This is a genomic window from Streptomyces sp. NPDC001858 (assembly GCF_053594615.1).
Genome location: NZ_JBSFEV010000029.1, coordinates 54,624 through 109,200, shown reverse-complemented (window position 1 = coordinate 109,200; position 54,577 = coordinate 54,624). Strand labels below are relative to the sequence as shown.

At 72.3% G+C, this 54,577-nt stretch carries 56 protein-coding genes and 1 riboswitch (2 of these 57 only partly in view); of the genes, 36 read left to right on the top strand and 20 right to left on the bottom strand.

The genetic code is table 11. From position 1 onward, the window contains the following. The 5 genes from ACWCPF_RS32200 to ACWCPF_RS32180 all read left to right on the top strand — a co-directional run. A protein-coding gene (locus tag ACWCPF_RS32200) for an NAD(P)/FAD-dependent oxidoreductase (protein WP_451048627.1) crosses the window boundary here: on the top strand, nt 1-857 show its 3' portion. Its footprint begins 97 nt before the window's first position; 857 of the gene's 954 nt are visible here — the last part of the coding sequence; its start codon lies off the left edge, out of view; its stop codon occupies nt 855-857. Between the two features lie 99 nt (nt 858-956). Beyond that, nucleotides 957-2,495 carry an ATP-dependent DNA ligase gene (locus ACWCPF_RS32195; RefSeq protein WP_451048626.1) on the top strand — a complete coding sequence of 513 codons (1,539 nt, stop codon included), beginning with the start codon at nt 957-959 and terminating at the stop codon, nt 2,493-2,495. Further along, complete coding sequence (locus ACWCPF_RS32190; RefSeq protein WP_451048625.1) at nt 2,492-2,956, top strand: NUDIX domain-containing protein; 465 nt, start codon at nt 2,492-2,494, stop codon at nt 2,954-2,956. Before ACWCPF_RS32195 ends, ACWCPF_RS32190 begins: the two co-directional genes overlap by 4 nt. Nucleotides 2,957-3,040: 84 nt before the next feature. Next, the gene (locus tag ACWCPF_RS32185) at nt 3,041-4,426 is read left to right on the top strand and encodes an NADP-dependent succinic semialdehyde dehydrogenase (protein WP_451048624.1); all 1,386 of its coding nucleotides are present in this window, start codon (nt 3,041-3,043) and stop codon (nt 4,424-4,426) included. A gap of 25 nt (nt 4,427-4,451) precedes the next feature. Then, the gene (locus ACWCPF_RS32180; RefSeq protein WP_028807142.1) at nt 4,452-4,688 is read left to right on the top strand and encodes a DUF6213 family protein; all 237 of its coding nucleotides are present in this window, start codon (nt 4,452-4,454) and stop codon (nt 4,686-4,688) included. A gap of 201 nt (nt 4,689-4,889) precedes the next feature. On the opposite strand, the gene ACWCPF_RS32175 is transcribed toward ACWCPF_RS32180, so the two are convergent. Continuing rightward, nucleotides 4,890-6,116, bottom strand: a complete 1,227-nt coding sequence (locus tag ACWCPF_RS32175; protein ID WP_451048623.1) for an acyl-CoA dehydrogenase family protein — start codon at nt 6,114-6,116, stop codon at nt 4,890-4,892. A gap of 177 nt (nt 6,117-6,293) precedes the next feature. Here ACWCPF_RS32175 and ACWCPF_RS32170 point away from each other — a divergent pair, with 177 nt between their 5' ends. Then, entirely contained in the window at nt 6,294-6,935 is a 642-nt protein-coding gene (locus tag ACWCPF_RS32170) for a TetR family transcriptional regulator (protein ID WP_363174088.1), read from the top strand. Nucleotides 6,936-6,991: 56 nt separating this feature from the next. Here ACWCPF_RS32170 and def read toward each other — a convergent pair whose 3' ends face one another. Next, a complete protein-coding gene (gene def, locus ACWCPF_RS32165) occupies nt 6,992-7,546 on the bottom strand; it encodes a peptide deformylase (RefSeq protein ID WP_451048622.1) in 555 nt (184 codons plus the stop codon). A gap of 158 nt (nt 7,547-7,704) precedes the next feature. Between def and ACWCPF_RS32160 the strand changes: the two genes are divergently transcribed. The 5 genes from ACWCPF_RS32160 (at nt 7,705) to ACWCPF_RS32140 (ending at nt 12,250) form a co-directional block, all read left to right on the top strand. Next, on the top strand, nt 7,705-8,943 hold the full coding sequence (locus ACWCPF_RS32160; protein ID WP_451048621.1) for a MurT ligase domain-containing protein: 1,239 nt from the start codon (nt 7,705-7,707) through the stop codon (nt 8,941-8,943). A 17-nt stretch (nt 8,944-8,960) separates the two neighbouring features. Then, complete coding sequence (locus ACWCPF_RS32155; RefSeq protein WP_451048620.1) at nt 8,961-9,689, top strand: type 1 glutamine amidotransferase; 729 nt, start codon at nt 8,961-8,963, stop codon at nt 9,687-9,689. A gap of 193 nt (nt 9,690-9,882) precedes the next feature. After that, nucleotides 9,883-10,908 (top strand): 6-phosphofructokinase, encoded by a 1,026-nt coding sequence (locus ACWCPF_RS32150; RefSeq protein ID WP_451048619.1) that lies wholly within the window; start codon nt 9,883-9,885, stop codon nt 10,906-10,908. A 159-nt stretch (nt 10,909-11,067) separates the two neighbouring features. Next, the gene (locus tag ACWCPF_RS32145) at nt 11,068-12,018 is read left to right on the top strand and encodes a cytochrome c oxidase assembly protein (protein WP_451048618.1); all 951 of its coding nucleotides are present in this window, start codon (nt 11,068-11,070) and stop codon (nt 12,016-12,018) included. Between the two features lie 58 nt (nt 12,019-12,076). Continuing rightward, on the top strand, nt 12,077-12,250 hold the full coding sequence (locus ACWCPF_RS32140) for a hypothetical protein (RefSeq protein WP_451048617.1): 174 nt from the start codon (nt 12,077-12,079) through the stop codon (nt 12,248-12,250). A gap of 12 nt (nt 12,251-12,262) precedes the next feature. Here ACWCPF_RS32140 and ACWCPF_RS32135 read toward each other — a convergent pair whose 3' ends face one another. The 4 genes from ACWCPF_RS32135 to ACWCPF_RS32120 are packed head-to-tail and all read right to left on the bottom strand — an operon-like array spanning nt 12,263 to nt 16,340. Next, on the bottom strand, nt 12,263-13,468 hold the full coding sequence (locus tag ACWCPF_RS32135; protein WP_451048616.1) for a sensor histidine kinase: 1,206 nt from the start codon (nt 13,466-13,468) through the stop codon (nt 12,263-12,265). Next, nucleotides 13,465-15,213, bottom strand: a complete 1,749-nt coding sequence (locus ACWCPF_RS32130) for a sodium/solute symporter (RefSeq protein WP_451048615.1) — start codon at nt 15,211-15,213, stop codon at nt 13,465-13,467. Before ACWCPF_RS32130 ends, ACWCPF_RS32135 begins: the two co-directional genes overlap by 4 nt. Before the next feature lie 10 nt (nt 15,214-15,223). Next, nucleotides 15,224-15,586: a hypothetical protein gene (locus ACWCPF_RS32125; protein WP_451048614.1), complete on the bottom strand. Its 363-nt coding sequence runs from the start codon at nt 15,584-15,586 to the stop codon at nt 15,224-15,226. 4 nt (nt 15,587-15,590) lie between these two features. Further along, entirely contained in the window at nt 15,591-16,340 is a 750-nt protein-coding gene (locus ACWCPF_RS32120; protein ID WP_451048613.1) for a LytR/AlgR family response regulator transcription factor, read from the bottom strand. A 78-nt stretch (nt 16,341-16,418) separates the two neighbouring features. Here ACWCPF_RS32120 and ACWCPF_RS32115 point away from each other — a divergent pair, with 78 nt between their 5' ends. The 6 genes from ACWCPF_RS32115 to ACWCPF_RS32090 all read left to right on the top strand — a co-directional run bounded on the left by ACWCPF_RS32115 (nt 16,419) and on the right by ACWCPF_RS32090 (nt 23,954). Continuing rightward, nucleotides 16,419-16,910: an Lrp/AsnC family transcriptional regulator gene (locus ACWCPF_RS32115; protein WP_451048612.1), complete on the top strand. Its 492-nt coding sequence runs from the start codon at nt 16,419-16,421 to the stop codon at nt 16,908-16,910. 124 nt (nt 16,911-17,034) lie between these two features. Next, nucleotides 17,035-17,856 (top strand): dimethylargininase, encoded by an 822-nt coding sequence (gene ddaH / locus ACWCPF_RS32110; protein WP_451048611.1) that lies wholly within the window; start codon nt 17,035-17,037, stop codon nt 17,854-17,856. Further along, a complete protein-coding gene (rocD, locus tag ACWCPF_RS32105) occupies nt 17,853-19,106 on the top strand; it encodes an ornithine--oxo-acid transaminase (protein WP_451048610.1) in 1,254 nt (417 codons plus the stop codon). The genes ddaH and rocD overlap by 4 nt, the downstream gene beginning before the upstream one ends. Nucleotides 19,107-19,252: 146 nt before the next feature. Continuing rightward, entirely contained in the window at nt 19,253-21,700 is a 2,448-nt protein-coding gene (locus ACWCPF_RS32100; RefSeq protein WP_451048609.1) for a SpoIIE family protein phosphatase, read from the top strand. 77 nt (nt 21,701-21,777) lie between these two features. Then, nucleotides 21,778-23,031 carry a PP2C family protein-serine/threonine phosphatase gene (locus ACWCPF_RS32095; RefSeq protein ID WP_451048608.1) on the top strand — a complete coding sequence of 418 codons (1,254 nt, stop codon included), beginning with the start codon at nt 21,778-21,780 and terminating at the stop codon, nt 23,029-23,031. A gap of 149 nt (nt 23,032-23,180) precedes the next feature. Then, entirely contained in the window at nt 23,181-23,954 is a 774-nt protein-coding gene (locus ACWCPF_RS32090) for a lysophospholipid acyltransferase family protein (protein ID WP_451048607.1), read from the top strand. A 77-nt stretch (nt 23,955-24,031) separates the two neighbouring features. On the opposite strand, the gene ACWCPF_RS32085 is transcribed toward ACWCPF_RS32090, so the two are convergent. The 8 genes from ACWCPF_RS32085 to ACWCPF_RS32050 form a co-directional block, all read right to left on the bottom strand. Beyond that, the gene (locus ACWCPF_RS32085; protein ID WP_451048606.1) at nt 24,032-25,633 is read right to left on the bottom strand and encodes an alpha/beta hydrolase; all 1,602 of its coding nucleotides are present in this window, start codon (nt 25,631-25,633) and stop codon (nt 24,032-24,034) included. Nucleotides 25,634-25,764: 131 nt separating this feature from the next. Next, nucleotides 25,765-26,523, bottom strand: coding sequence for an urease accessory protein UreD (locus ACWCPF_RS32080; protein WP_451048605.1), 759 nt, complete (start codon nt 26,521-26,523; stop codon nt 25,765-25,767). 1 nt (nt 26,524) lies between these two features. Beyond that, a complete protein-coding gene (ureG, locus tag ACWCPF_RS32075) occupies nt 26,525-27,202 on the bottom strand; it encodes an urease accessory protein UreG (RefSeq protein ID WP_451048604.1) in 678 nt (225 codons plus the stop codon). A 146-nt stretch (nt 27,203-27,348) separates the two neighbouring features. Further along, a complete protein-coding gene (locus ACWCPF_RS32070) occupies nt 27,349-28,023 on the bottom strand; it encodes an urease accessory protein UreF (RefSeq protein WP_451048603.1) in 675 nt (224 codons plus the stop codon). A gap of 37 nt (nt 28,024-28,060) precedes the next feature. Further along, nucleotides 28,061-29,782, bottom strand: coding sequence for an urease subunit alpha (locus tag ACWCPF_RS32065; protein ID WP_451048602.1), 1,722 nt, complete (start codon nt 29,780-29,782; stop codon nt 28,061-28,063). Continuing rightward, on the bottom strand, nt 29,775-30,086 hold the full coding sequence (locus tag ACWCPF_RS32060) for an urease subunit beta (RefSeq protein ID WP_451048601.1): 312 nt from the start codon (nt 30,084-30,086) through the stop codon (nt 29,775-29,777). Before ACWCPF_RS32060 ends, ACWCPF_RS32065 begins: the two co-directional genes overlap by 8 nt. Before the next feature lie 9 nt (nt 30,087-30,095). Further along, the gene (locus ACWCPF_RS32055) at nt 30,096-30,398 is read right to left on the bottom strand and encodes an urease subunit gamma (RefSeq protein ID WP_168506700.1); all 303 of its coding nucleotides are present in this window, start codon (nt 30,396-30,398) and stop codon (nt 30,096-30,098) included. Nucleotides 30,399-30,568: 170 nt separating this feature from the next. Next, a complete protein-coding gene (locus tag ACWCPF_RS32050) occupies nt 30,569-30,847 on the bottom strand; it encodes a type II toxin-antitoxin system Phd/YefM family antitoxin (protein ID WP_351910567.1) in 279 nt (92 codons plus the stop codon). A gap of 86 nt (nt 30,848-30,933) precedes the next feature. Between ACWCPF_RS32050 and ACWCPF_RS32045 the strand changes: the two genes are divergently transcribed. From ACWCPF_RS32045 to ACWCPF_RS32035, 3 genes are all read left to right on the top strand, one after another. Beyond that, nucleotides 30,934-31,569, top strand: a complete 636-nt coding sequence (locus ACWCPF_RS32045; RefSeq protein ID WP_451048600.1) for an ATP-dependent Clp protease proteolytic subunit — start codon at nt 30,934-30,936, stop codon at nt 31,567-31,569. 7 nt (nt 31,570-31,576) lie between these two features. Next, nucleotides 31,577-31,882, top strand: a complete 306-nt coding sequence (locus tag ACWCPF_RS32040) for a hypothetical protein (protein WP_451048599.1) — start codon at nt 31,577-31,579, stop codon at nt 31,880-31,882. A 404-nt stretch (nt 31,883-32,286) separates the two neighbouring features. Next, a riboswitch (cyclic di-AMP (ydaO/yuaA leader) is annotated at nt 32,287-32,457 on the top strand. Nucleotides 32,458-32,460: 3 nt separating this feature from the next. Further along, complete coding sequence (locus ACWCPF_RS32035; RefSeq protein ID WP_450949370.1) at nt 32,461-32,934, top strand: C40 family peptidase; 474 nt, start codon at nt 32,461-32,463, stop codon at nt 32,932-32,934. 152 nt (nt 32,935-33,086) lie between these two features. Here the strand turns inward: ACWCPF_RS32035 and ACWCPF_RS32030 are convergent, their stop codons facing one another. Further along, nucleotides 33,087-33,590 (bottom strand): ATP-binding protein, encoded by a 504-nt coding sequence (locus tag ACWCPF_RS32030; RefSeq protein ID WP_451048598.1) that lies wholly within the window; start codon nt 33,588-33,590, stop codon nt 33,087-33,089. Nucleotides 33,591-33,803: 213 nt separating this feature from the next. Between ACWCPF_RS32030 and ACWCPF_RS32025 the strand changes: the two genes are divergently transcribed. Together ACWCPF_RS32025 and ACWCPF_RS32020 are read left to right on the top strand one after the other, a co-directional pair. Beyond that, nucleotides 33,804-34,664 (top strand): helix-turn-helix domain-containing protein, encoded by an 861-nt coding sequence (locus ACWCPF_RS32025; RefSeq protein WP_451048597.1) that lies wholly within the window; start codon nt 33,804-33,806, stop codon nt 34,662-34,664. A 9-nt stretch (nt 34,665-34,673) separates the two neighbouring features. Further along, nucleotides 34,674-34,907, top strand: coding sequence for a DUF397 domain-containing protein (locus tag ACWCPF_RS32020; protein ID WP_451048596.1), 234 nt, complete (start codon nt 34,674-34,676; stop codon nt 34,905-34,907). A 79-nt stretch (nt 34,908-34,986) separates the two neighbouring features. Here the strand turns inward: ACWCPF_RS32020 and ACWCPF_RS32015 are convergent, their stop codons facing one another. Beyond that, complete coding sequence (locus ACWCPF_RS32015) at nt 34,987-36,114, bottom strand: 8-amino-7-oxononanoate synthase (RefSeq protein ID WP_451048595.1); 1,128 nt, start codon at nt 36,112-36,114, stop codon at nt 34,987-34,989. Nucleotides 36,115-36,263: 149 nt separating this feature from the next. On the opposite strand from ACWCPF_RS32015, the gene bioB reads away from it, so the two are divergent. From bioB to bioD, 3 genes are read left to right on the top strand one after another with little or no spacing between them, the layout of a single operon-like run. Continuing rightward, nucleotides 36,264-37,466: a biotin synthase BioB gene (bioB, locus tag ACWCPF_RS32010; RefSeq protein ID WP_451048594.1), complete on the top strand. Its 1,203-nt coding sequence runs from the start codon at nt 36,264-36,266 to the stop codon at nt 37,464-37,466. Beyond that, complete coding sequence (locus ACWCPF_RS32005; protein ID WP_451048593.1) at nt 37,459-38,754, top strand: adenosylmethionine--8-amino-7-oxononanoate transaminase; 1,296 nt, start codon at nt 37,459-37,461, stop codon at nt 38,752-38,754. Before bioB ends, ACWCPF_RS32005 begins: the two co-directional genes overlap by 8 nt. Nucleotides 38,755-38,756: 2 nt before the next feature. Beyond that, a complete protein-coding gene (gene bioD, locus ACWCPF_RS32000) occupies nt 38,757-39,512 on the top strand; it encodes a dethiobiotin synthase (protein ID WP_451048648.1) in 756 nt (251 codons plus the stop codon). Between the two features lie 147 nt (nt 39,513-39,659). Here the strand turns inward: bioD and ACWCPF_RS31995 are convergent, their stop codons facing one another. Beyond that, complete coding sequence (locus ACWCPF_RS31995) at nt 39,660-41,900, bottom strand: LuxR C-terminal-related transcriptional regulator (protein WP_451048592.1); 2,241 nt, start codon at nt 41,898-41,900, stop codon at nt 39,660-39,662. Between the two features lie 114 nt (nt 41,901-42,014). Here ACWCPF_RS31995 and ACWCPF_RS31990 point away from each other — a divergent pair, with 114 nt between their 5' ends. Then, nucleotides 42,015-42,701, top strand: coding sequence for an esterase/lipase family protein (locus tag ACWCPF_RS31990; RefSeq protein WP_451048591.1), 687 nt, complete (start codon nt 42,015-42,017; stop codon nt 42,699-42,701). A 119-nt stretch (nt 42,702-42,820) separates the two neighbouring features. Continuing rightward, nucleotides 42,821-43,516: a class I SAM-dependent methyltransferase gene (locus tag ACWCPF_RS31985; protein ID WP_451048590.1), complete on the top strand. Its 696-nt coding sequence runs from the start codon at nt 42,821-42,823 to the stop codon at nt 43,514-43,516. Between the two features lie 21 nt (nt 43,517-43,537). Here the strand turns inward: ACWCPF_RS31985 and ACWCPF_RS31980 are convergent, their stop codons facing one another. After that, nucleotides 43,538-43,912, bottom strand: a complete 375-nt coding sequence (locus ACWCPF_RS31980; RefSeq protein ID WP_451048589.1) for a fic family toxin-antitoxin system, toxin component — start codon at nt 43,910-43,912, stop codon at nt 43,538-43,540. Nucleotides 43,913-43,916: 4 nt separating this feature from the next. After that, complete coding sequence (locus tag ACWCPF_RS31975) at nt 43,917-44,159, bottom strand: toxin-antitoxin system HicB family antitoxin (protein ID WP_351910595.1); 243 nt, start codon at nt 44,157-44,159, stop codon at nt 43,917-43,919. Nucleotides 44,160-44,279: 120 nt separating this feature from the next. On the opposite strand from ACWCPF_RS31975, the gene ACWCPF_RS31970 reads away from it, so the two are divergent. The 9 genes from ACWCPF_RS31970 (at nt 44,280) to mug (ending at nt 54,118) form a co-directional block, all read left to right on the top strand. Continuing rightward, the gene (locus ACWCPF_RS31970) at nt 44,280-45,056 is read left to right on the top strand and encodes an ABC transporter ATP-binding protein (protein WP_451048588.1); all 777 of its coding nucleotides are present in this window, start codon (nt 44,280-44,282) and stop codon (nt 45,054-45,056) included. A gap of 4 nt (nt 45,057-45,060) precedes the next feature. Beyond that, on the top strand, nt 45,061-47,676 hold the full coding sequence (locus ACWCPF_RS31965) for an ABC transporter permease (RefSeq protein ID WP_451048587.1): 2,616 nt from the start codon (nt 45,061-45,063) through the stop codon (nt 47,674-47,676). A 116-nt stretch (nt 47,677-47,792) separates the two neighbouring features. Further along, complete coding sequence (locus ACWCPF_RS31960) at nt 47,793-48,242, top strand: GNAT family N-acetyltransferase (protein WP_451048586.1); 450 nt, start codon at nt 47,793-47,795, stop codon at nt 48,240-48,242. Nucleotides 48,243-48,450: 208 nt separating this feature from the next. After that, entirely contained in the window at nt 48,451-49,788 is a 1,338-nt protein-coding gene (locus tag ACWCPF_RS31955) for a hemolysin family protein (protein WP_451048585.1), read from the top strand. Then, a complete protein-coding gene (locus ACWCPF_RS31950; protein WP_451048584.1) occupies nt 49,785-50,798 on the top strand; it encodes a hemolysin family protein in 1,014 nt (337 codons plus the stop codon). Before ACWCPF_RS31955 ends, ACWCPF_RS31950 begins: the two co-directional genes overlap by 4 nt. Nucleotides 50,799-50,881: 83 nt before the next feature. Then, nucleotides 50,882-51,697, top strand: coding sequence for an SGNH/GDSL hydrolase family protein (locus ACWCPF_RS31945; RefSeq protein WP_451048583.1), 816 nt, complete (start codon nt 50,882-50,884; stop codon nt 51,695-51,697). A gap of 9 nt (nt 51,698-51,706) precedes the next feature. Then, the gene (locus ACWCPF_RS31940) at nt 51,707-52,060 is read left to right on the top strand and encodes a DUF4326 domain-containing protein (RefSeq protein WP_451048582.1); all 354 of its coding nucleotides are present in this window, start codon (nt 51,707-51,709) and stop codon (nt 52,058-52,060) included. Between the two features lie 73 nt (nt 52,061-52,133). After that, a complete protein-coding gene (purB, locus tag ACWCPF_RS31935) occupies nt 52,134-53,576 on the top strand; it encodes an adenylosuccinate lyase (RefSeq protein WP_451048581.1) in 1,443 nt (480 codons plus the stop codon). Nucleotides 53,577-53,650: 74 nt separating this feature from the next. Continuing rightward, the gene (gene mug / locus ACWCPF_RS31930; protein ID WP_451048580.1) at nt 53,651-54,118 is read left to right on the top strand and encodes a G/U mismatch-specific DNA glycosylase; all 468 of its coding nucleotides are present in this window, start codon (nt 53,651-53,653) and stop codon (nt 54,116-54,118) included. Between the two features lie 122 nt (nt 54,119-54,240). Here the strand turns inward: mug and ACWCPF_RS31925 are convergent, their stop codons facing one another. Further along, nucleotides 54,241-54,577 carry the 3' portion of a hypothetical protein gene (locus ACWCPF_RS31925; protein ID WP_451048579.1) on the bottom strand. 107 nt of this gene lie beyond the right edge of the window, so only the last 337 of its 444 coding nucleotides appear in the window; its start codon lies off the right edge, out of view — the gene reads right to left on this strand; it ends in the stop codon at nt 54,241-54,243.

Below are 54,577 nucleotides of genomic sequence, written 5' to 3'. Positions count from 1 at the left end.
GGGCCCGGCGCCGGACGCTGGTCGTCGACGCGGGCGAGCCGCGCAACGCGCCCGCCGCGCACATGCAGGGCTTTCTGTCGCGGGACGGCATGCCGCCCGCCGAGTTCCTCGCCGTCGGCCGCGAGGAGATCGCGCGGTACGGCGTGCGGCTGGTCCACGACCGGGCGGTGGACGCCACCCGGGACGACGGCGAGGGCTTCGCCGTCCGGCTGGCGTCGGGACGGACCGTGCACGCACGGCAGCTCGTCGTCGCGACCGGCCTGAAGGACGAGCTGCCGCCGGTCGACGGCATAGCCGAACGCTTCGGCCGGGACGTGGTCCACTGCCCGTACTGCCACGGCTGGGAGGTCCGCGACCAGGCCTTCGGCGTACTGGCGACGACCCCGATGAGCGTCCACCAGGCACTGATGGTGACCCAGTGGTCGAAGGACGTGACCCTGTTCCTGCACACGGTCGCCGAGGCCGACCTGACCGACGAGGACCGGCGCAGACTGGCCGCGGCCGGGGTGGACGTCGTCCCCGGCGAGGTGGCCGGGCTGGTCGTCGAGGACGACCGGCTCACCGGGGTCCGGCTCGGGGACGGTCGGGTGCACGAGCGCGAGGTGCTGTTCGTGGCACCCCGGGCGGTGCCGCAGACCGACCTCCTGTCCCGGCTGGGCGCGGAGATGAGCGAGACCCCCTTCGGCGCCTACCCCGTCGTGGACGGACGGGGGCTGACCACCGTGCCCGGCCTCTGGGCGGCGGGCAACGCCTCCGGATTCGCCGAACAGGTCGTGAACGCAGCCAGCCGCGGCTACCGGGCGGGCGCCGCAATAAACGGCGAGCTACTGATGAAGGACCTAGACGCAGCCCCCTAGGGGCGCGGGGAACTGCGCGACCAGCCACAACGCGCCCGCAGACAAAAGACAACCCATCCTTGGCGTGTGAAACAGCGGAGCGCGCCGCACGATGGCTGCATGCTGCTCACCCGGCTCGCCGACGTGTCCCGGGAGGTCGCCGCCACCTCGGCGCGCTCCCGCAAGATCGCCCTGCTCGCCGAGCTCTTCCGGGACGCGGAACCGGACGACGTGCCGATCGTCATCCCCTACCTGGCCGGCCGGCTCCCCCAGGGCCGCCTCGGCGTCGGCTGGAAGGTGCTGAGCCACCCGGTCGCCCCGGCCGAGGCACCGACCCTGACCGTGCGCGAGGTGGACGCCCGTCTCAGCGCGCTCGGCAAGGTGTCGGGGGCCGGCTCGCAGGCCGAACGGACGCGTCTGGTCGGCGAGTTGATGGCCGCGTCCACCGCGGACGAACAGCGCTTCCTGTTCGGCCTGCTCACCGGCGAGGTCCGGCAGGGCGCCCTGGACGCCGTCGCCGTGGAGGGCCTGGCCCAAGCGACCGGGGCGCCCGCGCCGGACGTGCGGCGGGCGGTGATGCTGGCCGGCTCGCTGCAGACGGTGGCGCAGGCGCTGCTCGCGGACGGCCCCGCGGCGCTGGCGGCGTTCCGGCTCACCGTCGGCCGCCCGGTCCTGCCGATGCTGGCGCACACCGCGTCCTCCGTCACCGAGGCGGTCGGCAAGCTCGGCGCGTGTGCGGTGGAGGAGAAGCTGGACGGCATCCGCATCCAGGTGCACCGCGACGGCGACGACGTGCGCCTGTACACCCGCACGCTCGACGACATCACCGACCGCCTGCCCGAAGTGAGCGACGCGGCCAGGGAGTTGACCGGGTCGCGGTTCATCCTGGACGGCGAGGTCATCGCCTTCGACGAGACCGGACGCCCCCGCTCCTTCCAGGAGACCGCCGGCCGCGTCGGCTCCCGGGTGGACGTGACGGCGGCGGCCTCCGCGGTCCCGGTCTCCCCCGTCTTCTTCGACGTGCTGTCCGTGGACGGCCGGGACCTGCTCGACCTGCCCCTCGCCGAACGCCAGACGGAGCTGGCCCGGCTGACGCCCGAGCCGATGCGGGTGCGCCGGACGATCGTGTCCGGACCCGACGACGTCGAGGCGGCGGAGGCCTTCTCCCGGGAGACGTTGCTGCGCGGCCACGAGGGAGTCGTGGTCAAGGCGCTCGACGCGCCCTACAGCGCGGGGCGGCGCGGCGCGTCCTGGCTGAAGGTCAAGCCGGTGCACACCCTCGACCTCGTCGTCCTGGCCGCCGAGCGGGGCCACGGCCGCCGCACCGGCAAACTCTCCAACCTGCACCTCGGCGCCCGCACGGCCGACGGCGGCTTCGCGATGCTCGGCAAGACCTTCAAGGGCATGACCGACGCGATGCTCACCTGGCAGACCGAACGCCTCCAGCGGCTCGCCGTGGCGGACGACGGCCACGTGGTGACCGTCCGCCCCGAACTCGTCGTCGAGATCGCCTACGACGGCCTGCAGCGCTCCACCCGCTACCCGGCCGGCGTCACCTTGCGCTTCGCCCGTGTGGTCCGGTACCGGGAGGACAAGCGGCCGGAGGAGGCCGACACCGTGGAGACCCTGCTGGCCGCCCACCCGGAGGTGCACCCGTGACCCAGAAGCGCAGCGCCGGACTCCTGCTGTTCCGCCCCGGCGGGAACGGCGTCGAGGTCCTGCTCGGCCATATGGGCGGACCGTACTTCGCGAAGAAGGACGCGGGCGCGTGGAGCATCCCCAAGGGCGAGTACGAGCCCGACGAACCCGCCTGGGAGGCCGCCCGGCGCGAGTTCCGGGAGGAGCTGGGGCTGGCCCCGCCCGACGGCGAGGCGATCGCGCTCGGGGAGGTCCGGCAGCGCAACGGCAAGATCGTCACTGTATGGGCGATCGAGGCGGATCTCGATCCGGCGGCGACGGCGCCCGGCACCTTCACGATGGAGTGGCCGCCGCGGTCGGGCCGCATGCAGGAGTTCCCCGAGCTGGACCGGGTGGCGTGGCTCGGCGTGGAGCGCGCCCGCGAGCTGATCGTCCCGGCGCAGGCCGCGTTTCTCGACCGGCTGGCGGAGCACGCGCCCTGAGCCGATCCGTGGACGCGCACGCGTTGCGGCCCCGGGTCCGGCGCGGGAAGGTCGAAGCACGGTCAGCTCTCCAGGAGGTCGGTCATGCCCATCGCTACGGTGAATCCGGCCAGCGGCGAGACGCTTCGGACGTACGAGGCCATGGGCGAGGAGGAGCTGGAGCGCCGGCTCCAGCTCGCCGAGGCCACGTTCCGCACGTACCGGACGACGACGTACGCCGAACGCGCCCGCCTGCTGAACCAGGCCGCCGACCTCCTCGACGAGGACCGGGCCGAGATCGGCCGGGTCATGACGACCGAGATGGGCAAGCCGGTGCAGCAGGCGCGCGCGGAGGCCGCGAAGTGCGCCAGGGCGATGCGCTGGTACGCCGAGCACGCGGCGGAGCTGCTCGCCGACGAGGAGCCGGCCGCCGCCGATGTGAAGGACTCCGGCGCCGCCCGCGTCCTGGTCCGGTACCGGCCGCTCGGTCCGGTGCTCGCGGTGATGCCGTGGAACTTCCCGCTGTGGCAGGTGGTCCGGTTCGCCGCGCCGGCGCTGATGGCGGGCAACGTGGGCCTGCTCAAGCACGCCTCGAACGTTCCGCAGACCGCCCTGTACCTGGAGGACCTGTTCCACCGGGCCGGCTTCGCCGAGGGCTGCTTCCAGACCCTGCTGGTCGGTTCCGGTGCGGTGGACGACATCCTGCGCGACGAGCGCGTCAAGGCGGCGACGCTGACCGGGAGCGAGCCGGCCGGGCGGGCGGTCGCCTCCACGGCCGGCGAGATGGTCAAGAAGACGGTGCTGGAGCTGGGCGGCAGCGACCCGTACGTGGTCATGCCGTCGGCGGACGTCGACCGGGCGGCGCAGGTCGCGGTGACCGCGCGCGTGCAGAACAACGGGCAGTCGTGCATCGCCGCCAAACGGTTCATCGTTCACACGGACGTGTACGACGCGTTCGCCGCCCGCTTCGTGGCGGGCATGGCGGCACTGAAGGTCGGCGACCCGCTGTCGGAGGAGACGGAGGTCGGACCGCTGGCGAGCGAACAGGGGCGGGCGGACCTGGAGGAGCTGGTGGACGACGCGCGGCGCTCCGGCGCCGACGTGCTGTGCGGCGGCGAGCGGCCCGACGGGCCCGGCTGGTACTACCCGCCGACCGTCCTCGCCGGTGTCACCCGTGAGATGCGCATCCACCGCGAGGAGGCGTTCGGGCCGGTCGCGACGCTGTACCGGGCGGGCGACCTGGACGAGGCGGTGCTCATCGCCAACGACTCGCCGTTCGGCCTGAGCTCCAACGTGTGGACGCGCGAGGAGGCCGAGGTGGCCCGGTTCGTCCGGGACCTGGAGGCCGGCGGGGTGTTCGTCAACGGGATGACCGCGTCCCATCCGGGGTTCCCGTTCGGCGGGGTGAAGCGGTCCGGATACGGCCGTGAGCTGTCCGGGCACGGAATCCGCGAGTTCTGCAACATCACCACGGTTTGGCACGGTGTGTGAGCGCCGCGCGGCTACCATCCCGGGTGTGAACCGCGAAGTGACTCTGCCTCTGATCGTCGACGACCGCGGGACCTTGCAGGTGGCCGCGGCCGACGTGAGCAAGCTGCTCCGCACGTTGGGAGGTCGGTGGCTGCATCTGGTCGAGGCCGGGGCCGATGGTCTCGACGAGGACACCGTCGCCGCGCTGACGATCGAGCTGGCGAAGCTGGCCGATCGCATTGACGTGGCGTGCATCGCGCACAGCAGCGGTGGGGCGCCGTAGCGGGTTCGGTTTCGTTGCCGGGTGCGGGCCGTCTGTGGCTGGTCGCTCCCCCACTCTCGGCTGCGCTCGAGCGGGGGACCCCCATCGCGGCGGAGCCGCAAATCGAGCAGAGCCCCGCGCCCCTTCAGGTGGGTGCAGCGGCCGTACCTCAGGGGCGCGGGGAACTGCGCGACAAGCCCCCACGCACCCGCAGACCGGCCACTACCGGATGGGCATCCCGGAGAGGGTTCTCGCGATCACCAGTCGCTGGATCTCGCTCGTGCCCTCGAAGATGGTGTAGATCGCGGCATCGCGGTGCATCCGCTCGACCGGGTACTCCCGGGTGTAGCCGTTGCCGCCTAGGATCTGGATCGCCTGCGCGGTGACCTGCTTCGCGGTCTCACTCGCGAACAGCTTCGACATCGAGCCCTCGGCCGCGGTGAACGGCTTCCCGCTGATCGCCATCCAGGAGGCCCGCCAGGTCAGCAGCCGCGCGGCGTCGATCTGAGTGCGCATGTCCGCCAGCTGGAAGGCGACGCCCTGGTTGTCGATGATCGGCCGGCCGAACTGCTCCCGCGTCGTCGCGTAGTCGAGGGCCACCTCGTAGGCGGCGCGGGCCGTGCCGACGGCCATGGCGGCGACCGCGGGACGCGAGGCCTCGAAGGTCGCCATCGCCGCGTTCTTCACGCGCTCGCCGCCCGACTTCGCCCGCTCGCGCGCCCGGGCGAGACGTTCGTCCAGCTTCTCCTTGCCGCCGAGGAGGCAGGAGCCCGGCACGCGAACGTTGTCGAGGACGACCTCGGCGGTGTGCGAGGCGCGGATGCCGTGCTTCTTGAACTTCTGCCCCTGGGCGAGCCCCGGGGTGCCCGCCGGGACGATGAAGGAGGCGTGCCCCTTGGAGCCGAGATCCGCGTCCACGACCGCGACGACGACATGGACGTTGGCGATGCCGCCGTTGGTCGCCCAGGTCTTGGTGCCGTTGATCACCCACTCGTCCTTGGCCTCGTCGTACACGGCCCGGGTGCGCATGGAGGCGACGTCCGAGCCGGCGTCGGGCTCGGAGGAGCAGAACGCGGCCACCTTGACGTCATTGGCGTCGCCGTACATCTGCGGGATCCAGGTGCCGATCTGCTCCTCGGTCCCGTTGGCGAGCACGCCCACGGCGGCCAGGCCGGTGCCCACGATGGACAGGGCGATGCCCGCGTCGCCCCAGAACAGCTCCTCCATGGCCATCGGGATGCCGAGGCCGGTCGGGTCGAAGTACTGCTGCGCGTAGAAGTCGAGGGAGTAGATGCCGACCTTCGCGGCCTCCTGGATGACCGGCCAGGGAGTCTCTTCACGCTCGTCCCATTCGGCGGCCGCGGGACGGATGACGTCGGCCGCGAAGCCGTGCAGCCAGTCCCGGACCTCCTTCTGTTCGTCGTTGAGCTCCATGGTGAACTCGGCCATGTCCCCTCCAGGGCGGAACGTATTGTTACTAGCGGTAACCCGGAGTCTGTTACCGGCCGGTAGGAAAAGTCAACTCCTGATGGCAGGCCTGGAGCCCTCCGGCCCGTTCGATGTCAGGCTGCTGCCAGGTGTTAGTTTGCGCAGGCGTCACCGAATCAGCACGGGTGGGGAGAGCACATGGACACCACGCAGCGGACCGAGCAACAACGGTCCGCCGACCGCCGAAGGCGCGAGCTGCTGGAGGCCGCCGACCGGGTGGTGCTGCGCGACGGCCCACAGGCCTCGATGAACGCCATCGCCGCCGAGGCCGGCATCACGAAGCCCATCCTCTACCGCCACTTCGGCGACAAGGGCGGGCTTTACGCCGCCCTTGCCAAACGGCACACGGACGCGCTGCTGGACTCGCTGCGGGCGGCGCTGGACGCTCCCGCCGAGCGCCGGGAGCGGGTCGAGGCCACGCTCGACACCTACCTCGCCGCGATCGAGGCGAGGCCCCAGGTGTACCGGTTCCTGATGCATCCGTCCGACGGGTCGCCCGGGGAGCAGGGGTTCGACGTCGGCAAGCACTCGGCTCCGCTGCTGCGGCGGATGGGCGAGGAGCTGGCCCAGGTCATCGAGGAGCGGCTGGATCTCGGGCCGGGGAGTCAGCAGCTCGCCCGGGTGTGGGGGCACGGGATCGTCGGGATGATGCATGCGGCCGGCGACTGGTGGCTGGGCGAGCGGCCCTGCACGCGGGCCGAGCTGGTGCGGAGTCTTGCCGATCTGTTGTGGGGTCGCCTTGCGGCGGCGGGGGACAAGGTGGGGGGACCTGGGTTCTGAAGGTCGTGTGTCGGCCGTGGGTCGGTGGGGGCTGGTCGCGCAGTTCCCCGCGCCCCTCAGGTGAGTCCACTCCCCTGATTCCAAGAGGCTCGGGTCACTTGGCGCATCAGCCTGGCCTTGCGCCAGCCTGTGACTCGATCCGAATACACCGTGCCCTCCAGGTGGTCGCACTCGTGTTGCAAGCATCTGGCAAAGAAACCCGTGCCTCGTACCGTGATCGGCTCGCCCGTGGCCGTGAAGCCCTCGACCAGCGCCTCGTCGTGGCGTTCCGTTCCCGCTTCCAGGCCCGGCAGGGAGAGGCAGCCCTCCGGGCCTCGCAGGACGATTCCGGCCGTCTCCACGAGGCGGGGGTTCACGACGTGGCCCAGGTGACGGACGTCATCGTCGTCGGGGCAGTCGTAGACGAAGACCCTGAGCGCCTCGCCGACCTGGTTCGCGGCGAGGCCCACGCCCCGGGCCGCGTACATCGTGGCGAACATGTCCTCCACGAGGCGGGCGAGTTCGGGGCCGAAGTCGGTGACGTCCTCGCAACGGGTGTGCAGGACGGGATCGCCGAGCAGGGTGAGGGGCCGGACGCGCCCGTGGGCGCCCGGGATGGAGCCGTGTCGCATGGCGGCAAGGGTACGGTCCTTTCTGACACGCGCATGCCGTCCGCAGGCGGGTGGAGGTGCCGGGATTCGGGAGCACGAATGGATCTCGATAGGCTGACCACCCACCACGTTGCCGTACGGCAGAGGCGCGGCGCGTACGCAAGGAGGATCGAGAACTGATGGCAGGCAACTCGGACCCGCTCACGCCGCGGGCCAAGATCGCCGTGACCGCGGGCAAGGCGGTCGCAGCGGCATCTCGCGCCGCGGGGCGCGGCAGCGGTTCGGTGATCGGCGGCCGGGTGGCGCTCAAACTCGACCCCGACCTCCTCGCCCGGCTCGCCCAGAACCTGGACGTCATCCTCGTCTCGGCGACGAACGGGAAGACGACGACCACCAGGCTCATCGCCGAGGCCCTGCGGGCCGCCGGGCCGGTCGTGTCCAACGCGCTCGGCGCCAACATGCCGGCCGGCATCACCTCGGCCCTCGCGGGCGGTTCGGACTCGAAATACGGCGTCATCGAGGTCGACGAGAAGTACCTCGCGGGCGTGGCCCGGGACACCTCCCCCAAGTGCATCGCGCTGCTCAACCTCTCCCGCGACCAGCTGGACCGGGCCGCCGAGACGCGCATGCTCGCGGAGAACTGGCGTGAGGGGCTCGCCGGTTCGAAGGCGGTCGTCGTCGCGAACGCCGACGACCCGCTGATCGTGTGGGCCGCCTCCTCCTCGCCCAACGTGATCTGGGTGGCCGCCGGCCAGATGTGGAAGGACGACGCCTGGTCGTGCCCGTCCTGCGGCGGTGTCATGCAGCGGCCCGGCGACGACTGGTTCTGCGGTGAGTGCGGCTTCCGCCGGCCGCGGCCGAGCTGGGCGCTGTCCGGGGACCATGTGCTCGATCCGCACGGCTCCGCCTGGCCGATCCACCTCCAGCTGCCCGGTCGCGCCAACAAGGCCAACGCCGCCTCCTCGGCCGCCGTCGCCGCCGTCTTCGGGGTGCCGCCGCAGGTCGCGCTGGAGCGGATGTACCAGGTGCAGGCCGTCGCCGGACGCTATGACGTCGTCCAGTTCCAGGGCCGTGACCTGCGGCTGCTGCTGGCGAAGAACCCGGCGGGCTGGCTCGAAACGTTCAGCCTGATCGATCCGCCGCCCACCCCGGTGATCCTCGCGGTGAACGCGCGCGGCGCCGACGGCACCGACACCTCCTGGCTGTGGGACGTCGACTACACGCGGCTGACCGGCCACCCGATCTTCGTCCTCGGCGACCGGAAGCTGGACCTGGCGGTGCGCCTGGAGGTCGCCAACCAGCACTTCCAGGTGTGCGACAGCCTCGACCAGGCCGTGCAGCAGTGCCCGCCGGGCCGGATCGAGGTCATCGCGAACTACACCGCGTTCCAGGACCTGCGCCGCCGCGTCGGCAACTGACCACGAAGGACGATTCCATGAGCGACAACCAACTGCGGCTGGTGTGGATCTACCCGGACCTGCTGAGCACCTACGGCGACCAGGGCAACGCCCTCGTCGTCGAGCGCCGGGCGCGGCAGCGCGGTCTGGACGTGGCGCGGCTCGACGTGCGCAGCGACCAGCCGATCCCGACCTCCGGTGACATCTATCTCATCGGCGGCGGCGAGGACCGGCCGCAGCGGCTCGCGGCGGAGCGGCTGCGGCGGGACGCGCATCTGTACCAGGCGGTGCAGAACGGCGCGATCGTGTTCGCGGTCTGCGCCGGATACCAGATCCTGGGCCATGAGTTCGTCAACGACCTCGGCCAGCGCGAGCCCGGTCTCGGTCTGCTCGACGTGACCACCGTGCGCGGCGAGGGCGAGCGGTGCGTCGGCGACGTCCTCGGGGACATCGACCCGCGGCTCGGGCTGCCTCCGCTGACCGGCTTCGAGAACCACCAGGGCGTCACCCACCTCGGCCCGACGGCCCGTCCCTTCGCCCGCGTCCAGCTCGGCAAGGGCAACGGCACCGGCGACGGCACCGAGGGTGCCTACAACGACACGGTGTTCGGCACGTACATGCACGGGCCGGTCCTGGCGCGGAACCCGCTGATCGCGGACCTGCTGCTGAAGCTGGCGCTGGACGTGAACGCGCTGCCGCCGATCGACGACCGCTGGTACGAGGCGCTGCGCGGCGAGCGCATCGCGGCGGCGCAGCAGCCAGCCTGACCGGGCGCCGTTCACCTGATTGTCAGAGTGCCGTCAGCAGCCCGTCTGACGGTGCATCCGCACAGGTGAGCGGGCACGTCCAGCAGGCGGACGTGTGCTTCGGCCCCGCCCCCTCCTGCGGTTAGGGTGGCGGGGATTCGAGCCGGACAATGTGGTCCGGATCCGGCCCACGTGGAGAAGGTTGTTGCGGGCTATGCGCATTGGTGTCCTCACGTCCGGCGGCGACTGCCCCGGCCTGAACGCCGTCATCCGGTCCGTCGTGCACCGTGCCGTCGCCGACCACGGCGACGAGGTCATCGGCTTCCGGGACGGCTGGAAGGGCCTCCTGGAGTGCGACTACCTCAAGCTCGACCTCGACGCGGTGAGCGGCATCCTCGCCCGCGGCGGCACGATCCTCGGCTCCTCCCGGGTCCAGCCCTCGCATCTGCGGGACGGCGTCGAGCGCGCCCGCGGCCATGTCGCCGAGCTCGGGCTGGACGCGATCATCCCGATCGGCGGTGAGGGCACGCTCAAGGCGGCCCGGCTGATGTCCGACGCGGGGCTGCCCGTCGTCGGCGTGCCGAAGACCATCGACAACGACATCGCCGTCACCGACGTCACCTTCGGCTTCGACACGGCGGTCGGCGTCGCCACCGAGGCGCTGGACCGGCTGAAGACCACCGCCGAGTCTCACCAGCGGGTGCTCGTCGTCGAGGTCATGGGGCGGCACACCGGCTGGATAGCGCTGCAGTCCGGCATGGCGGCCGGCGCCCACGCCATCGTCGTACCGGAACGGCCCTTCGACGTGGAGGAGCTGGCCCGTCGGGTCGGCGAGCGGTTCGAGGCGGGCAAGCGGTTCGCGATCGTCGTCGCCGCGGAGGGGGCCAAGCCGAAGGCGGGCACGATGGCCTTCGACGAGGGCGCGAAGGACATCTACGGGCACGAGCGGTTCGCCGGGATCGCCCGGCAGCTCTCCGTCGAGCTGGAGAACCGGCTGGGGAAGGAAGCACGGCCGGTCATCCTGGGGCATGTCCAGCGGGGCGGTACGCCGACCGCGTACGACCGGGTGCTGGCGACCCGGTTCGGCTGGCATGCGGTGGAGGCGGTGCATCGCGGGGAGTTCGGGAACATGACGGCTCTTCGGGGCACCGACATCGTGATGGTGCCGTTGGCTGCCGCCGTGGAAACGCTGAAGACCGTGCCGGCGGATCGGTACGCGGAAGCGGAGTGCGTGCTTTAGCCGTCCGGCGGGTGCGGGTTTCGTTGTGGTTGCTCGCGCCGTTCCTCGCGCCCCTTGGGTCGGCATCCATGCCCCCGGTCGCAAGCGCGGCCGGGGGCGGTTCTACTCTGGTGGGCGGTCGGAAGCGTACAACCCCCCACGAATCAGGAGCTGCCCACAATGGATCACGGCGGGCACGGCATGACCATGGATCTGCCGCCGTTCACGCTGGGGCGAGGTCTTCAGTGGTCGGCGGATCCGTTCTTCCTCGTCGCCTGTCTGGTCGGGCTCGGGCTGTACGGGTGGGGGGTGCTGCGGCTGCGGCGGCGCGGGGACGCGTGGCCGGTGGCGCGGACCGTCTCGTTCGTCCTCGGGGTGCTCAGCATCATGCTCGTGATGTGCACCGCGCTGAACGACTACGGGATGGTCATGTTCAGCGTGCACATGGTGCAGCACATGGTGGTCAGCATGCTGTCGCCGATCCTGATCCTGCTGGGCGCCCCGATGACGCTCGCGCTGCGCGCGCTGCCGGCCGCCGGCCGGGACCGCAAGGGGCCGCGTGAGCTGCTGCTGATGCTGCTGCACAGCCGCTACATGCGGATCATCACGCATCCGGCGTTCACGATCCCGCTGTTCATCGCGAGTCTCTACGCGCTGTACTTCACGCCGATCTTCGACTTCCTGATGGGCTCCAAGACGGGGCACGTCGCGATGATGGTGCACTTCCTCGCGGTCGGCGTGGTGTTCTTCTGGCCGATCATCGGCGTGGATCCGGGTCCGACCCGGCCGGGCTATCTGATGCGGATGCTGGAGCTGTTCGCGGGCATGCCGTTCCACGCGTTCTTCGGCATCGCGCTGATGATGGCCTCGCAGCCGATGGTCGAGACGTTCGAGAACCCGCCCGCCTCGCTCGGCATCGACGCGCTCTCCGACCAGAACTGGGCCGGCGGCATCGCCTGGGCGTTCAGCGAGATCCCGTCCGTGCTGGTGCTGATCGCCCTGCTGTTCCAGTGGTACGGCTCGGAGCAGCGGCAGGCCAAGCGCAAGGACCGGGCCGCCGACCGGGACGGGGACCAGGAACTGGAGGCGTACAACGCCTATCTTGCGTCGCTCGACGCACGCGGGCGCTGAACCCGGGGCACCATGGAGGGACCGCCCTGTAGGGGGGCGGGCTGAGGAGGGTGTCGCGATGGCCGGTACCACGGACAGTTCGACGAAGACCATGGGGGTGCTCACCGTCGGCGGACTCGTCGCGGTGACCGCCTACACGGTGGCGCTCGGCAGCAACGGCTGGCTGTGGTTCGGCTGGGTCGTGCTGGGGCTGATCACCCTCGCCCTGATCGTGCTGCGGACGACGACCTGAGCCCGCGCGTGGCTACTCGCGGGTGAGGCGGGCCGCCGAGTGGACGCCCGGCTGGTACTTCGGCAGCCGGGCGGTGATCTTCATGCCCGCTCCGACGGCGGTCTCGATGACCAGGCCGTAGTCGTCGCCGTAGACCTGGCGCAGCCGGTCGTCCACGTTGGACAGCCCTATGCCGCCGGAGGGGCTGACCTCGCCGGCCAGGATGCGGCGCAGCGCGACCGGGTCCATGCCGGCGCCGTCGTCCTCGATCACGACGAGGGCCTCGGCGCCGGCGTCCTGCGCGGTGATCTGGATGTGGCAGGCGTCGGCCTTGCCCTCCAGTCCGTGCTTGACGGCGTTCTCCACGAGGGGCTGCAGGCAGAGGAAGGGCAGGGCCACCGGGAGGACCTCGGGGGCTATCTGGAGGGTGACGGCGAGGCGGTCGCCGAAGCGGGCCCGGACCAGGGCGAGGTAGTGGTCGATGGCGTGGAGTTCGTCGGCGAGGGTGGTGAAGTCGCCGTGCCGGCGGAACGAGTAGCGGGTGAAGTCGGCGAACTCCAGGAGCAGTTCGCGGGCCCGTTCGGGGTCGGTGCGGACGAACGAGGCGATCACCGCGAGCGAGTTGAAGATGAAGTGCGGGGAGATCTGGGCGCGCAGCGCCTTGATCTCCGCCTCGATCAGCTTCGTCCGGGACTGGTCGAGGTCCGCCAGCTCCAGCTGGACGCTCACCCAGCGGGCCACCTCGCCGGCGGCCCGGACCAGGACGGCGGACTCGCGGGGCGCGCAGGCGACGAGGGCGCCGTGCACCCGGTCGTCGACGGTGAGCGGGGCGAGCACCGCCCAGCGGACCGGACAGTCGGCGTGCTCGCAGCTGAGCGGGAAGGCCTCGCCCCGGCCGCTCTCCAGCGGCCCGGCGAGCCGCTCCATGATCTCGGTGCGGTGATGTGCGCCCACTCCGTCCCAGGCCAGCACCTCCTTCTCGTCGGTCAGGCACAGGGCGTCCGTGCCGAGCAGGGTGCGCAGTCTGCGGGCCGATCTGCGGGCCGTCTCCTCGGTGAGGCCGGCCCGCAGCGGGGGCGCGGCGAGGGAGGCGGTGTGCAGGGTCTGGAAGGTGGCGTGCTCGACCGGGGTGCCGAGGCCGCCGAGGCTCTGCGGGCGGGCGGTGCGGCGGCCCAGCCAGAAGCCGGCGGCGAGGAAGGGGAGGATGGCGATGCAGAAGCCCGCCAGGAAGTCGCTCATGCCTTCGCCTCCGCGGCCCGAAGCTCTTCCGCGGCCCGCAGCTCCTCCGTGCGCAGTTCCTCCGGGAGGTGGAAGCGGGCCAGGATCGCCGCCGTTCCGGCCGGGACCCGGCCCGGGGTGGCCAGGGAGACCAGGATCATGGTGAGGAAGCCGAGCGGCACGGACCACAGCGCCGGCCAGGCGAGCAGGGCGTGCAGTCCGCCGGTGCCGGGGAAGCCGGCCATGGTGGCGGCGACGGCGAGGAACGCCGAGCCGCCGCCGACCAGCATCCCGGCGGCCGCGCCGGGCGGGGTCAGCCGGCGCCACCAGATGCCGAGGACGAGCAGCGGGCAGAAGGAGGACGCCGACACCGCGAACGCCAGTCCGACGGCGTCGGCCACCGGCAGCCCGCCCACCAGCAGGCTCGCGGCGAGGGGTACGACCATGGCGAGCCCGGTGCCGAGCCGGAAGTGCCGTACGCCGCGGGTCGGCAGGACGTCCTGGGTGAGCACGCCGGCCACGGCCATCGTCAGCCCGGAGGCCGTGGACAGGAAGGCGGCGAAAGCTCCCCCGGCGACGAGCGCGCCCAGCAGGTCGCCGCCGAGGCCGCCGATCACCCGGTCGGGCAGCAGCAGGACGGCCGCGTCGGCGTCGCCGCCGAGGGCGAGCTCGGGGGCGTAGATGCGGCCCAGGGCGCCGTAGACGGGCGGCAGCAGGTAGAAGGCGCCGATGAGGGCGAGGACGGCGACCGTGGTGCGGCGGGCGGCCACTCCGTGCGGGCTGGTGTAGAAGCGCACGACGACGTGCGGCAGGCCCATGGTGCCGAGGAAGGTGGCGAGGATCAGTCCGTAGGTGGCGTACAGGGGGCGCTCCTCGCGGCCGACGGCCAGCGAGGTGGACATGCCGCCGTTGTTGCCGCGCTCGGCGACGGGCACGGCGGCGCCCTCGGCGAAGGTGAGGCGGGTGCCGCCCTCGATGCGGTGGGTGCCGGCGGGCAGGCGCAGCACCGCCTCGTGGTGCGGACGGCCGTCGACGCGGCCGTCCACGGTCACGGTCAGGGGGCTCTGCAGCCGGAGGTCCAGGGTGTCGTCGACCCGGACGACGCGCTGTTCGCGGAAGGAGGCGGGTTCGTCGAAGGCCTTCCGGGGGGCTCCGTCGCCCTGCCAGGCGAGGAGCAGGAACAGGGCGGGGACGAGGAGCGCGGTGAGCTTGAGCCAGTACTGGAAGGCCTGGACGAAGGTGATGCTGCGCATCCCGCCCGCGGCGACGGTGGCTGTGACGACCACGGCGACGATCAGAGCGCCGAGCGAGTCGGAGGCGCCCGTCAGGACGGTCAACGTCAGTCCCGCGCCCTGGAGTTGGGGCAGCAGGTAGAGCCAGCCCACGCCGACGACGAAGGCGCCCGCGAGCCGCCGGACCGACGGGGAGGCCAGCCGGGCCTCGGCGAAGTCGGGGAGCGTGTAGGCGCCGGAGCGGCGCAGCGGGGCGGCGACGAAGATGAGCAGGACCAGATAGCCGGCGGTGTAGCCGACCGGGTACCAGAGCATGTCCGGGCCCTGGACCAGGACCAGCCCGGCGATGCCGAGGAAGGAGGCGGCCGAGAGGTATTCGCCGCTGATGGCGGCCGCGTTGAGGCGGGGGCCGACGGTGCGGGAGGCGACGTAGAAGTCGGAGGTGGTGCGGGAGATGCGCAGGCCGAAGGCGCCCACGAGGACGGTGGCGACGACGACGAGGGCGACGGCGGGGACGGCGAACGTCGAGTTCATCGGGCGCCCTTCATCGGTCCTCGACCAGCCGGACGAAGTCCCGTTCGTTGCGTTCGGCGCGGCGCACGTACCAGCGGGCGAGCAGGACGAGCGGGGCGTAGAGGCAGAAGCCGAGGACCGCCCATTCGAGGCGGTGGGCGTCGGGCATCGCCGCGAAGAGCAGCGGCAGCGGGCCGACGAGGAGCGCGAGGACGGCTAACACCGTGAGTGCGGCGCGCAGTTGGGAGCGCATCAGGGAGCGGACGTAGGTGTGGCCGAGGGTGGTCTGCTCGTCGATCTCGGTGCGCGGGCGGTAGTAGCCGGAGGCGCGGCGGCGGGTACGGCGGGCGGGGCCGGAGACGACGACGCGCCGTTCGACGGGGTCCTGCGGCATGGCGCTACGGCCTCCTCATCAGCAGGTCCCGCAGTTCGCGGGCGTGGCGGCGGCTGACCTGGAGTTCCTCGCCGCCGACCAGGACGCTCACCGTGCCGGCGTCCAGGCGGAGTTCGCCGATGTGGCGCAGGGCGACGAGGTGGCGGCGGTGGATGCGGACGAAGCCGCGGGCGCGCCAGCGCTCCTCCAGGGTGGACAGGGGGATGCGGACGAGGTGGCTGCCGCGGTCGGTGTGCAGGCGCGCGTAGTCGCCGCGGGCCTCGACGTGGGTGATGTCGTCGACGGCCACGAAGCGGGTCACGCCGCCCAGTTCGACGGGTATCTGGTCCGGGTCGGGCTCGTGCACGGGGATGCGCGGGGCGGCGCCGCGCAGTTCGGCGGCGCGCCGCACGGCCTCGGCGAGGCGTTCCTTGCGGACGGGTTTGAGGACGTAGTCGACGGCCTTCAGGTCGAAGGCCTGGACGGCGAAGTCCTCGTGGGCGGTGACGAAGACGACCAGCGGGGGCCGCGCGAAGCCGGTGAGGAGCCGGGCCAGGTCGAGGCCGTCGAGGCCGGGCATCTGGATGTCGAGGAAGACGACGTCGATGGCCTCGGGGCCCGCGGGGCCGGACTCCAGGGCGCGGTTGATGCGGCGCAGCGCCTCGGTCGCGTCGCCGGCGCCCTCCACGCTGCCGATCCGTGGATCCGCGGTGAGCAGGTAGAGCAGCTCTTCCAGCGAGGGGCGTTCGTCGTCGACGGCGAGGGCGCGCAGCATGAACGTGGAGTGTAGGGGCGATCCGCACCGCTGGACATGTACCTGGGTGTGGACGTATGCGCTGGATACAGTGCCCGCATGAACAGCGCGACCGCCCCTTTCGACGAGCTCGACCGGAAGATCATCACCGCTCTGATGGCGAACGCCAGGACGAGCTTCGCCGAGATCGGCACGGCCGTGGGCCTGTCCTCGACGGCCGTGAAGCGCCGGGTGGACCGGTTGCGGGAGACCGGGGTGATCACGGGGTTCACGGCGACCGTGCAGCCGTCGGCGCTGGGCTGGCGCACGGAGGCGTACGTGGAGGTGTACTGCGAGGGCGCCGCGCCCCCCAGGCGGCTGGCGGAGGTGGTGCGCAACCATCCGGAGATCACCGCGGCGATGACGGTGACGGGCGGGGCGGACGCGCTGCTGCACGTGCGGGCGCGGGACGTGGAGCACTTCGAGAACGTGCTGGAGCGGATCCGGTCCGAGCCGTTCATCCGGAAGACGATCAGTGTGATGGTGCTGTCGCATCTGCTGCCGGAGAGTCCGGAGGCCGGAGCCACGCAGGTCGCACCAGACGTGCGCTGAGGCGGGTGAAGACGCAGGATTCCTGCGTGGACACGCAGCTCTTGTTCCTTGTCCGGCGTATCCCCCGCTTCGTACCGTGGTGTCAACCCTCAGTCGACACCGTTGGAAGCGGAGGAACCCCTCTGTGCCCGATTCTCCTGCGCTGCGCCCTCGGCGCTTTCTCGTCTGCGAACCCAGACACTTCGCCGTGCAGTACGCGATCAACCCCTGGATGCATCCCGACACCCCGGTCGACGTCGATCTCGCCCGGGGGCAGTGGCAGGCGCTGATCAGCGCCTATGAGGCCCACGGCCACACCGTGGACACCGTCGAGCCGGCGCCCGGGCTGCCCGACATGGTCTTCGCCGCGAACTCGGCGGTCGTCGTCGGCGGCCGGGTCTTCGGCTCCCTGTTCCACGCGCCCGAGCGGCGCGGTGAGTCCGTGCACTACGACACCTGGTTCAAGGCGGCCGGGTATGAGGTGTACCGGCCCGAGTCCGTCTGCGAGGGCGAGGGCGACCTGGTGTGGACGGGCCGGTACATGCTGGCCGGCACCGGGTTTCGGACCACCCGGGAGGCGCACCGCGAGGCGCAGGAGTTCTTCGGCCACCCGGTGATCAGCCTGACCCTGGTCGACCCGCACTTCTACCATCTGGACACGGCGCTGTTCGTGCTGGACGAGGAGCACGATTCAAACATCGCCTACTTCCCGGAGGCCTTCTCGCCCGGCAGCCGCGAGGTGCTGGCCCGGCTGTTCCCGGACGCCGTGCTGGCCACCCGGGACGACGCGCTGGCGTTCGGGCTGAACTCCGTCTCCGACGGCCGCCATGTCTTCATCGCGCCGCAGGCCGAGGCGCTCGCCGCCCGGCTCGGCGAGCACGGTTACCTTCCCGTCCCCGTCGATCTGTCGGAGTTCCACAAAGCCGGCGGCGGCATCAAGTGCTGCACCCAGGAGATCCGCTCATGACCGCGCCCGTCGTCCCCCCGCGTTCGTCCGCCGCCGACTCGGCGCGCTCCTCCGACGAGCTGATCCGCGCCGAGGGCCCGGTGCTCGCGCACAACTACCATCCGCTGCCCGTGGTCGTCGCGCGCGCCGAGGGCGCCTGGGTGGAGGACGTCGAGGGCCGCCGCTACCTCGACATGCTGGCCGGCTACTCGGCCCTCAACTTCGGCCACCGCCACCCGCTGCTGATCGAGGCGGCCCACCGCCAGCTGGACCGGCTGACGCTGACCTCCCGCGCCTTCCACAACGACCGGCTGGCCGAGTTCGCCGAGCGGCTCGCGGAGTTGACCGGCCTGGACATGGTGCTGCCGATGAACACCGGCGCGGAGGCGGTCGAGAGCGCGGTCAAGGTGGCCCGCAAATGGGCGTACGAGGTGAAGGGCGTGCCGGCCGACCGGGCGACGATCGTGGTCGCCGCCGAGAACTTCCACGGCCGCACGACGACCATCGTGAGCTTCTCGACGGACGAGACGGCCCGGGCCGGGTTCGGGCCGTTCACGCCGGGTTTCCGGGTCGTCCCGTACAACGACCTGGCCGCGCTGGAGCGGGCCGTCGACGAGACCACGGCGGCGGTGCTGATCGAGCCGATCCAGGGCGAGGCGGGCGTCGTCATCCCCGACGACGGCTATCTCGCCGGGGTGCGGGAGCTGACCCGGCGGGCGGGCTGTCTGTTCGTGGCGGACGAGATCCAGTCCGGGCTCGGGCGCACCGGGCGGACGCTGGCCCTGGAGCACGAAGGGGTGGTGCCCGATGTGCTGCTGCTCGGCAAGGCGCTGGGCGGCGGGATCGTGCCGGTGTCGGCGGTGGTGGCCCGGCGCGAGGTGCTGTCGGTGCTGCGGCCGGGCGAGCACGGGTCGACGTTCGGCGGCAATCCGCTGGCGGCCGCGGTCGGCACGGCGGTGGTGGAGCTGCTGGAGACGGGCGAGTTCCAGCGCCGGGCGGCCGAGCTGGGCGTCGTGCTGCGGGACGGGCTGACCGGGCTGGTCGGCAAGGGCGTCGTCGGCTTCCGGTCGCGCGGGCTGTGGGCGGGCGTGGACGTCGACCCGGCCGTCGGCACCGGCCGTGCGGTGAGCGAGCGGCTGATGCGGGAGGGCGTCCTGGTCAAGGACACCCATGGCTCGACGATCCGGCTGGCGCCGCCGCTGACCATCACCGGCGAGGAACTGGCCACGGCGCTGGCCGCGTTGGAGCGGGTGCTCACGCAGGGCGCCTGACCGGCCCGCCGGCCACCGGGAGCCGGCCGGGTACGGCGTTCGGTCGTCCCGGTCGCCCTCCCGGGTGGCTCAGCCGCTGTCGTGCAGGCAGGGTGAAGATTGGGTCAGGAGGTGGTAGACCACTCTCAGCGACAGAGAGGTCGACCGTGGGCACACACGACGAGGACGACGTTGCCCGCCGGCGGTTCGACGTGGCGGACACCGCGCCCCTGCTGCTCGACATGCGGGGCGCGGTCACGAGCTGGACCAGGGACGCCGAGCGGTTGCTGGGATATCCGGCCACCGAGGCCGTGGGCCGGTCCCTGGCCGGGTTGCTCACCCACGCGGACGCCGCGCGGCTGCCGGACGTCCTCGACCGGTGCCGTCGGGAGGGCGGCTGGGCGGGACTGCTGTCGGCCCGCCGGATGGACGGCCGGGCGATCCCGGTGATGACCCGGATCACCTCGGCGCACGAGCCCGGCGGCCCGGCGCGCTGGCTGGTGCTGATGAACGAGATGGGCGACGCCCCCGGCTGGAACATGAGCCGGTCGATGCTGGAGCAGATGATCGCCGGCTCCCCGGTCGGCATAGCGATCGTGGACACCGACCTGCGCTATGTGTGGTCGAACGCGGCTCTCTCCCGGTTCGGCGGCGGCCCGCCCGAGCACCGGCTGGGGCTGCGGCTGGCCGATGTGCAGCCGGGGCTCGACTCCGAGGCCGTAGAGGCGCAGATGCAGCGGGTGCTGGAGAACGGCGAGACCGTCGTCGGGTACGAGCACCTGGGGCATGTCCAGGCCGCGCCGCACCGGGAGACGGCGCACATGCTGTCGTTCACCCGGCTGGACGACGACCACGGCAGCCCGATGGGCGTCTACTACACGGTCGTGGACATGACCGAACGGCATCGTGCCCGGCAGCGGCTCGCGCTGCTCGACCGGGCCGGCCGGCACATCGGCCGCAGCCTGGACATCGCGCGGACCGCGCAGGAGCTGGCGGACGTGGCCGTGCCGGAGTTCGCCGACGCCGTCACCGTGGACCTGCTGGAGCCGGTGCTGCGCGGCGCGGAGCCCGCGCCGGGGCAGGCGGCGGACGGCCCCGGGGGCTCCGTCACGCTGCGCAGAGCGGGCCGGCGCACGGCCCACGGGCCCGAGGCGCCGGCCGGCACCCCCGCCGTCGTGTACCCGGCCGGTTCGCCTCCGGTGCGCGTCCTGGTCGGCGGGCGGCCCTGGCGGGTCGAGCGGCTCGACCCGCCGGACGCGCTCGGCCCGGAGTGGGCGGCGGATCCGCCCGCCGGGTCCGGGCCGCCCAGCGCCCTGATCGTGCCGGTCCGGGCCCGCGGCGCCGTCCTGGGCGTCACCACGTTCCTGCGCGACGACCGGCGCGAGCCCTTCGACGCGGACGACCTGGCCCTGGCCGAGGACCTCGTCTCACGGGCCGCCGTCTGCGTGGACAACGCCCGCCGGTACACCCGCGAGCGCGACGCGGCGCTGGTGCTCCAGCGCAATCTGCTACCCCACCGGCTGCCCGAGCAGGACGCCGTCGAGGCGGCCGCCTGCTACCGGCCGGCCGACGAGCTGACCGGCCTCGGCGGGGACTGGTACGACCTGATCCCGCTGTCCGGGGCCCGGGTGGCCCTGGTGGTCGGCGAGGTCCCCGGGCACGGCATCGACGCCGCAGCGGCCATGGGACGGGTGCGGACAGCGGTGCGCACCCTCGCCGCCCTGGACCTGCCGCCGGAGGAGGTCCTGGCGCATCTCGACGACCTGGTCGCCCGGATGGACCACGAGGAGCGCGTGGCGCACGGGGCCGAGCCACGGAGGGAACGGACGCAGTCGGTCGGCTCCGCGTGCGTGTACGCCGTCTACGACCCCGTCGACGGGCGGTGCGCGATGGCCGCCGCCGGGCAGCCCGCCCCGGCCGTCGTCCTGCCCGACGGCACCGTGCACTTCGTCGAGCTGCCCCCGGCGGCGCCGCTCGGCTCGGGCGGGCCGCCGTTCGAGTCGACGGAGCTGACCCTGCCGGCGGGCAGCATGCTCGCGCTGCACACGGACGGGCTGCTGGCCCGGGGCGAGGACTGGGCGCTGGACACCGGCCGGGAACGGCTGCGGCGGGCCCTGGAGCGGTCGGCGGACACGCTCGAACTGCGCTGCCGGGCGGTGATCGACGCCCTCGTCCCGGACCGTCCGCACGACGACGTCGCCCTGCTGATGGCCCGGACCCACCGGCTGGCCGCCGACCGGGTCGCCGACTGGGAGCTGCCCGCCGACCCCGCGGCGGTCGCCGAGGCCCGCAAGACCGCGAGCCTGCAACTGGCCCAATGGGGACTCGCCGAGCTGTCGTTCACCACCGAGCTGGTCGTCAGCGAGCTGGTCACCAACGCGATCCGCTATGCCACCGGGCCGATCCGGCTGCGCCTGATCCGCGAGCGCACGCTGTTCTGCGAGGTCTTCGACGGCGGCGCCACCGCACCCCATCTGCGCCATCCGCGCGCCACCGACGAGGGCGGCCGCGGACTGCTGCTGGTCTCCCAGGTCACCCAGCGTTGGGGCACCCGGTTCCTGGGTGAGGGGAAGGTCATCTGGGCCGAGCAGTCGCTCACGGACCCCGGCGGGTGACAGACGAGCCGCCTCACGCCACCTCACGTCACCGCACGTGAGAAAATATGACAAAACCGGCGGATGGGGCGCTAGCCATGAACGACACGGCGATCGACTACGCGGCGGTGTTCCAGGCCCTGCCGGGCATGGTGGCGCTGTTGACGCCCGAGCTGCGGTACGCGGACGCCAACGAGGAGTTCCTGCGCGTGGCGGGCCGCAAGCGCGAGCGGATGATCGGCCGGCACCTCTTCGACGTCTTCCCCGACAACCCCAACGACAAGACCGCCAACGGCATGCGCAACCTGGAGGCCTCGCTGCGGCGGGTGCTGGCCACCGGCGCCCGGGACACCATGGCGCTGCAGCGCTACGACGTCGAGTCGGCCGAGCGGCCCGGCGAGTGGGAGGAGCGCTACTGGAGCCCGGTCAACGCGCCGGTGCACGGCCCGGACGGGTCGGTGGTGCTGCTGGTGCACCGCGTCGAGGAGGTCACCGAGCTGATCCGGGCCCGCGGCGGCCGCGGGGCGGGCGGGGCCGGACCGCGGGCGGGCAGCCGGGGGCGCGTCCTGGAGGCCGAGCTGTACACCCGCGCCCGGGAGCTCCAGGAGCTCAACGAGCGGCTGCGGCTGGCCCACGCGCGGGAGCGCGAGGTGGCCCTCGCCCTCCAGGAGGCGATGCTGCCGGCCCGACGCCAGGTGGGCCATCACCGGGCGGCCGTGCGCTACCGGCCGGCGGTCGGCGCGCTCAACGTGTGCGGGGACTGGTACGACCTGGTCGACCTCGTCGGCGGCGACCGCATCGGCGTGTCGGTCGGCGACGTCGTCGGACACGGTCTGGCGGCAGCCGGGGTGATGGGCCAGCTGCGCAGCGCGCTCAGCGCGGCCTCCCGGGTGGCCGCGGGCCCGGCCGAGGCCCTGAACGTCCTGGGGCGGTACGCGCATGTCGTGGACGGCGCCGAGTCGGCCACCGCGGTCACCACGTTCATCGACTTCGACGACCACACCATCACCTACAGCAGCGCCGGGCATCCCCCGCCGGTCCTCGTGCACACCGACGGCCGCGTGGAGTTCCTCGACCGGGCGACCGACCCCCCGCTCGACGCCCAGCCCACCCCGGTCCCCCGCCCGCAGGCGCGCACCGCCTTCGCCGACGGCGCCACCCTCGTCCTGTACACCGACGGACTGGTGGAACGCCGGCACGAGGACATCGACACGGGCGTGGGCCGCCTCGCCGACGCCCTCGCCCGGCATCGGGAGGACGATCCCGAAACCCTGGCCGACGCCGTCCTGTCGGAGCTTCTGCCGCCCGGCGGCGCAACCGACGACACGGCCCTCGTCGTCGTACGGCTGTGACGGCCGCGACGGCCAGGGGCTGCCGCGGGGCCGGACCGCCACGGTTTCGGCCGTCGCCGCCTGCCCCTACACTGACAGCCCACACCATGCCGGTTGACCTGCTGGAACGCGGCGAAGAGCCGATCCGCCGGACTCGAGGAGCGACTCCCTTGTTCTACTACCTCCTGAAATACGTGGTGTTGGGACCGCTGCTGAGACTGCTCTTCCGACCCCGAATAGAGGGCCTGGAGCATGTGCCGGACACGGGAGCCGCCATCGTCGCGGGCAACCATCTGTCGTTCTCGGACCACTTCCTGATGCCCGCGATCCTCAAGCGCCGCATCACGTTCCTCGCGAAGGCCGAGTACTTCACGGGTCCCGGCCTCAAGGGCCGGCTGACCGCGGCCTTCTTCCACAGCGCGGGGCAGATCCCGGTCGACCGCTCCGGCAAGGACGCGGGCCAGGCCGCGATCCGCGAGGGCCTCGGGGTGCTGAGCAAGGACGAACTGCTCGGCATCTACCCGGAGGGCACCCGCTCGCACGACGGCCGCCTCTACAAGGGCAAGGTCGGCGTCGCGGTGATGGCCCTCAGGTCCCAGGCGCCGGTGATCCCCTGCGCGATGATCGGCACCTTCGAGGCGCAGCCGCCCGGCAAGGTGATCCCGACCCTGCACCCCGTGGTGATCCGCTTCGGCAAGCCGCTCGACTTCTCCCGCTACCTCGGCATGGAGAACGAGAAGGCGGTGCTGCGCGCGATCACCGACGAGATCATGTACGCGATCCTGACCCTGTCCGAGCAGGAGTACGTGGACCAGTACGCGGCCGTCGCCAAGGCGGAGGAGACCGCGGCCAGGGCGGCGGCCAAGGCTGCCGAGAAGGCGGCGGGGAAGACGGGCGAGAAGCCGGAGAAGGAACGCAGGTTCCCGCGGCTGCCGTCGCGCTGACGGACCGTCGCAACGCAAAAGGGGCGGCCGGATCGATCCGGCCGCCCCTTTGCTGTGCTGTCCGTCCGTGACCGTGGCTACGGCTTCGGCGTGGCGTGCGGTGCGCAGGTCACGTCCTTGGCGTCCAGCCGGCCGGTGAGGAGGTAGGCGTCCACCCGGGTGTTGATGCAGGTGTTGACCAGGCTGGTCACGCCGTGGGAGCCGGCGTCCTTCTCGGTGATCAGGCGGGAGCCCTTGAAACGCTGGTGCAGTTCGACGGCGCCCTCGTAGGGGGTGGCCGCGTCCCGCTCGGACTGCACGATCAGCACCGGCGGCAGACCCTTGGCCGTCTTGACGTTCACCGGCGTCCGCTGCTGGACCGGCCAGGTCGCGCAGGGCAGGTTGAGCCAGGCGTTGGCCCAGGTCATGAACGGGTAGTTCTTGTGGAGCGCGGTGTTGTCCCGGTCCCACTTCTTCCAACTGGTGGGCCACTTGGCGTCGGTGCACTCGACGGCCGTGTAGACGGCGTTGCCGTTCTCCGCCGCGATGTTGCCGGCCGTGTCGCTCAGGTCGGGGGCCGCCGCGTCCACGAGGGCCTGGGTGTCCCCGGCGAAGTACTGGCTGAAGACCGTGGCGACCGGGATCCACGAGGAGTCGTAGTACGGGGCGCTCTGGAAGAAGCCGATCAGCTCGGCCGGGCCGACGACCCCGCCGATGGGGTTCTTCTTCGCGGTGGCGCGCAGTTCGAGCCACTTGGCCTGGACGGCGGCGCGGGTGGTGCCGAGGTGGAAGGTCGCGTCGTTGGCGGCGATCCAGTCCTGCCAGTCCTTCCAGCGGCCCTCGAAGGCGACGTCCTGGTCGAGGTTGGCCTCGTACCAGATCTTCTCGCGCGAGGGGTTGACCACGCTGTCGACGATCATGCGGCGCAGATGGCCCGGGAACATGGTGCCGTAGACGGCGCCGATGTAGGTGCCGTAGGAGACGCCCAGGAAGTTGAGCTTCTTCTCGCCGAGGGCGGCGCGGATGACGTCCAGGTCGCGGACGGTGTTCGGGGTGGTCATCTGCGCGAGCACGGCCTTGCCGGTGCGCTCGGCGCACCCTTCGGCGTACTCACGGGCCAGCTTGCGCTGGGCGAGCTTGTCGGCCTCGCTGTCCGGGACCGGGTCGGCCTTGGGCGCCTTGACGAACTCCTGCGGGTCGGCGCAGGAGATGGGCGCGGAGTGGCCGACACCGCGCGGGTCGAAGCCCACGAAGTCGTAGGCCTTGGCCACGTTGGTCCAGACGGGGGCCTTGGTGGTGACCCGGCGCGGGAAGCGCAGCCCGGAGCCGCCGGGGCCGCCGGGGTTGTAGACGAGCGCGCCCTGGCGCTCCGCGGGCGTGCCCGTGTTGCCGATGCGGTCGACGGCGAGCTTGATCTGCTTGCCGTTCGGCTTGGCGTAGTCGAGCGGCACGGTGACCCAGCCGCACTGGATCGGCTTCTCCAGGCCCCAGTCGGCCGGGCAGTCCTGCCAGTCGATGCCCGCCTTCGCGGCGCGCTCGGCGGCGATGGCCGCGCCCCGGGCCTCGCGGTCCTGCCCCGGACGGCTGCTGGTCGCGCTCGCCGTGGGCGCCGCGACGGCGCCGGCGATCAGCGCGCCGGCGACGAGTACGCCTGCCGAGCCGATTGCGGCGACGCGCTTGTTCGGTCGTATGTCCCTCAAGTGGGCCCTCCCCCTGCCTGGTTACTGCCTGGCTTGTGTCAGCAGGGGGGATCCTTTCGGCTGTGAGCCGCCTGAGGACAGGTGTCGTTGACCTTCTTTGCCAATCCGATAACCGGAGAGAGGTATACCGCTCACCGGATGTCGAGCGCGATGAGCGTTTCGTCCAGTACCCGCCGCAGCCGCAGCCCGTCGGCCGCGACAGCCGTGACGAGGGCGGCGGGCCCGGCCAACGGCATGACGCAGGCGTGCTCCCCGAAGACCTGGGCGGTCACCGGCCGCTCGGCGAACTCCGGCCGCACGACCACGACTTGGCCCACAGCACGGTGTCCCGCGAGGACGGCCGGCCCGTCCCAGCCGCCGGGTGCCCCGGGCCCGCAGGCCAGCTCCTGGTCGAGGACGACCCGCCCGGCGACCCGCACGACCAGCCGTCCGGTGAGCCGGCCGGGCTCCTCCCCCGCCCGTCCGAGGACCTGCTCCTCGCGCAGCACCAGCCGGGCGCCGGCGGCCAGGTCCGCCCGCGTGGTGAGGAACAGGTCGCTGCCCTGCGCCGAGATCAACGGCTCGGGCAGCCAGTGCAGTTCGCCGCCGTCGGCGACGGTGAGGCGCACGTCGTAGTGGGCCTCCTCCTTCACCTGACCGGGCAGCGCGATGGTGGCGGCGGCCGAGCCCACCCGCAGCCGGGCGCCGCTCCCGACGTCCGCCTCGACGGCGAACCGGTCACCGCCGAGGGGCCCGCTCATCGCCCCGACGAGCATGACCCGTGCCTCGCCGCCCGTCCCCCGGGTGCGCCGCAGGGCGAGCGGCCCGTCGCTCTCCAGCACCGGCAGAGCGGTCCCCCCGCGCCCGTCGTCCCTCGCCCCGATCCGTGCGGTGGCGTGCACACCGCCCACGTCACGCCGTCCAGCCGGCGAACTGCGCCCGCACCCACGCGGCGACGTCCGCGACCCCGGCCTCGCTCCGCAACGACTGGAAGACGACCGGCAGTTCGGCACGCTGGGCCTTGGCGTCGGCGGCCATCCGGGCGAGGTCGGAGCCGACGTACGGCGCGAGGTCGGTCTTGTTGACGACGAGCAGATCGGCGGTGGTGACCCCGGGCCCGCCCTTGCGCGGGATGTCGTCCCCGCCGGCGACGTCGATGACGAAGATCTGCGCGTCGACGAGCCCCTTGGAGAAGGTGGCGGTGAGGTTGTCCCCGCCGGACTCGACGAGGATCAGGTCCAGCGGCCCGACCTCGTCCTCCAGGTCCTCCACCGCTTCGAGGTTCGCGGAGATGTCGTCCCGGATCGCGGTGTGCGGGCAGGCGCCCGTCTCGACGGCCGTGATCCGCTCGGGCGGCAGCACGGCTTCACGGAGCAGGAACTCGGCGTCCTCGCGGGTGTAGATGTCGTTGGTGACGACGGCGAGGGACAACTCGTCGCGCAGCGCCCGGCAGAGCGCGGCCACGGTGGCCGTCTTCCCGGACCCGACGGGCCCACCGAGCCCGATCCGCAGAGCGCGGCGCGCCCCGTCGCCCCGACGAGCATCGGCACTGACGGCAGCGGGCCCGCGGGGGGAGTGGTCAAGATGCATGGCGAGCGGCTCCTATGTCTTTTAGCCCGTCTGGGGGTCCCCCCTCTGGGGGAGTTTGAGGACGAGGCCCTTTCGGGGCCGAACGGGGGTCTGGGGGCAGAGCCCCCAGGGTCGGGAATGGGAAGGGGCGGCGGGGGCGAGAAAAGCTAGGAGGCGAACAACCGCACCGGCCAAGCCGCATGCACCTCCGCCCCGATCTCCAGCAACGGCGCCGACGCCGCAGGCAGCACGTCGACCCCCGCGGCCGGAACGGCCGCCCCCGCGGACACCGCCCGGTCGACCACTTGGTCCAACTCCGGTGCCAACCGGGCCAGGGCGGCCGTCGCCTCGAACGGGTCGAGGCTCAGCAACCGCACCACGGCCGTCGCCGGTCCGCTCACGCTCTCGTAGACCGCGCAGTACGCGGCGTCCGCGGCGCCGAGGCCGGCCGCCCGCGCCGTCAGCCCCAACACCACGGGCTGATGCGCCCCCTTGGGGAACTCCCGTGCCACGGCGTCGAGTTCGGCGCTCGGCCAGGTCGCCCGGGCGGCCCGCATCAGCTGTCGGCCCAGTTTCCGCGCGGCCGCCCGCAGCGCCGGGGACGGGGTGCGGGCGTCCGCCGCCGCGTCCAGCTCCGCCGGGTCCGCCCCGACGGCCGCCGCCGCGGCCAGCGCCGCCGCCACCAGTCCGGCCGTGTGCAACCGCCCCCGGCAGAAGGCCTCCAGGTCGGCCGCGCCGGTGATCCGGCCCGCCTTCACCGCGGCCTCCGCCCCGCCGGAGTGCGCATGCCCTCCGGCGGGGAAGCGGCCGTCGGCCAGGACGAGCAGTGCTGCCCTCGTCACGTCGACGTCCTCACAGCCGTCACCGCCGTCACCACCCTCAGAACAGGAAGTAGCGCTGGGCCATGGGGAGTTCGGCCGCCGGAGTCGCCTCGACCAGTTCGCCGTCGATGTGCACGGCGAAGCTGTCGGGGTCGACGCGGACGCGCGGCCGGGCGTCGTTCTCCCGCATGTCCGCCTTGGTCACCGCGCGCGTCGACTCGATGGCGACGAACCTCTTGCCCAGTTGCAGCCGCTCCGGAAGTCCGTCCTCGATCGCCAGCGGCGCCACGAAGTTGAACGAGTTGGCGGCCGGGGCGCGGCCGATCGCGCCGAACATCGGGCGCGGCAGGATCGGCTGCGGGGTGGGGATCGACGCGTTGGCGTCGCCCATCTGCGCATAGGCGATCTGGCCGCCCTTGATGACCAGGTGCGGCTTGACGCCGAAGAACGCCGGCTCCCACAGCACCAGGTCGGCGAGCTTGCCGCCCTCGATCGAGCCGATCTCGCGGGCCAGCCCCTGCGCGAGCGCGGGGTTGATCGTGTACTTGGCGATGTAGCGGCGTACGCGGTGGTTGTCCGCCCGGCCGTCGCCGGGCAGCGCGCCCCGGCGCCGCTTCATCACGTGCGCGGTCTGCCAGGTGCGCAGGATGACCTCGCCGACCCGGCCCATGGCCTGGGCGTCGGAGGAGATGATCGAGATCGCGCCGAGGTCGTGCAGTATGTCCTCCGCCCCGATCGTCGAGGGGCGGATCCGCGACTCGGCGAAGGCGAGGTCCTCCGGGACCGCCGGGTTGAGGTGGTGGCACACCATGAGCATGTCGAGGTGTTCCTCGGCGGTGTTCACCGTGTACGGCCGCGTCGGGTTGGTCGAGCTGGGCAGCACATGCGGCTCGGAGACGACGGTCATGATGTCCGGCGCGTGCCCGCCGCCCGCGCCCTCGGTGTGGTACGCGTGGATGCCGCGTCCGGCGATCGCGCCGAGCGTGTCGCCCACGAACCCGGCCTCGTTGAGGGTGTCCGTGTGGATCGCGACCTGGACGCCCGTCCGTTCGGCGACGGTCAGCGAGGCGTCGATGACGGCCGGGGTCGAGCCCCAGTCCTCGTGCAGCTTCAGGCCCAGCGCCCCGCCCCGGATCTGCGACAGCATCGCCTCGTGCGAGACGGTGTTGCCCTTGCCGAGGAAGCCGATGTTCAGCGGGTACTGCTCCATCGCCGCCAGCATCCGGGCCAGGTGCCAGGGGCCGGGCGTCACGGTGGTCGCCTTCGAGCCCTCGGCCGGCCCGGTGCCGCCGCCGACCAGCGTCGTGACGCCCGCGGACAGCGCCTCGTCGGCGATCTGGGGGCAGATGAAGTGGACGTGCGCGTCGACCGCCCCGGCCGTCAGGATCCGCCCGTTGCCGGCGATGATCTCTGTCTCCGGGCCGATCACCAGGTCCGGGTGGACGCCGTCCATCGTGTCGGGGTTGCCGGCCTTGCCGATGCCGGTGATCCGCCCGTCGCGGATGCCGACGTCGGCCTTGACGACACCCCAGTGGTCGACGACGACCGCGCCCGTGATGACGGTGTCGGGCGTGCCGTCTGCGCGCGTAGCGCGGGACTGTCCCATGGACTCACGGATGACCTTGCCGCCGCCGAAGACCGCCTCTTCGCCGGCGAGGCCGGGGCCGCCGCAGCGGTCCTCCTCGATCTCGATCAGCAGGTCGGTGTCGGCGAGCCGGATGCGGTCGCCGGTCGTCGGGCCGAACAGGTCGGCGTAGGCGGCACGCGAGATCTCAGGCATCGAGGGCACCTCCGGTCTCCCCGCGCAGACCGGGCACGACCCGGGCGCCGGCCAGGGGGACGAGTTCGACGTCGACGGGGAGTCCGGGCTCGAAGCGCACGGCGGTGCCGGCGGCGACGTTCAGCCGTTTGCCGCGCGCGGCGGCCCGGTCGAACTCCAGGCCCGGGTTGGCCTCCGCGAAGTGGTAGTGGGAGCCGACCTGGACCGGCCGGTCGGCGGCGTTGAGCACGGTGAGCCGGGTGACCTCACGGCCCGCGTTGTACACGACCGGCTCGTCCGCGAAGAGGATCTCTCCGGGAATCATCGAGGCCCCTCAGACGATCGGGTCGTGGACGGTGACGAGCTTGGTGCCGTCCGGGAAGGTGGCCTCGACCTGCACGTCGTGGATCATCTCGGGGATGCCGTCCATGACGTCGTCGCGGGTGAGGATCTTGCGGCCGGAGGACATCAGCTCGGCGACCGTACGGCCGTCACGCGCCCCTTCGAGGATGTGCGACGTGATGAGGGCCACGGCCTCCGGGTGGTTCAGCTTGAGCCCACGGGCCCGGCGCTTCTCGGCGACGTCGGCCGCCACGTGGATCAGCAGCCTCTCCTGCTCGTGCGGGGTCAGTTGCACGTCCCACCTCACATCCTCGCTCCGGACCGTGCGGGGTCCGGTTGCCGCGGCCACACGGAAAAGCCCCTGGTGGCATGGACGGGCAGGCTAGTTGGACCGCATTTCGAGCAAGTTAACCGAGCTGTGACGTATCCGGCGGGCAGCGGCCCTTCCGCGAGTCGTTCCGAGGGTCACCTCGGGTTCGGGCCCCGGTGTTCCGCGGCGATCCCGAACCGCTGCTGTTCGCGCGGAGCGGACGCGACCTCGCGCACGGCGGAGACCGAGCTGATCACCGGCTCCTCGGCGGGCCGGTCCAGTTCGTCGAGTCGCTCCAGGTCGGAAGCGGAGACGAGGGCGACGAGGGGCTTGCCGTGCCGAGTCACGACGACGCGCTCACCGCCGTACACCACGCGGTTGATCAGGTCGGCGAGCTCAGCCCTGGCTTGCGTCACCGGAATCTCGTAGGCCATGACCCCATTCTAACGTCACGTACGTCCTGTACATTTTTTACAGACACCGACGGACACGAAGAGAAGACATCGAAGGAGGGGGCACGATGCACCGACCGTCCGCCCGCCATGTCCTGCCCGAGTTCACCGAGCGCACGAGCTTCGGGACGCGGACCATGGATCCGTACTCGAAGCTGCTGGAGGAGCGGATCGTCTTCCTCGGGACACCGATCGACGACATCTCGGCGAACGACGTGATGGCGCAGCTCATGTACCTGGAGCACCAGGACCCGGACCGGGACATCGCGCTGTACATCAACTCCCCCGGCGGCTCGTTCAGCGCGCTGACGGCCCTCTACGACACGATCCGTTACGTCGCCTGCGACGTGGAGACGACCTGTCTGGGCCGGGCGGACTCGTCCGCCGCGGTGCTGCTCGCGGCCGGCACACCGGGCAAACGGTTCGCGCTGCCGGGGGCGCGGATGACGATCCGCCAGCCGTCGCTGCCCGGGCCCGTCGAGGGCCAGACCAGCGATCTCGCGATCCAGGCGGAGGAACTGGCCCGCGTCCGGGCGAGCCTGGAGGCGATGCTCGTCCGGCACACCGGACGGACGCCGGAGCAGGTGACCGAGGACATCGAGCGGGACAAGATCCTCACCGCCCCGGAAGCCCTGGAGTACGGCCTGGTGGACGCGGTCATCCCGAGCCGCAGGCCCTCGGCCGGCCCGCAGGGCGGGAGGTGAGCCGCCGATGGTGCCCGAACTGCCGCCGCTGCCCGCCCTGACGCGCGCCGAGGCCGAGTTGATCGACGGTTACCTGGACGTGGTCGACCTGCTCGGCCGGATCAATCCCGCCCACCACGGGGACACGTACCGCTCGCTGCGCGCGGCCCAGGCGCTGGTGGCCAAGGCGACCGCGCTGCGCGACGCGCTGACGCTGATGCACCAGCGGGGCGAGAGCGAGTTCCACGCGCCGACGCTCGCGCGGGCGCTGCGCGTCCTGGACGGGGAGCGCCGAACGGCGCGCGTCACGGTGCCTCCGCTCTCCGACAGTTGACCCGAACCCCGACCCGGCGGCCGGAGCGGACCGCGCTCCGGTCCGGGCGGCGCGCGCCCCGAACGCGGCGTCCGGACCGGAGTTGAAACGGACCAGACGGGTTACCCCTGTTCGGCGTAGAGGCCGTTGCTTTTTCGCGCTCGCCGAAGTTGCGCGAAAGCACCTTTTTCGGGCGGAACAAAAGACTCCGCCGCTGGTCCGGGGCCCTTTGGCATCCTTGACACCTGATCGGCCATCAGGGTGTCCACCCGAACGGGTGAGTGGTGAGTAACCCCACAAATCCCCGGTTCCGTTGGGATTTTCGGACACGAGTGAGCCAAGATCCCTGACTGACGACAAGCCCCCGCCACAGCGGCGGGGCGGTCCGGGCGGACGCCGAGTCCTGCCGCCGCCCGGATGCCCGGTCGACAGAAGTGCATCGGCAGGAGTGGAGGACCCGAGCAAGACGGGTCGCCGGCACGGTCACGCCATGACCGGGCCGAGCAGCCCTTGGGGTGAAGCCGCAGTCGCGGCCGGGCAACTTTGTCAGCCCGAATCCGACAGGTCATCCTTCACAGGCGGCTGACGAAGGGTTGCGCATGACTGCGCTCAATCGTGTCCCGTCGCTCATGGCCCGGGCCGGTACGGCCTCGGCGTTCGCCATCGCCGCCGTGGGCGGCACGGTCGTGGTCCCGGGGCTCGCCTCGGACGCCGCGGCCGCCACACCGGCGACGAAGGCGCTCCAGATCGCGGCCTCCAAGAAGGGCGCTCCGTACAAGTACGGGGCGACCGGGCCGAAGCGGTTCGACTGCTCGGGGCTCACGCTGTACTCGTACAAGAAGGCGGGCAAGAGCCTGCCTCGGACGGCGGCCCAGCAGTACAACAAGACCAAGCACATCACGGCGTCGAGCCGCAAGGCAGGCGACCTGGTCTTCTTCCACTCGGGTTCGAGCGTGTACCACGTCGGGATCTACGCGGGTAACGGCAAGATCTGGCACTCGCCGAAGACAGGAGACGTGGTGAAGCTGCAGAAGATCTGGACTAAGAGCGTCTGGTACGGGCGGGTCCGCTAGGCGCTCCGCTGGAGGCGCCGCGATAGGTCGTGGTTTTGCTGCGGCGGCGTCGTGGCTGGTCGCGCCCGCGCGGCGGAGCCGCAGATGTCAGCGCCTCGCGCCCCTTTGGGGCGCTGGGCCTCCCGGGGCGGTGGTGGCGTCCTGACGCGCTGTCATCGTCCCGGGATCTCGCCCTCCGCCGGGGCCTGTCTCGCCGGGGCCGGGGCCGCGAGGGCTCCGGCCACCGGCTCCGGCGCCGCGGCCGTCCACGGGAGCTCGACGGTGACCGTCTTGCCGCCCTCCCGGGTGGGCCGCACTCTGAGCCTGCCGCCGCACTCCGCGGTCAGCCAGCGAATGATCACCATGCCTCGGCCGTTGTCCTGCTGGACGGCGGCCGGCAGTCGTTTGGGGAAGCGCGGGTGGCTGTCGGTGACACCGATGCGCAAGTGTTCGTCACGGTCGAGGACGAGGTCCACCGTGAAGGTGGGTGACTGCCCGAAGGTGTGCTGTACGGCGTTGGTGGTCAGTTCCGAGACGATCAGCCGGATGGTGTCGGCCGCCTCCGCGTCCGCCGGCAGACCCCATTCTCCGAGGGTGCCGGCCACGAAACCGCGGGCTGTGGAGACCGAGGCGGGATCGCTCGGCAGAGTGACGGATGCTTCCAGGTGATCTGCCATGGCGACGTCGTCCCTTTCCCACGGGACCGGGGTCCGACACGGAGCGGATGGTTCGAGTACGGTCCCGGACTGGTGCTTCTTCGCCAGACTGCCATTACCGCGCCGGTCACGGGTGGCGATCCACCAAGATATGCATATATCTGTCGCTCAATGCGGTGAACTCTGCGACGGCAGAGCGTATTTGGACGGCCCGTAAGGAGTAAGGAGGAGCCCATGCAGCACGGACCCGCGGTGCGCCGCCGGAAGCTGGGCGCCGAACTGCGCAATCTGCGCGCCCACGCGGGCCTCACCAGTGGTGAGGCCGCCCGGCTCGTGGGCTGGCACCAGTCCAAGGTGAGCCGCATCGAGACGGGCACCAGTGGGTCAAAACCGGCCGATGTGCGGTTACTCCTCGACGCCTACGGGGTGGTCGATCCGCAACTGCGCGAGCTGATGCTGGCGTTGGCCGGCGACGACGGCAGCGGCGGCCGGGACCACTGGTGGCACGCCTACCGCGGGGTGCTGCCGCCCACCTACCGGGACTTCATCAGCCTGGAGTCCCAGGCGAGCGCGATGCGCACACTGGAGACGAGTGTGGTACCGGGGCTGTTGCAGACTCCCGAGTACGCCCGTGCGGTGACCAGGGCCGCGGTGGAGGGCGTCACCGAGGATCAGCTCGACACGCTGGTCGAGGTGCGACTGGCCCGGCAGGACGTGCTGCGCGCGCGGCCGCCGCTGGAGCTGAGCGCGGTCCTTGACGAGGCGGTGCTGCGGCGGGAGGTGGGCGGTCCCGAGGTGATGGCGCAGCAGCTCGGTCGGCTCGTGGAGGCCGCGCGGCTGCCCCAAGTGCGGCTGCAGGTCCTTCCGTTCGCCGCCGGGGCGCATATCGGCGTAACCGGGCCTTTCGTTATCTTCTCATTTTCGCGCACTTCTGATCTGGATGTGGTTGTTCTCGACCACTTGACGAGTAGCCTCTATCTCGAACGGAAAGAACACCTCGAGGCCTACACCGAGGCCTTCAACGCCCTTCGGGCGCATGCCCTTTCGCCCGGGGACTCATCGGATTACATCGCCGCGATAGCAGGCGGCGCGTAAGGAGGCACCATGTCCGCAGTACCGCGGAACGTACCTTCCCGTACCGATCCCGACCAGCTCCCGGATGTGCGGTGGCTGCGCAGCAGCTACAGCACGGGAGCGAACAACTGCGTCGAGACGGCCCGGCCGGCCACCGGCCCCTGGGCCGGTCTGCTCGCCGTACGCGACTCCAAGGACCCGGCCGGGCCCGCCCTGCTCTTCTCCCCCGAGAGCTGGACGGGTTTCACGGCCGCGTTGCGCTGACCGCACCGCAGTAGTCGGCGCACCCTCAGCGGCGACCGACCCACCGGTCAGCGGCGACCCACGGCCGTGTGACGCCGACTCATGGTCGCGTCTCGCCGATCACCCGTACAGCGCGTTCCAGCTCGGCCCCGGAGAGGTCCGCCCGGGCGGTCAGCCTGAGGCGTGAGATGCCGTCGGGCACGGAGGGAGGACGGAAGCAGCCCACGGCCAGGCCTGCCGACCGGCAGTCCGCCGCCCACTGCACGGCCTCCTCCGGGGACGGTGCACGCACGGAGACGACCGCGGCGTCCGGACGCACCGCTTCCAGGCCCGCGGCCGTCAGGCGCGCGTACAGCTCGCCCGCCACCGCACGCGCGCGTGGCGCCCGCCGCGGCTCCCTGCGCAGCAGCCGGAGCGCCGCCAGCGCCGCGCCCGCCGCCGCCGGCGCCAGTCCCGTGTCGAAGATGAACGTGCGGGCCGCGTTCACCAGGTGGTCGATCACGCGCGCGGGACCCAGCACGGCCCCGCCCTGGCTGCCGAGCGACTTGGACAGCGTGACCGTGACGACGACGTCGTCGGCGCCCGCCAGACCCGCCGCGTACGGGGCGCCCTGTCCGCCGTCCCCGAGCACGCCGAGGCCGTGGGCGTCGTCCACGACGAGTGCGGCGCCGTGCTCCCGGCAGGCGGCCGCGAGGGCGGCCAGCGGGGCGGCGTCGCCGTCGACCGAGAAGACGGTGTCGGAGACGGCCACGGCCGGTCCGTCGTGGGTGGCGAGCGCTTTGCGCACCGCGTCCGGGTCGGCGTGCCCGACGACCTGGGTCGCGCCGCGGGCCAGCCGGCAGCCGTCGATGAGCGAGGCGTGGTTGCCCGCGTCGGAGACGATCAGCGAGCCGTGCGGGGCCAGCGCGGTGACCGCGGCGAGATTGGCCGCGTACCCGGAGGAGAAGACCAGAGCCGCCTCGAACCCGCAGTGCTCGGCGAGCTCCCGCTCCAGCTCGCCGTGCAGCTCCGTGGTGCCGGTGACGAGCCGGGAGCCGGTCGCGCCGCCGCCCCAGGCCCGGGCGGCCGCCACGGCCCCCTCGACGACCTCGGGATGGCGGGCCAGGCCCAGGTAGTCGTTGCTCGCGAGATCGAGGAGCGGCGAGTCGGCGGGGCGGGGCCGCAGCGTCCGGACGAGTCCGGCCCGGCGGCGCAGCTCCGCCTGCTCGTCGATCCAGCCGAACGCCATGGGTCCTCCGGGGGATTTTGTAGGTAGCGGACAGACCCTAGCGGCCCGGCCGCCCACCCACGGTGTGGCAATACCCACACGTCGAACCGGGTGTGTTGTGCGATCCCTACCTTGGCCCGGAGGAGGTCCGTAGGACAGGATCGGCTCTCATGGACCTGCTGAACACGCTGGTGGACAAGGGGCTTCGGCGCGAGCTGCCGACCCGCGAGGAAGCGCTGGCCGTCCTCGCCACTTCCGACGACGACGTGCTCGATGTGGTGGCCGCGGCCGGCAAGGTGCGCCGGCAGTGGTTCGGGCGCCGGGTGAAGCTCAACTACCTCGTCAACCTCAAGTCGGGGCTGTGCCCCGAGGACTGCTCCTACTGCTCCCAGCGGCTGGGCTCCACGGCCGGGATCCTCAAGTACACCTGGCTCAAGCCGGACGAGGCCTCGAAGGCCGCGGCGGCGGGACTCGCGGGCGGGGCCAAGCGGGTCTGCCTGGTGGCGTCCGGGCGCGGGCCGACGGACCGGGACGTGGACCGGGTCGCGGGCACCATCAAGGCGATCAAGGACCAGAACGAGGGCGTCGAGGTGTGCGCCTGTCTGGGGCTGCTCTCCGACGGCCAGGCGGAGCGGCTGCGCGAGGCGGGCGCCGACGCCTACAACCACAACCTGAACACCTCCGAGTCGACCTACGGCGAGATCACCACGACGCACACGTACGCCGATCGGGTGGACACGGTCCAGAAGGCGCACGCGGCCGGTCTGTCGGCGTGCTCGGGGCTGATCGCCGGCATGGGCGAGTCGGACGAGGACCTGGTGGACGTCGTCTTCTCGCTGCGCGAGCTGGACCCGGACTCGGTGCCGGTCAACTTCCTCATCCCGGTCGACGGCACCCCGCTGGCCAAGGAGTGGAACCTCACCCCGCAGCGCTGTCTGCGGATCCTGGCGATGGTGCGGTTCGTGTGCCCGGACGTCGAGGTGCGCATCGCGGGCGGCCGTGAGGTCCATCTGCGCACGATGCAGCCGCTCGCCCTGCACCTGGCCAACTCGATCTTCCTCGGCGACTACCTCACGACCGAGGGCCAGGCCGGCAAGGCCGACCTGGAGATGATCGCGGACGCCGGGTTCGAGGTGGAGGGCGCGGGGCAGGTCACGCTGCCGGAGCACCGGGTCACGGCGGAGGCGGGCGGCGGCTGCGGGTCGCACGCCGACGCCGGGTGCGGATCGCACGAAGGGGGCGGCTGCGGGTCGCACGCGGGCGGCGGTCTGTGCGGGACGGCCGCTGCCGCGCCGGCCGCGAGCGAGCCCCGAACCGACCTGGTCGCCGTGCGCCGTCGGGGCGCCGGCACCGATCTCGCGCCCAATGCCTGAGCTGCCCCTCTTCGACGTCCCGGAGCTGCTGGCGCTGGACCGGCGGCACGTCTGGCATCCGTACGGGCCGATGCCCGGCCGGGTGGACCCGCTCGTCGTGGAGTCGGCGAGCGGGGTCCGGCTGCGGATCGCCGACAGCTCGGGCTCGCGTGAGCTGGTCGACGGGATGTCGTCCTGGTGGTCGGCGATCCACGGCTACCGCCACCCGGTGCTCGACGAGGCCGTGCGCGAGCAGTTGGGCCGGATGAGTCATGTGATGTTCGGCGGGCTCACCCATGAGCCCGCCGTCCGGCTGGCGAAGCTCCTTGTCGACATGTCGCCCGAGGGTCTGGAGCATGTCTTCCTGGCCGACTCGGGGTCGGTGTCGGTCGAGGTCGCGGTGAAGATGTGCCTGCAGTACTGGCGTTCGCTGGGCCGTCCGGGCAAGCAGCGGCTGCTGACCTGGCGCGGCGGCTACCACGGCGACACCTGGCAGCCGATGTCAGTGTGCGACCCCGAGGGCGGGATGCACGACCTGTGGACCGGGGTGCTGCCCCGCCAGGTCTTCGTGGACCCGCCCCCGGCGGAGTACGAGGAGGCGTACGCCGACGTGCTGCGGGCGGCGATCGAGCGGCACGCCGACGAACTGGCCGCGGTCATCGTGGAGCCGGTGGTGCAGGGGGCCGGCGGGATGCGGTTCCACTCCCCCGCCTATCTGCGGGTGCTGCGCGAGGCGTGCGACGCGCACGATGTGCTGCTGGTGTTCGACGAGATCGCGACCGGGTTCGGCCGCACCGGCGCGCTGTTCGCGGCGGAGCACGCGGCGGTCACGCCGGACGTGATGTGCGTCGGCAAGGCGCTGACCGGCGGCTATCTCACCATGGCGGCGGCCCTGTGCACGTCCAGGGTGGCCGACGGGATCTCGCGGGGCGAGGTGCCGGTGCTGGCGCACGGCCCAACGTTCATGGGCAACCCGCTCGCCGCCGCCGTCGCCTGCGCCTCGCTCGAGCTGCTGCTCGGGCAGGACTGGCTCGCGGAGGTCAAGCGGATCGAGACGGGCCTGCGGGACGGACTCGCGCCCGCCCTGGAGATCCCCGGGGTGCGGGACGTCCGGGTCCTGGGCGCGATCGGGGTCGTCCAGCTCGACCACGAGGTGGACATGAAGGCGGCCACCGAGGCCGCGGTGCGCGAGGGCGTCTGGCTGCGGCCGTTCCGCGACCTCGTGTACACGATGCCGCCGTACGTCACCGGTGACGCGGATGTGGCACGGATCGCGCGCGCGGTGTGCGCCGCGGCGCGGGAGGGATGAGCATGCCGATCCTGGTGATCACGGGAACGGGCACGGAGGTCGGCAAGACCGTCACCACGGCCGCGGTCGCCGCGTCGGCGCTGGCGGCGGGCCGGTCGGTGGCCGTGCTGAAGCCCGCGCAGACGGGCGTCCGGCCGGACGAGCCCGGGGACGTCGAGGAGGTCGCGCGGCTCGCGGGTGCGCTCACCACGGCCGAACTCGCCCGCTATCCGGAGCCGTTGGCGCCGGGGACGGCGGCCCGGCGCTCGGGCCTTGCGCCGGTGCGTCCGCACGAAGTGGCGGAGGCGGCCCAGAAGCTGGCCGCGGAGCACGACCTGGTGCTCGTCGAGGGTGCGGGCGGACTGCTCGTGCGGTTCGACGAAGCGGGCGGGACGCTGGCCGACGCGGCGCAGGCGCTGCGGGCGCCGGTGCTGCTGGTGGCCTCGGCGGGGCTGGGCACGCTGAACACGACGGAACTGACGGCCCGTGAACTGCGGTCTCGGGGCGTGGAGTTGTTGGGTGTCGTCATCGGCGGCTGGCCCGACTCCCCCGACCTGGCGTCCCGTTGCAACGTCGCGGACCTGCCGGAGGTGGCCGCGGCCCCGCTGCTGGGGGCGCTGCCCACGGGGGTCGGCGCCCTCCCGCCCGCCGACTTCCGCACCGCGGCCCCGAGTTGGCTGGCACCACGACTGGACGGAACGTGGGAGGCTGAGGCGTTCCGTGGACAGGCCCTAAGCGGGCGGGGCGAAGTCAGCTACGGTTCGGCAGCGCCCCTTTAGGGGCGCGGGGCGCTGACATATGCGGCTCCGCCGCGATGGGGGTCCCCCCCTCGAGCGCAGCCGAGAGTGGGGGAGCGACCAGCAACGACGGCGCCGCAGCAGAACGACGACACAGCCCGACACAGCGCGGCACTTCCAGCGGAGCGCTTACTCCCCTTCCGCCAGCAGCCGTACGAGTTCGATGCGGGAGCGGATGCCCAGGCGGGTGAAGACGCCTCGCAGGTGGTGGTCGATGGTGCGGGGGCTGAGGGCCAGGCGGGCGGCGATCTCGCGGTTCGTGGCGCCGTCGGCCGCGAGGCGCGCGACCAGGAGCTGCTGGGCGGTCAGGTGGGTCGTCGGGCGTTCGCCCGCCCGGGTGGAGGCGGCGGGGGCGCCGAGCGCGCGGAGCTCTTCGCGGGCGACCTCGACGCAGTGCGGGGCGTCGAAGGACTCGAACGCCTCCAGGGCGCTGTGCAGCCGGTCGCGGGCCTCCGCGCGCCGGCGCAGTCTGCGCAGCGCACTGCCGAACAGCAGTTCCGTGCGGGCGCGTTCGAAGGCGCGTGTGCCGTCGGCGTGCAGGTCGAGGGCGGTGCGGTAATGGGCGAGGGAGTCTTCGCCGGGGGTGAGCAGGGCCCGGCAGCGGGCGCTGAGGGCCAGGTCGTCGGGGCTGTCGACGGCACGGGCCCAGCGGTCGTAGTCGGCGTGCGCGGCGCGGGCGATACGGGTGTCGCCGGTGCGGGCGGCGGCCTCGACGTAGTGCGGGGTGGCCAGATGACGGATGGCCCGATGGCCGTGGCCGGGGCCGGAGCCCGCGAGCGCGCGCAGCCGGGTCGCGGCGGCGTCGTAGCGGCCGTGGCCCAGGTCGAGGAAGGCCAGCGCCCACTGCGCCAGCGCGGCGGGCAGCCCCAGGCCGTGGGCGACGGCGTACGAGCGGGCGGCCGCGGCCCGCTCCCGGCACAGGTCGGCCTCGCCGGTGAGCGCGGCGAACATCGCCAGGGCCGCCTGCAGATGGCAGGCCCCGTTGTCCTGTCCGGTGGCGTACGCCTGGCGCAGGGCGTCCAGCGCGGCCGCCTCGGCGGCGCGCGGGCGGCCGGTCCAGAAGTCGGCGTAGGCCCGGAACTCCAGGGCCTGGGACACGGCGGGGGTGACGCCCCGGGCACGGGCGGCGGCGGCCGCGCGGACGGTGGCGGTGGCGGCGCGGGCGTGGTCGCCGAGCAGAAGGGCGGCGATGCCCGCGTGGACGAGGAGGGTGGGGTCGCCGCCCGGTCCGCACCGTCCGGCGGTCGCCTCCAGCAGGTCGCGCGCGTCCTCGTACCGCCCGTCGACGGCCGCCGCGATTCCGCCCAGGACACCCGGCGGGTCGATGCCCGAGTGCCGGGCGAGGGCCGCCGCCTCACGACATCGACGCAGGTCACCGGTGTAGACGGCGGCTTCCGCGGCGCGGGCGAGGAGGTGGCCGACGGGGGCGGCGGGGTCGGCCGCCCGGGCCAGGACCTGTGCGGCGGCGGCATCGGCGCCGCCCGTGTCCTGCGTCTGGGCCGCCCGCGTCGCCCCTGCGAGCAGCGCGTCGAAGGCCTCCCCCGCGTGTCCGGTCCGTAGGGCGAGGACGCCGGTGAGGGCGTCGGCGTCGGTGCGGGCGGCCAGGGCGCGGGACCGGTCGCCGTCGCCGCGGTGCCAGGCGTCGGCCGCCGCCCGGGCGTGCAGGCGGGACTGTTCACGGGGGTCCGTGCACAGGGCGGCGGCCCGTTCGGCGAGGGCGCCCGAGAGCGCCGGGTCGTCGGCGGCGCGGGCCTGGGCGGCGGCGGCCGTCAACTCGGCGGCGAGCCGCCCGCTGGGGCCGAGCGCGCCCGCTCCGCGGTGCCAGGACCGCCGGGGCGTCTCCGCGGGGCCGTGCAGGACGCGGGCGAGCAGCCGGTGCGCGTCGCGCCGGTCGGCGGGGACGGCCGTCTCGTAGGCGGCGATCCGGGTCCAGGCGTCCCGGAAGCCGACCCCGCCGGCCGTGGCGTAGGCGAGGCCCGCCGCCTCGGCCGCCTCCAGGGGCCGGGTGTCGAGTCGGGCGGCGGCGACGGCCCGCAGGAAGGCGTGGGTGGGCACCGGGTACTGGTCGGCGGCGGCCAGCAGGAGCAGCAGCCGGGTGTCGTCGGGCAGGGCCCGGACCTCCCGGCGGTGGGCGCGCAGGATCTCGGGGGCGAGGTCGACGGGTTCGGCCGGCAGCGGGTCGAGGCCGGCCGTCTGACGGTCGGTCAGCCGGGAGGCGAGTTCGACGGCGGCGCGCGGGTCGCCGTGCACCAGGCGCAGCACGCGCACACGGACGCCTTCGGGCAGCGCGGCGACCGGGCGCCGGAACGCGTCCGGGGGCCTCGGTGGCGAAGGGCGGTCAATACGTGGGGGGTTCACCGGTGTCACCACACGACTGACGTTACTGGCGAGTTAATTGAGCCGTAAAGACCGGCGATTTCACCGATGCGGCGCGCGTAGACCCGCCGGACACTCCGAGCAACCCCATACGTTTCAGGAGGCATCATGCAGCGCTCCAAGCGTCGCATCGCCGCGGCTGTCTCGGCCGTGGCCTCTTCGCTCCTTCTGTCACTGTCGTTCTCGGCCCCCACAGCCCGAGCCGCGACCCACGACCCGATCGTCTTCGTACACGGCCTCAGCTCCTCCTCCAGCAGCTGGAACGACTGGGTCGCCGACTTCAAGGCCGACGGCTACACGGCCGCCGAGCTGGACGCGTGGACGTACAGCTGGTCCCAGTCCAACGCCACCACCGCCGCCCAGCTGAACACCGAGATCAAGAACGTGCTGGCGAGAACCGGCGCGAGCAAGGTCGACGTGGTCGTCCACTCCATGGGGGCGCTCAGCTCCCGCTACTACCTCAAGAACCTCGGCGGGACCGCCTACGTGGACGACTTCGTCTCCGTGGCGGGCACCAACCACGGGACGTCGGTGGCCTCGTGGTGCAGTTGGCTGTACACCTCCTGCGCCGAGATGGTCACCGGAAGCTCGTTCCTCACCTCGCTCAACTCCGGTGACGAGACGCCCGGCAGCGTGAACTACGCGACCTACTGGTCGAACTGCGACGCGGCCATCGATCCGGACTCCTCGGCCCTGCTGAGCGGGGCCACGAACGTCGGCGTCGGGTGCATCTCGCACAACGACATGAACAACGACTACGGCGTCTACGAGCAGGTGCGCGACTTCATCCAGTGAGCCGCTCGCCGGGTCGGGCCCCGCGGGGCCGGCCCGGTCGGCGCAGTGTGCGACGGGAGGGTGCGACGGGCCTGCCCGGGGAAGAATCCCGGTAGGCCCGTTCTGCCCGGGAGGTCGCCATGCCGCTGCGTTTCACCGGCTCCGGGTCCGCCAAGGCGCCCGGTGACTCCGTCCACCATCCCCTCTTCGCCCGTTGCTACGCCCGGTTCGGCGCGGCCGCGGAGACCCGCGGCGGGCTGTCCGGGGTGCGGGACGGGCTGCTCGCCGGGCTCTCCGGCCGGGTCATCGAGATCGGCGCGGGCAACGGACTGAACTTCGCGCACTACCCGGCCGCCGTCTCGGAGGTCGTCGCGATCGAACCGGAGCGCATGATGCGGCAGTTGGCGCTGGAGGCGGCCCTGCGCGCCGAGGTGCCCGTGGACGTCGTGCCGGGAGTGGCGGAGGCGCTGCCGGTCAAGAGCGAGGCGTTCGACGCGGCGGTGGTCTGTCTGGTGCTGTGCAGCGTGCGGGACGTGCCGCGGGCGCTGGCCGAGCTGCGGCGGGTGCTGCGGCCCGGGGGCGAGGTGCGGTTCCTCGAACACGGTCCGGGCGGCGGGCGGGCGATGCGGTTCACCCAGCGTGCGCTGGACCGCACGGTGTGGCCGTACCTGGCGGGCGGCTGCCGGCTCGGCCGGGACGCGGTCGGCGCGCTGCGCGACGCCGGGTTCGAGCCGGGCCCGTACCGGCGGATGCTGCTGCCGGAGAACGGGCCGCGGCTGCCGTTCTCCTACTGTGTGACGGGCACCGCCCGGCGGCCTTCGGAGGAGGCCGGCTGAGGGCTCACGGCCGCACGTGGCTCACCCGCTCCACCGGCGCAGTTCGCGCGCGATGTCGGCCACCGACGCCTCCCCGGTCTTCGCCAGCCGGGCCAGATCGCGGACCTGTTCGGGCGAGGTCGTGACCTTCAGTCCGCTGGCGACGAGATAGGCGTACGCGACGGCGCAGGCGAACAGGGCGTTGGAGCGTTCCAACGCCGGGACGTGGATGAGCAGTTGGAGCAGCGAGGCGGCGCGGGCCTGCGGGTCGTCGTATACGGGGACGTCGAATATCTCGGCCCGGTGGCGGGCCACGGCCGCGACCAGCGCTCCCCAGTCGGTGACCTGAGGGTCTCCCGGTGTGTTCTGTTCGGCGAGCATGAGCAGCCAGGCAAGGTCGATACGAAGGTCGCTCAAGGGATCAGCGGCGACCTTCGCGCATGCTGCCCTCGCGTTCCGCGCCGAACTCCTCGACGAAGACCGTCTCGTACTGCTTCATGAAGTCACTGGCCGCTTCGACGAACGTATGTCCGATTTCCCCGGCGTCCTGTCTGACCAGCTCTTCGATATAGCGGTTGACGCTCATGCCGCGGGCCGTGGCGCGCTCACGGGCGACCTGGGCCGTGCCCTCGTCGACGCGTACGTTCAGCTGGGTCTTCGCCATACCTCGACGCTAGCGCCGAGGTGCTAGCAGCGGCAAGGGCGCGCCGCAACGGAAAAGTGATACCGCCTGTGCGCCGGGTCACACTAGTCTCGGCACGTCGACGCGACGGAGGAGGCAACCTTGTCCACACCCGACGGGATCGCGGCCCGCGCCCACGGCCTGACCAAGGCGTACGGTTCCGGCGAGACCACGGTGCTGGCCCTGGACTCGGTGGACGTGAGCATCGCGCGCGGCCGTTTCACGGCGGTCATGGGGCCCTCGGGCTCCGGGAAGTCCACGCTGATGCACTGTCTGGCCGGTCTCGACAGCGTCTCGGCCGGTCAGGTGTGGCTCGGCGACACCGAGATCACGGGGCTGAAGGACCGGGAGCTGACCCGGCTGCGGCGGGACCGGATCGGGTTCATGTTCCAGTCGTTCAATCTGATCCCGACGCTGAACGCGGCCGAGAACATCACCCTGCCGATGGACATCGCAGGTCAGAAGCCCGACCAGAAGTGGCTCGACCAGGTGATCGACACCCTGGGCCTGCGGGACCGACTCAAGCACCGGCCGTCGCAGCTGTCCGGCGGCCAGCAGCAGCGGGTGGCCTGCGCCCGGGCGCTCGCCTCCCGCCCCGAGCTGATCTTCGCGGACGAGCCGACCGGCAACCTGGACTCGCGCGCCGGGCTCGAAGTCCTCGCGTTCCTGCGCGAGGCCGTCGACAACCTGGGCCAGACGGTCGTCATGGTCACCCACGACCCGGGGGCCGCCGCCCACTCCGACCTGGTCCTCTTCCTGGCGGACGGCCGGATAGTGGACCAGATCGAGCGCCCTACGCCAGAGGCGGTACTCGAACGCATGAAGCGTTTCGACGTCACCCGCGCACCGGTCGACGGCACGGCCCCCGAGGAGAGCTGACCCGGTGCTGAAAGCCACGCTGAGGAGTTTCCTCGCCCACAAGGGGCGGCTGCTGCTGTCCGCGCTCGCGGTCGTCCTGTCGGTGGCCTTCGTCGCGGGCAGCCTGATCTTCTCCGACACGGTGACGCGCACCTTCGACCGGCTCTTCGCGTCCACGGCGGCGGACGTGACGGTCGAGCCCAGGGACGACCTGAGCTCGGCGGTGCCGTCCGGCGCGGTCCAGACGCTCCCGGCCTCGCTCGCCGGTCAGCTGGCCCGGGTGGACGGGGTCGCGTCGGCTCACGCGGACGTGAGCGTGGAGAACATCACGGTCGTCGACAGCGACAACAAGTCCGTCGGGCCGACCACCGGCGCGCCCACCATCGCCACGGACTGGTATCTCACCGACCGCAGCCCGGTGAAGCTGACCTCCGGCCACGCCCCGCGCGGCGCCGGCGAAGCCATGCTCGACGCCGACACCGCCGACAAGAAGCATGTGAAGATCGGCGACACCCTCACCGTGATGGCCCAGCCGGGCTCGTTCAAGGTGGAGATCGTCGGCATCGCCACCTTCACCACCACCAACCCGGGCGCGGCCCTGGTCTTCCTGGACTCCAAGACCGCCGCCGCCCAGCTCCTGGGCTCGGCGGACAAGGCCACGGCCGTCTCCGTCGACGCGGCGCAGGGGGTGAGCGACGAGGTGCTCAAGCAGCGCGTCGTCGCCGCCCTCGGCTCCGGCGCGTCCGCAGACGGGTCCGCCGACGAGTCCTCGGGCGGGTCCTCCGGCGGGTACGAGGTGAAGACGGCGGACGAGCAGGCGGAGTCGTCGGCGGAGGCCCTGGGCGGGTTCCTCGACGTGATCAAGTACGTGATGCTCGGCTTCGCCGGGATCGCCGTGCTGGTCGGCGTGTTCCTGATCGTCAACACGTTCTCGATGCTGATCGCCCAGCGCACCCGGGAGCTGGGACTCCTGCGCGCCCTGGGCGCGGACCGCCGCCAGGTGCGCCGCTCGGTGCTGACCGAGGCGGTGCTGCTCGGGCTGGTCGGCTCCACGCTGGGCCTCGCCGCCGGCATCGGTCTCGCGGCCGGGCTGATCAAGCTGATGAGCGCGTTCGGCATGAACCTGAAGACCACGGAGATGGTCGTCGGCTGGGGCACCCCGGTGGCGTCCTACGTCGTGGGCGTCGGCGTCACCTTCGTGGCGGCCTACCTCCCGGCCCGGCGCGCCGCGACCGTGTCGCCGATGGCGGCCCTCGCGGACGCGGACATCGCCGGGGTGGGCCGGCCGCTGAAGGTGCGCGCCATCGTGGGCACGGTCGTCGGGGCGCTCGGCGCGGCCGCGCTCGTCGGCTGCGTGAGCTCGTCGGAGACGGCGTCCGCGGCCTCCCTGCTGGGCCTGGGCGTGATCCTCACACTCATCGCCACCGTCATCGCGGGCCCGATCCTGGTCCGCCCGGTGATCCGGGTCCTCGGCGGCGCGTTCCCCGCGCTGTTCGGGCCGGTCGGCCGGATGAGCCAGCGCAACGCGCTGCGCAACCCGCGCCGTACGGGCGCCACGGCGGCCGCGCTGATGGTCGGCCTCGCCCTAGTGGGCGGGATGTCGGTGGCCAGCGCCTCGATGTCCAAGTCGTTCGACGAGCAGATCGACAAAACGCTGGGCGCCGACTTCGTCGTCCAGAACGCCAACTTCACCCCGTTCTCCGCGGAGGTGACGAACGCGGTGCGCGACACCGAGGGCGTCGGCCTCGTGGTCCGCCAGCGGTTCGCGCCGATCGCCGTCCGGCTGCCCGACGGCGAGCGCGTCGAGACGACCGCCACCGGCTACGACGACCAGGTCGACGACGTCGCGCACGTCACGTACGCCGAGGGCGACACCGCGGCGGCGCTGGCCCCGGGCGCCATGGGCATGGACGTGGACTTCGCGAAGGACCACGGCGTGAAGCTCGGCAGCGTGCTCCCGGTGGAGTTCCCCGGCCGCCAAACGACGTCGCTGAAGGTCGGCGCGCTCTCCGACCAGGACGCGGCCGACGGCTTCGGCACCCAGGGCGGGCTGTTCTTCGGGATCGCGACCGTCGAGAAGTACGTGCCGGGCGGACAGGACTCCGCGCTGTACGTGAACGCGGCCCCCGGCACCACGGCCGACCGGCTGCGCCCCCGGCTCGACAAGACGCTCGACGCGTATCCGCAGGTCCAGGCCCGTGACCAGGCCGACTACAAGAAGCTGGTGCACGACCAGATCGCCGTCCTGCTGTACCTGGTGTACGCGCTGCTCGGACTCGCGATCGTCATCGCGGTGCTCGGCGTGGTCAACACCCTGGCGCTGTCGGTGGTGGAGCGGACCCGGGAGATCGGGCTGCTGCGCGCCATCGGGCTGGGCCGGCGGCAGTTGCGCCGGATGATCCGGCTGGAGTCGGTGGTGATCGCGGTGTTCGGCGCGGTGCTGGGGTTGGCGCTCGGCCTGGTGTGGGGCGTGTGCATACAGCAGGTGCTGGCGTTGCAGGGCATGAAGGCCTTCGCCGTCCCGTGGGGCACGCTCGTCGGGGTCGTCGTGGGCTCCGCGGTCGTCGGCGTCGTCGCAGCGCTGCTGCCCGCGCTGCGCGCGTCGCGGATGAACGTGCTGGCGGCCATCGCCCACGAGTGAGGAAGCCCGGAGCGTCCGTGACGCGTCCGTTCCGGTCGTTGCCGAGCTGCGCGGAGGCGCGCGTCCGGATGGTGGAATTCCGGGTCCGGGCGCGCCGTCCGTGATGGGATCGGCGCATGTCTGATCTGCGGATACGGGCTGCGACGCCCGACGACCTGGACACCGTCCTCGCCTTCTGGAAGACCGCCGCCGAGGGCACGAGCATCAGCGACGACCGCGGCGGAGTGGAGCGACTCGTCGCTCGGGACCCCGAGGCGCTGATCCTCGCCGAGCACTTCGGCGCGCACGGGAGCGGGGCCGGCGGCGAGCTGGTCGGGACGGTGATCGCCGGGTTCGACGGCTGGCGGTGTCATCTGTACCGGCTGGCGGTGCACCCGGAGCGCCGCCGACAGGGCATCGGGTCGGCGCTGCTGGCCGCCGCGGAGGAGCGGTTCGTGGGGCTGGGCGGGCGGCGCGGCGACGCGATGGTGCTCACCCGCAACGAGACGGCGCACCATGCCTGGAGTGCGGCGGGGTACGCGCCGGAGGAGAAGTGGCGGCGCTGGGTGAAGCCGCTCACCGGCTGATCGCCGACCGGCCCGGAGCCGACCGAAGGTACTTTTGCCGATCCTTTACCATTGGGGGGCTGTGTGGATCATCCACACAGCCCCCGATGACTTCCCGATGACTCCATGAAAGGTGTGAGCGTCCGCCCATGGGCGAGCCTCCCAGTACCCGTACGCGACATCGCGCGATCCTTCCCGCCCTGCCCGATCCTGGGACGGAGGTGACCCGATGACCGAAGTACTGCTGCTCCTGGTGGCGATCCTGCTGTCGTTCGTGTGCGGCGCCTTCGTCGCCGCCGAGTTCTCCTTGACCACGGTCGAGCGCAGCGAACTGGAACGGGCGGTGGAGCGCGGCGAGCGCGGCGCGTCCGGGGCCCTCAAGGCGGTACGGAACCTGACCTTCCAGCTCTCCGGGGCCCAGCTCGGCATCACCGTCACCAATCTGGTGGTCGGCATGCTGTCCGAGCCGTCGATCGCCAAGCTGATCGCCGGGCCGCTGGAGTCGCTCGGACTGTCGAGCAGCACGTCCAGTTCCATCGCGCTGGTGCTGGGCACGGCGCTGTCGACCGTGTTCCTGATGGTCGTCGGCGAGCTCGTGCCCAAGAACTGGGCGATCTCCTCCCCGCTCGCGGTGGCCAAGGGCGTGGGCAACGCGCAGCGCTGGTTCAGCGCCGCCTTCCGGCCGTTCATCAGCCATCTCAACAGCACCGCGAACCGCATCGTGCGCCGCTTCGGCGTGGAGCCCACCGAGGAGCTCGCGGCGGCGCGCGGCCCGCAGGAACTCGCGGCGCTGGCCCGGCACTCCGCGAAGGCGGGCGCCCTGGAGGCGGACACCGCCGAGCTGTTCGTGCGCACCCTGAACCTGGCCGATCTGACCGCGGAGAACGTGATGACCCCGCGCGTGCAGGTCATGGCCCTGGACGCCTCCGCGACCTGCGAGGACGTGGCGAACGCGACCCGGGCGAGCGGTCTGTCCCGCTTCCCGGTGTACCGCGGCAACCTCGACTCGGTGGTCGGCACCGCGCACATCAAGGACGCGCTGGCGATCCCCGCCGAGCGACGCATGCGCGTGCCCGTCTCGGAGATCCTGCGCGAACCCCTCCTCGTACCCGAGTCGCTCACCGTGGACCGGCTGCTCGACCGGCTGTCCGGCAAGCGGACCATGGCCGTGATCATCGACGAGTACGGCGGCACCGCGGGCGTGGCGACGCTGGAGGACATCGTCGAGGAGGTCGTCGGCGAGGTCCGGGACGAGCACGACCCGCACGAGACGCCCGATCTGGCCCCCGCGGGCACGGACGACGACGGCCGCGCCCTGTTCTCGGCCGACGGAGCCGCCCGCACCGACCAGCTCGCGCGCGTGGGCCTGCACGCCCCCGAGGGGCCGTACGAGACGCTCGCCGGCCTGGTCGCCACCGAGCTGGGCCGGATACCGGCCGCGGGCGACACCGTCGAGGTCGCCGGGTGGCGCATGGACGTCGTCGACGCCTCCGGCCGCCGGGCCGCGCGCGTGCTGCTGCACGCGCCGCCCACCTCCGACAACCATGTGGAAGGGGCGGACCGTTGATCGCCGTCCAGTTGCTCATCGCACTGGCGACCCTCGTCGTCAACGCGTTCTTCGTCGGCGCCGAGTTCGCGCTGATCTCCGTGCGCCGCGCCCAGATCGAGCCGCACGCCGAGCGCGGCGACCGGCGCGCCGACAGCGTGCTGTGGGGTCTGCAGCACGTGTCCGCGCTGATGGCGGCCGCGCAGCTCGGCATCACCCTGTGCACGCTGATCCTCGGCGTGGTCGCCGAACCGGCCATCGCACACCTGCTGGAGCCGGTGTTCCACGCGATGGGCGTGCCCGAGGGCGCGGGCCACGCGGTCTCCTTCGTGATCGCCCTGGTCCTGGCCACCTACCTGCACATGCTCCTCGGCGAGATGGTGCCGAAGAACATCGCGCTCGCCGAGCCGGTGCGCAGCGCGCTGCTGCTGGGCCCGCCGCTGGTCACGCTGGCCCGCGGGCTGCGCCCGGTGATCTTCACGATCAACGCCTTCGCGAACGGGCTGCTGAAGCTCATGCGGATCGAGACCAAGGACGAGGTCACGGCCACCTTCTCGGACGCCGAGCTCGCGCAGATCGTGCGGGACGCCGGCGAGGCGGGCCTCATCGACGACCGCGCCCAGGAGCGGCTGCACGACGCCCTGGAGCTGGGCCGCCGCCCGGTGCGGGACGTCGTCCTGCCGCTGGAACAGGTCCTCTACGCGCGCGTGGGGGTCACTCCGGAGGAGCTGGAGCAACTGGCGGCCGAGTCCGGGTTCTCCCGCTTCCCGGTGGTGGACGACGGCCGCCGGATCGTCGGCTACCTGCATGTTAAGGACGCGCTGGACGCGTCGCCGCGGGACATGCCGTTCTCGGTGCGGGACATGCGGCCCATCGCGCGCGTGCGGGAGGCGACGCCGCTGGACGACGTCCTCACCGCGATGCGCGGCAGCCGCACGCACCTGGCAGCCGTGATCGGCTCGGACGGCCGACTGGCCGGAGTGGTGACCATGGAGGACGTCCTGCGGGAACTGTTCGGCCAGCGGACGTAGCGCCGGCTGTCCGGCCCGGCGCCTGGAGGCGGGCAGGCCGACCGACCGCCGGGTATGGGACTCGGGCTACCATCGATGTCGCCATGCAGACGAACCCCACACACCCGAACCCGCCGCACCCGGACCGGGAACCGAAGCACACCAGCCTGGTCGCGGTCGGCGACTCCTTCACCGAGGGCATGTCGGACCTGCTGCCCGACGGCACCTACCGCGGCTGGGCCGACCTGCTCGCGGGCCGGATGGCCGCCCGCACCCCCGGCTTCCGGTACGCCAACCTGGCGGTGCGCGGCAAGCTGATCTCGCAGATCGTCGAGGAGCAGGTGCCGGTCGCCGCCGCCATGGACGCGGACGTGATCACGCTGGTCGGCGGTCTCAACGACACCCTGCGCCCCAAGTGCGACATGGTCCGGGTGAAGGACCTGCTGACGCAGGCCGTGGAGCAGCTGGCCCCGGCCTGCGAACAGCTGGTGCTGATGCGCAGCCCGGGCCGGCAGGGCCCCGTCCTGGAGCGGTTCCGTCCCCGGATGGAAGAGCTGTTCGAGTGCGTGGAGGAGCTGGCGCAGCGGCACGGCGCACTCGTCGTCGACCTGTACGGGGCCGCGTCGCTCGGCGATCCGCGGATGTGGGACGTCGACCGGCTGCACCTGACGCCGGAGGGCCACCGCCGGGTCGCCGAGGCGGTCTGGCAGACCCTCGGCCACGACGCCGAGGACACCGAGTGGCGCACCCCGATGCCGGCGACGCCGCCCCCGGGCTGGACCGCCCGGCGCGTCGCCGACGCCCGGTTCGCCCGGCAGTACCTGCTCCCCTGGATCGGCCGCCGCCTGACCGGCCGCTCCTCCGGGGACGGCCTGCCGCCGAAACGAGCCGAACTGCTGCCGTACGAGGGGTCGGCGTAGGAGGACGCCGTGAGCACACGGGTGATCAACCTCCGAGGCCGGATCCACGAGTTCGGCCCACACCTGGAACACGCCCCCGAGGACGTGGTCTACGTGGGCCGCCGCTGGACGCTGGGAGGCTGGAACCTGCCCCGGCACCCGCTCTCCAACCCTTTCGCCTACGACACCCCGAAGCGCAAGCGCGACGGGACCCGGGCCGAGGTGATGGCCATGTACCGGGCCCATCTCCTGGAGCGCCCGGAGCTGCTGGACCTGGTGGACGAGCTACGCGGCCGCACCCTGGCCTGCTGGTGCGCACCGCAGCAGTGCCACGCCGAGGTCCTGGCCGACCTCGCCGACGCAGCGCCGGACCCGGCGGGGTGACCCCGGTCTCGTAGGTTCCACCGAACGACACTGTGGCGCTGGCCTGCATGAATCGCCAGTAGAATCCGTACACGTGACTGCCGCTCCCGCCAAGCCCCGTATCCCCAATGTCCTCGCCGGACGCTACGCCTCCGCCGAGCTCGCCACGCTCTGGTCGCCCGAGCACAAGGTGAAGCTGGAGCGTCAGCTCTGGCTCGCCGTGCTGCGGGCGCAGAAGGACCTCGGGATCGAGGTGCCGGACGCGGCGATCGCCGACTACGAGCGTGTCCTCGACACCGTCGACCTGGCCTCGATCGCCGAGCGCGAGAAGGTCACGCGGCACGACGTGAAGGCCCGGATCGAGGAGTTCAACGACCTCGCCGGTCATGAGCAGGTCCACAAGGGCATGACGTCCCGCGACCTCACGGAGAACGTCGAGCAGCTGCAGATCCGGCTGTCTCTGGAGCTCGTCCGCGACCGCACGGTGGCCGTGCTGGCGCGCCTGGGCAAGCTGGCCGGCGAGTACGGCGAGCTGGTCATGGCCGGCCGCTCCCACAACGTGGCCGCGCAGGCCACCACCCTGGGCAAGCGGTTCGCGACGGCGGCCGACGAGCTGCTCGTGGCGTACGGCCGGGTCGAGGAGCTGCTCGGCCGCTACCCGCTGCGCGGCATCAAGGGCCCGGTCGGCACCGCGCAGGACATGCTGGACCTGCTGGGCGGCGACGCCGCGAAGCTGGCCGAGCTGGAGGACCGGATCGCCGGTCACCTGGGCTTCTTGCAGGCGTTCACGTCCGTGGGCCAGGTCTACCCCCGCTCGCTGGACTACGAGGTCGTGACCGCGCTGGTGCAGCTCGCCGGCGCCCCCTCCTCGCTGGCCAAGACGATCCGGCTGATGGCCGGGCACGAGCTGGTGACCGAGGGCTTCAAGCCGGGCCAGGTCGGCTCCTCGGCGATGCCGCACAAGATGAACACCCGCTCCTGCGAGCGCGTCAACGGCCTGATGGTCATCCTGCGCGGATACGCCTCGATGACCGGCGAGCTGGCGGGCGACCAGTGGAACGAGGGCGACGTGTCCTGCTCGGTGGTGCGCCGGGTCGCGCTGCCGGACGCGTTCTTCGCGCTCGACGGTCTGCTGGAGACGTTCCTGACGGTGCTGGACGAGTTCGGCGCCTTCCCGGCCGTCGTCGCGCGGGAGCTGGACCGCTACCTGCCGTTCCTCGCCACCACCAAGGTGCTGATGGGCGCGGTGCGGGCCGGTGTCGGCCGCGAGGTGGCCCACGAGGCGATCAAGGAGAACGCGGTGGCCTCGGCGCTGGCGATGCGCGAGCAGGGCGCCGAGCGCAACGAACTGCTGGACAAGCTGGCCGCCGACGAGCGACTGCCCCTCGACCGCGCCCAGTTGGACGCGCTGATGGCCGACAAGCTGTCGTTCACGGGTGCCGCGGCCGCCCAGGTGGCCATCGTCGTGGGCCGGGTCGAGGAGATCGTCAAGCAGCGGCCGGAGGCCGCCGGCTACACCCCCGGAGCGATCCTCTGACACGCTTCACCCAGGCGGAGCTGGAGGCCGCTCGCGACCGACCCGTACCGGACGTCGTCGCGGGCGGTCTTCGCGTGCTCTTCTGCGGCATCAACCCGGGCCTGATGACGGCGGCGACCGGCCACCACTTCGCCCGCCCCGGCAACCGCTTCTGGCCGGTGCTGCACCTCTCCGGCTTCACGCCGCGGCTGATGAAACCGGCGGAGCAGCAGGAACTGCTGTCCTACGGGCTCGGCATCACGAACGTGGTGGCCCGTGCGACCGCCCGGGCCGACGAGCTCACTGCCCAGGAGTACCGGGACGGCGGGCGACTGCTGGCGGAGAAGGTCACGCGGCTGGAGCCCCGCTGGCTCGCGGTGGTGGGCGTGACGGCCTACCGGGCCGCCTTCGACGACCGCAAGGCCACGGTGGGTCCGCAGGAGCGGCTCATCGGCGACACCCGCGTGTGGGTGCTGCCGAACCCGAGCGGGCTCAACGCGCATTGGACGGCGGCGACGATGGCGGAGGAGTACGGGCGGCTGCGGTTCGCGGCGGAGGGCTGAGGCCCGGGAGCTGACGGCTGCGGGCTCGGCGCCCCGTCCCGGCTCCTCACCCGCAGCACTCGCTCCTCGATCTTCGCTCCTCGATCTTCGCTCCCCGATCTTCGCTCCCCGGTCCCCGGTCCTCAAAGGGGATCCGTTTCCGTCACTATCGCCAGGAGTTCGAAGGGCAGTTCCTTGTCCCACTGGGAGACGCCCAGGGCCACCCAGCGAGCCGTGCCCGGCAGTTGCCACAGCTGCACGTTCGGCACATGGCCGCTGAGCGAGGCCCAGGGCTCGGGTATGTCCTCGCCCTCCGTCGAGCGGGCCAGGGTGCTCGCCAGGCTGATGACGTGCGGTGGGCCCCAGCGGTCGGTCAGCCGCTCCGCCAGGCCGTCCCGGTCGGCCTCGTACTGTGCCTCCGTCTCCTCCCGTTCCGTGCCGTCGGCCTCCCAGAATTCGCCGCTGGTCTGTAACTCGGCC

Excerpts from the sequence above, each read along its gene's own strand:
- ACWCPF_RS32185 (WP_451048624.1), top strand. The coding sequence starts at position 3,041 with ATGCCCATCGCTACGGTGAATCCGGCCAGCGGCGAGACGCTTCGGACG.
- ACWCPF_RS32040 (WP_451048599.1), top strand. The coding sequence starts at position 31,577 with ATGGTGCCCGAACTGCCGCCGCTGCCCGCCCTGACGCGCGCCGAGGCC.
- ACWCPF_RS32030 (WP_451048598.1), bottom strand. The coding sequence starts at position 33,590 with ATGGCAGATCACCTGGAAGCATCCGTCACTCTGCCGAGCGATCCCGCC.
- ACWCPF_RS32150 (WP_451048619.1), top strand. The coding sequence starts at position 9,883 with ATGCGCATTGGTGTCCTCACGTCCGGCGGCGACTGCCCCGGCCTGAAC.
- ACWCPF_RS32125 (WP_451048614.1), bottom strand. The coding sequence starts at position 15,586 with ATGCCGCAGGACCCCGTCGAACGGCGCGTCGTCGTCTCCGGCCCCGCC.
- ACWCPF_RS31975 (WP_351910595.1), bottom strand. The coding sequence starts at position 44,159 with ATGGCGAAGACCCAGCTGAACGTACGCGTCGACGAGGGCACGGCCCAG.
- ACWCPF_RS32195 (WP_451048626.1), top strand. The coding sequence starts at position 957 with ATGCTGCTCACCCGGCTCGCCGACGTGTCCCGGGAGGTCGCCGCCACC.
- ACWCPF_RS32025 (WP_451048597.1), top strand. The coding sequence starts at position 33,804 with ATGCAGCACGGACCCGCGGTGCGCCGCCGGAAGCTGGGCGCCGAACTG.
- ACWCPF_RS32175 (WP_451048623.1), bottom strand. The coding sequence starts at position 6,116 with ATGGCCGAGTTCACCATGGAGCTCAACGACGAACAGAAGGAGGTCCGG.
- ACWCPF_RS32045 (WP_451048600.1), top strand. The coding sequence starts at position 30,934 with ATGCACCGACCGTCCGCCCGCCATGTCCTGCCCGAGTTCACCGAGCGC.
- ACWCPF_RS32015 (WP_451048595.1), bottom strand. The coding sequence starts at position 36,114 with ATGGCGTTCGGCTGGATCGACGAGCAGGCGGAGCTGCGCCGCCGGGCC.
- ACWCPF_RS32060 (WP_451048601.1), bottom strand. The coding sequence starts at position 30,086 with ATGATTCCCGGAGAGATCCTCTTCGCGGACGAGCCGGTCGTGTACAAC.
- ACWCPF_RS32120 (WP_451048613.1), bottom strand. The coding sequence starts at position 16,340 with ATGCTGCGCGCCCTCGCCGTCGACGACGAACGCCCCTCGCTGGAAGAG.
- ACWCPF_RS32155 (WP_451048620.1), top strand. The coding sequence starts at position 8,961 with ATGAGCGACAACCAACTGCGGCTGGTGTGGATCTACCCGGACCTGCTG.
- ACWCPF_RS32145 (WP_451048618.1), top strand. The coding sequence starts at position 11,068 with ATGGATCACGGCGGGCACGGCATGACCATGGATCTGCCGCCGTTCACG.
- ACWCPF_RS32130 (WP_451048615.1), bottom strand. The coding sequence starts at position 15,213 with ATGAACTCGACGTTCGCCGTCCCCGCCGTCGCCCTCGTCGTCGTCGCC.
- ACWCPF_RS31990 (WP_451048591.1), top strand. The coding sequence starts at position 42,015 with ATGCAGCGCTCCAAGCGTCGCATCGCCGCGGCTGTCTCGGCCGTGGCC.
- def (WP_451048622.1), bottom strand. The coding sequence starts at position 7,546 with ATGCGACACGGCTCCATCCCGGGCGCCCACGGGCGCGTCCGGCCCCTC.
- ACWCPF_RS32140 (WP_451048617.1), top strand. The coding sequence starts at position 12,077 with ATGGCCGGTACCACGGACAGTTCGACGAAGACCATGGGGGTGCTCACC.
- bioB (WP_451048594.1), top strand. The coding sequence starts at position 36,264 with ATGGACCTGCTGAACACGCTGGTGGACAAGGGGCTTCGGCGCGAGCTG.
- ACWCPF_RS31955 (WP_451048585.1), top strand. The coding sequence starts at position 48,451 with ATGACCGAAGTACTGCTGCTCCTGGTGGCGATCCTGCTGTCGTTCGTG.
- ACWCPF_RS32135 (WP_451048616.1), bottom strand. The coding sequence starts at position 13,468 with ATGAGCGACTTCCTGGCGGGCTTCTGCATCGCCATCCTCCCCTTCCTC.
- ACWCPF_RS32005 (WP_451048593.1), top strand. The coding sequence starts at position 37,459 with ATGCCTGAGCTGCCCCTCTTCGACGTCCCGGAGCTGCTGGCGCTGGAC.
- ACWCPF_RS31945 (WP_451048583.1), top strand. The coding sequence starts at position 50,882 with ATGCAGACGAACCCCACACACCCGAACCCGCCGCACCCGGACCGGGAA.
- ACWCPF_RS31985 (WP_451048590.1), top strand. The coding sequence starts at position 42,821 with ATGCCGCTGCGTTTCACCGGCTCCGGGTCCGCCAAGGCGCCCGGTGAC.
- ACWCPF_RS32115 (WP_451048612.1), top strand. The coding sequence starts at position 16,419 with ATGAACAGCGCGACCGCCCCTTTCGACGAGCTCGACCGGAAGATCATC.
- bioD (WP_451048648.1), top strand. The coding sequence starts at position 38,757 with ATGCCGATCCTGGTGATCACGGGAACGGGCACGGAGGTCGGCAAGACC.
- ACWCPF_RS32035 (WP_450949370.1), top strand. The coding sequence starts at position 32,461 with ATGACTGCGCTCAATCGTGTCCCGTCGCTCATGGCCCGGGCCGGTACG.
- ACWCPF_RS32050 (WP_351910567.1), bottom strand. The coding sequence starts at position 30,847 with ATGGCCTACGAGATTCCGGTGACGCAAGCCAGGGCTGAGCTCGCCGAC.
- ureG (WP_451048604.1), bottom strand. The coding sequence starts at position 27,202 with ATGCATCTTGACCACTCCCCCCGCGGGCCCGCTGCCGTCAGTGCCGAT.
- ACWCPF_RS31960 (WP_451048586.1), top strand. The coding sequence starts at position 47,793 with ATGTCTGATCTGCGGATACGGGCTGCGACGCCCGACGACCTGGACACC.
- ACWCPF_RS32020 (WP_451048596.1), top strand. The coding sequence starts at position 34,674 with ATGTCCGCAGTACCGCGGAACGTACCTTCCCGTACCGATCCCGACCAG.
- ACWCPF_RS32065 (WP_451048602.1), bottom strand. The coding sequence starts at position 29,782 with ATGCCTGAGATCTCGCGTGCCGCCTACGCCGACCTGTTCGGCCCGACG.
- rocD (WP_451048610.1), top strand. The coding sequence starts at position 17,853 with ATGACCGCGCCCGTCGTCCCCCCGCGTTCGTCCGCCGCCGACTCGGCG.
- ACWCPF_RS32095 (WP_451048608.1), top strand. The coding sequence starts at position 21,778 with ATGAACGACACGGCGATCGACTACGCGGCGGTGTTCCAGGCCCTGCCG.
- ACWCPF_RS32160 (WP_451048621.1), top strand. The coding sequence starts at position 7,705 with ATGGCAGGCAACTCGGACCCGCTCACGCCGCGGGCCAAGATCGCCGTG.
- ACWCPF_RS32170 (WP_363174088.1), top strand. The coding sequence starts at position 6,294 with ATGGACACCACGCAGCGGACCGAGCAACAACGGTCCGCCGACCGCCGA.